General features: G+C 66.6%; 56 protein-coding genes, 2 tRNA genes and 1 pseudogene (1 of these 59 running past the window's edge). 23 read left to right on the top strand and 36 right to left on the bottom strand.

All coding sequences use genetic code 11. The features are described 5' to 3' along the window. From phoB to C6W92_RS12385, 6 genes are all read right to left on the bottom strand, one after another. On the bottom strand, window positions 1–431 hold the 5' portion of the coding sequence (phoB, locus tag C6W92_RS12410; protein WP_129433696.1) for a phosphate regulon transcriptional regulator PhoB. Its footprint begins 259 nt before the window's first position; only the first 431 of its 690 coding nucleotides appear in the window; the start codon lies at window positions 429–431; its stop codon lies off the left edge, out of view. A gap of 15 nt (window positions 432–446) precedes the next feature. Continuing rightward, window positions 447–1,166, bottom strand: coding sequence for a phosphate signaling complex protein PhoU (phoU, locus tag C6W92_RS12405; RefSeq protein ID WP_129433695.1), 720 nt, complete (start codon window positions 1,164–1,166; stop codon window positions 447–449). Between the two features lie 171 nt (window positions 1,167–1,337). Further along, a complete protein-coding gene (locus tag C6W92_RS12400) occupies window positions 1,338–2,381 on the bottom strand; it encodes an ATP-binding protein (protein ID WP_129433693.1) in 1,044 nt (347 codons plus the stop codon). A 6-nt stretch (window positions 2,382–2,387) separates the two neighbouring features. Next, window positions 2,388–2,909, bottom strand: coding sequence for a gamma carbonic anhydrase family protein (locus tag C6W92_RS12395; protein WP_104020463.1), 522 nt, complete (start codon window positions 2,907–2,909; stop codon window positions 2,388–2,390). Next, on the bottom strand, window positions 2,906–3,547 hold the full coding sequence (gene gmk, locus C6W92_RS12390) for a guanylate kinase (protein ID WP_129433691.1): 642 nt from the start codon (window positions 3,545–3,547) through the stop codon (window positions 2,906–2,908). The genes C6W92_RS12395 and gmk overlap by 4 nt, the downstream gene beginning before the upstream one ends. A 51-nt stretch (window positions 3,548–3,598) precedes the next feature. Continuing rightward, window positions 3,599–4,489 (bottom strand): YicC/YloC family endoribonuclease, encoded by an 891-nt coding sequence (locus C6W92_RS12385; protein WP_129433689.1) that lies wholly within the window; start codon window positions 4,487–4,489, stop codon window positions 3,599–3,601. A gap of 248 nt (window positions 4,490–4,737) precedes the next feature. Between C6W92_RS12385 and C6W92_RS12380 the strand changes: the two genes are divergently transcribed. Next, entirely contained in the window at window positions 4,738–5,388 is a 651-nt protein-coding gene (locus tag C6W92_RS12380; RefSeq protein WP_129433687.1) for a PAS domain-containing protein, read from the top strand. A gap of 3 nt (window positions 5,389–5,391) precedes the next feature. Here the strand turns inward: C6W92_RS12380 and C6W92_RS12375 are convergent, their stop codons facing one another. Further along, complete coding sequence (locus C6W92_RS12375; protein WP_129433685.1) at window positions 5,392–6,762, bottom strand: 3-deoxy-7-phosphoheptulonate synthase class II; 1,371 nt, start codon at window positions 6,760–6,762, stop codon at window positions 5,392–5,394. A gap of 166 nt (window positions 6,763–6,928) precedes the next feature. Between C6W92_RS12375 and C6W92_RS12370 the strand changes: the two genes are divergently transcribed. Continuing rightward, window positions 6,929–7,927: a GlxA family transcriptional regulator gene (locus tag C6W92_RS12370; protein ID WP_129433683.1), complete on the top strand. Its 999-nt coding sequence runs from the start codon at window positions 6,929–6,931 to the stop codon at window positions 7,925–7,927. Window positions 7,928–8,070: 143 nt separating this feature from the next. Here C6W92_RS12370 and C6W92_RS12365 read toward each other — a convergent pair whose 3' ends face one another. From C6W92_RS12365 to bamE, 4 genes are all read right to left on the bottom strand, one after another. Next, window positions 8,071–8,856 carry an ion channel gene (locus C6W92_RS12365; RefSeq protein WP_129433681.1) on the bottom strand — a complete coding sequence of 262 codons (786 nt, stop codon included), beginning with the start codon at window positions 8,854–8,856 and terminating at the stop codon, window positions 8,071–8,073. A gap of 45 nt (window positions 8,857–8,901) precedes the next feature. Further along, the gene (locus C6W92_RS12360; RefSeq protein WP_129433679.1) at window positions 8,902–10,725 is read right to left on the bottom strand and encodes an ATP-binding cassette domain-containing protein; all 1,824 of its coding nucleotides are present in this window, start codon (window positions 10,723–10,725) and stop codon (window positions 8,902–8,904) included. A gap of 38 nt (window positions 10,726–10,763) precedes the next feature. Next, window positions 10,764–11,501: a GNAT family N-acetyltransferase gene (locus tag C6W92_RS12355; RefSeq protein ID WP_129433676.1), complete on the bottom strand. Its 738-nt coding sequence runs from the start codon at window positions 11,499–11,501 to the stop codon at window positions 10,764–10,766. A gap of 89 nt (window positions 11,502–11,590) precedes the next feature. Beyond that, window positions 11,591–12,049 (bottom strand): outer membrane protein assembly factor BamE, encoded by a 459-nt coding sequence (bamE, locus tag C6W92_RS12350; protein WP_129433673.1) that lies wholly within the window; start codon window positions 12,047–12,049, stop codon window positions 11,591–11,593. A 90-nt stretch (window positions 12,050–12,139) separates the two neighbouring features. Here bamE and C6W92_RS12345 point away from each other — a divergent pair, with 90 nt between their 5' ends. From C6W92_RS12345 to C6W92_RS12310, 8 genes are all read left to right on the top strand, one after another. Continuing rightward, window positions 12,140–12,733 carry a YceD family protein gene (locus tag C6W92_RS12345; protein WP_129433670.1) on the top strand — a complete coding sequence of 198 codons (594 nt, stop codon included), beginning with the start codon at window positions 12,140–12,142 and terminating at the stop codon, window positions 12,731–12,733. 161 nt (window positions 12,734–12,894) lie between these two features. Continuing rightward, the gene (rpmF, locus tag C6W92_RS12340; RefSeq protein WP_104020454.1) at window positions 12,895–13,101 is read left to right on the top strand and encodes a 50S ribosomal protein L32; all 207 of its coding nucleotides are present in this window, start codon (window positions 12,895–12,897) and stop codon (window positions 13,099–13,101) included. A gap of 25 nt (window positions 13,102–13,126) precedes the next feature. Continuing rightward, window positions 13,127–14,281 carry a phosphate acyltransferase PlsX gene (plsX, locus tag C6W92_RS12335; protein WP_129433667.1) on the top strand — a complete coding sequence of 385 codons (1,155 nt, stop codon included), beginning with the start codon at window positions 13,127–13,129 and terminating at the stop codon, window positions 14,279–14,281. Then, a complete protein-coding gene (locus C6W92_RS12330; protein ID WP_129433664.1) occupies window positions 14,278–15,252 on the top strand; it encodes a beta-ketoacyl-ACP synthase III in 975 nt (324 codons plus the stop codon). Before plsX ends, C6W92_RS12330 begins: the two co-directional genes overlap by 4 nt. A 110-nt stretch (window positions 15,253–15,362) precedes the next feature. Continuing rightward, window positions 15,363–15,665 (top strand): integration host factor subunit alpha, encoded by a 303-nt coding sequence (ihfA, locus tag C6W92_RS12325; RefSeq protein WP_129433661.1) that lies wholly within the window; start codon window positions 15,363–15,365, stop codon window positions 15,663–15,665. Between the two features lie 14 nt (window positions 15,666–15,679). Beyond that, entirely contained in the window at window positions 15,680–16,414 is a 735-nt protein-coding gene (locus C6W92_RS12320; RefSeq protein WP_129433658.1) for a MerR family transcriptional regulator, read from the top strand. A 67-nt stretch (window positions 16,415–16,481) separates the two neighbouring features. Continuing rightward, a tRNA-Pro gene (locus C6W92_RS12315) sits at window positions 16,482–16,558 on the top strand. Window positions 16,559–16,622: 64 nt separating this feature from the next. Further along, window positions 16,623–17,696, top strand: a complete 1,074-nt coding sequence (locus C6W92_RS12310; protein ID WP_129433655.1) for a 2'-deoxycytidine 5'-triphosphate deaminase — start codon at window positions 16,623–16,625, stop codon at window positions 17,694–17,696. A 7-nt stretch (window positions 17,697–17,703) separates the two neighbouring features. Here the strand turns inward: C6W92_RS12310 and C6W92_RS12305 are convergent, their stop codons facing one another. From C6W92_RS12305 to C6W92_RS12265, 8 genes are all read right to left on the bottom strand, one after another. Beyond that, window positions 17,704–17,889, bottom strand: coding sequence for a hypothetical protein (locus tag C6W92_RS12305; protein ID WP_129433652.1), 186 nt, complete (start codon window positions 17,887–17,889; stop codon window positions 17,704–17,706). Between the two features lie 151 nt (window positions 17,890–18,040). Next, window positions 18,041–18,709 carry an SMC-Scp complex subunit ScpB gene (gene scpB, locus C6W92_RS12300; RefSeq protein ID WP_129433649.1) on the bottom strand — a complete coding sequence of 223 codons (669 nt, stop codon included), beginning with the start codon at window positions 18,707–18,709 and terminating at the stop codon, window positions 18,041–18,043. 4 nt (window positions 18,710–18,713) lie between these two features. Further along, window positions 18,714–19,502: a ScpA family protein gene (locus C6W92_RS12295; RefSeq protein WP_129433646.1), complete on the bottom strand. Its 789-nt coding sequence runs from the start codon at window positions 19,500–19,502 to the stop codon at window positions 18,714–18,716. Then, on the bottom strand, window positions 19,495–20,523 hold the full coding sequence (nagZ, locus tag C6W92_RS12290) for a beta-N-acetylhexosaminidase (RefSeq protein ID WP_241691152.1): 1,029 nt from the start codon (window positions 20,521–20,523) through the stop codon (window positions 19,495–19,497). Before nagZ ends, C6W92_RS12295 begins: the two co-directional genes overlap by 8 nt. Then, window positions 20,499–21,368, bottom strand: coding sequence for an SPOR domain-containing protein (locus C6W92_RS12285; RefSeq protein ID WP_129433642.1), 870 nt, complete (start codon window positions 21,366–21,368; stop codon window positions 20,499–20,501). The genes nagZ and C6W92_RS12285 overlap by 25 nt, the downstream gene beginning before the upstream one ends. A gap of 73 nt (window positions 21,369–21,441) precedes the next feature. Then, the gene (gene argS / locus C6W92_RS12280) at window positions 21,442–23,187 is read right to left on the bottom strand and encodes an arginine--tRNA ligase (RefSeq protein WP_129433639.1); all 1,746 of its coding nucleotides are present in this window, start codon (window positions 23,185–23,187) and stop codon (window positions 21,442–21,444) included. Window positions 23,188–23,338: 151 nt separating this feature from the next. Next, window positions 23,339–23,866 carry a hypothetical protein gene (locus C6W92_RS12275; protein WP_129433636.1) on the bottom strand — a complete coding sequence of 176 codons (528 nt, stop codon included), beginning with the start codon at window positions 23,864–23,866 and terminating at the stop codon, window positions 23,339–23,341. A gap of 313 nt (window positions 23,867–24,179) precedes the next feature. Continuing rightward, entirely contained in the window at window positions 24,180–25,349 is a 1,170-nt protein-coding gene (locus C6W92_RS12265) for a deoxyguanosinetriphosphate triphosphohydrolase (protein WP_129433630.1), read from the bottom strand. A gap of 76 nt (window positions 25,350–25,425) precedes the next feature. Between C6W92_RS12265 and C6W92_RS12260 the strand changes: the two genes are divergently transcribed. Together C6W92_RS12260 and xth are read left to right on the top strand one after the other, a co-directional pair. After that, complete coding sequence (locus tag C6W92_RS12260) at window positions 25,426–25,749, top strand: iron-sulfur cluster assembly accessory protein (RefSeq protein ID WP_129433627.1); 324 nt, start codon at window positions 25,426–25,428, stop codon at window positions 25,747–25,749. Window positions 25,750–25,809: 60 nt separating this feature from the next. After that, window positions 25,810–26,592: an exodeoxyribonuclease III gene (xth, locus tag C6W92_RS12255; RefSeq protein ID WP_129433624.1), complete on the top strand. Its 783-nt coding sequence runs from the start codon at window positions 25,810–25,812 to the stop codon at window positions 26,590–26,592. An 8-nt stretch (window positions 26,593–26,600) separates the two neighbouring features. Here the strand turns inward: xth and C6W92_RS12250 are convergent, their stop codons facing one another. The 3 genes from C6W92_RS12250 to dksA all read right to left on the bottom strand — a co-directional run bounded on the left by C6W92_RS12250 (window position 26,601) and on the right by dksA (window position 29,376). Beyond that, complete coding sequence (locus C6W92_RS12250; RefSeq protein ID WP_164989229.1) at window positions 26,601–27,608, bottom strand: ATP-grasp fold amidoligase family protein; 1,008 nt, start codon at window positions 27,606–27,608, stop codon at window positions 26,601–26,603. A 41-nt stretch (window positions 27,609–27,649) separates the two neighbouring features. Beyond that, window positions 27,650–28,840: an FAD-dependent oxidoreductase gene (locus C6W92_RS12245; protein ID WP_129433619.1), complete on the bottom strand. Its 1,191-nt coding sequence runs from the start codon at window positions 28,838–28,840 to the stop codon at window positions 27,650–27,652. An 80-nt stretch (window positions 28,841–28,920) separates the two neighbouring features. Continuing rightward, on the bottom strand, window positions 28,921–29,376 hold the full coding sequence (dksA, locus tag C6W92_RS12240; protein ID WP_206018402.1) for an RNA polymerase-binding protein DksA: 456 nt from the start codon (window positions 29,374–29,376) through the stop codon (window positions 28,921–28,923). A 156-nt stretch (window positions 29,377–29,532) separates the two neighbouring features. On the opposite strand from dksA, the gene C6W92_RS12235 reads away from it, so the two are divergent. From C6W92_RS12235 to C6W92_RS12225, 3 genes are all read left to right on the top strand, one after another. Next, window positions 29,533–30,372, top strand: a complete 840-nt coding sequence (locus tag C6W92_RS12235) for a MoxR family ATPase (protein WP_129433617.1) — start codon at window positions 29,533–29,535, stop codon at window positions 30,370–30,372. A gap of 93 nt (window positions 30,373–30,465) precedes the next feature. Then, a complete protein-coding gene (locus tag C6W92_RS12230) occupies window positions 30,466–31,290 on the top strand; it encodes an AraC family transcriptional regulator (protein ID WP_129433614.1) in 825 nt (274 codons plus the stop codon). A 73-nt stretch (window positions 31,291–31,363) separates the two neighbouring features. Beyond that, on the top strand, window positions 31,364–33,022 hold the full coding sequence (locus C6W92_RS12225) for an ABC transporter substrate-binding protein (protein ID WP_241691151.1): 1,659 nt from the start codon (window positions 31,364–31,366) through the stop codon (window positions 33,020–33,022). Between the two features lie 11 nt (window positions 33,023–33,033). On the opposite strand, the gene C6W92_RS12220 is transcribed toward C6W92_RS12225, so the two are convergent. Beyond that, entirely contained in the window at window positions 33,034–33,627 is a 594-nt protein-coding gene (locus C6W92_RS12220; RefSeq protein WP_129433612.1) for a lytic transglycosylase domain-containing protein, read from the bottom strand. Window positions 33,628–33,817: 190 nt separating this feature from the next. Between C6W92_RS12220 and ssb the strand changes: the two genes are divergently transcribed. The 3 genes from ssb to C6W92_RS12205 all read left to right on the top strand — a co-directional run bounded on the left by ssb (window position 33,818) and on the right by C6W92_RS12205 (window position 37,112). Beyond that, window positions 33,818–34,297 carry a single-stranded DNA-binding protein gene (ssb, locus tag C6W92_RS12215; RefSeq protein WP_129433609.1) on the top strand — a complete coding sequence of 160 codons (480 nt, stop codon included), beginning with the start codon at window positions 33,818–33,820 and terminating at the stop codon, window positions 34,295–34,297. A gap of 88 nt (window positions 34,298–34,385) precedes the next feature. Next, complete coding sequence (gene typA / locus C6W92_RS12210; protein WP_129433606.1) at window positions 34,386–36,206, top strand: translational GTPase TypA; 1,821 nt, start codon at window positions 34,386–34,388, stop codon at window positions 36,204–36,206. A gap of 228 nt (window positions 36,207–36,434) precedes the next feature. Then, the gene (locus tag C6W92_RS12205; RefSeq protein WP_129433603.1) at window positions 36,435–37,112 is read left to right on the top strand and encodes a hypothetical protein; all 678 of its coding nucleotides are present in this window, start codon (window positions 36,435–36,437) and stop codon (window positions 37,110–37,112) included. A gap of 5 nt (window positions 37,113–37,117) precedes the next feature. On the opposite strand, the gene C6W92_RS12200 is transcribed toward C6W92_RS12205, so the two are convergent. The 4 genes from C6W92_RS12200 to recA form a co-directional block, all read right to left on the bottom strand. After that, window positions 37,118–37,405 (bottom strand): DUF1330 domain-containing protein, encoded by a 288-nt coding sequence (locus tag C6W92_RS12200; RefSeq protein WP_129433600.1) that lies wholly within the window; start codon window positions 37,403–37,405, stop codon window positions 37,118–37,120. Window positions 37,406–37,438: 33 nt separating this feature from the next. After that, window positions 37,439–37,723, bottom strand: coding sequence for a DUF1330 domain-containing protein (locus C6W92_RS12195; protein ID WP_104020427.1), 285 nt, complete (start codon window positions 37,721–37,723; stop codon window positions 37,439–37,441). 9 nt (window positions 37,724–37,732) lie between these two features. Then, the gene (gene alaS / locus C6W92_RS12190) at window positions 37,733–40,396 is read right to left on the bottom strand and encodes an alanine--tRNA ligase (protein ID WP_129433597.1); all 2,664 of its coding nucleotides are present in this window, start codon (window positions 40,394–40,396) and stop codon (window positions 37,733–37,735) included. A gap of 102 nt (window positions 40,397–40,498) precedes the next feature. Then, window positions 40,499–41,572, bottom strand: a complete 1,074-nt coding sequence (gene recA / locus C6W92_RS12185; RefSeq protein ID WP_129433594.1) for a recombinase RecA — start codon at window positions 41,570–41,572, stop codon at window positions 40,499–40,501. A 193-nt stretch (window positions 41,573–41,765) separates the two neighbouring features. Here recA and C6W92_RS12180 point away from each other — a divergent pair, with 193 nt between their 5' ends. Further along, the gene (locus C6W92_RS12180; protein WP_129433591.1) at window positions 41,766–42,407 is read left to right on the top strand and encodes a gamma-glutamyl kinase; all 642 of its coding nucleotides are present in this window, start codon (window positions 41,766–41,768) and stop codon (window positions 42,405–42,407) included. On the opposite strand, the gene C6W92_RS12175 is transcribed toward C6W92_RS12180, so the two are convergent. The 6 genes and pseudogenes from C6W92_RS12175 to rpmH all read right to left on the bottom strand — a co-directional run bounded on the left by C6W92_RS12175 (window position 42,368) and on the right by rpmH (window position 48,362). Further along, complete coding sequence (locus C6W92_RS12175; RefSeq protein WP_241691150.1) at window positions 42,368–44,728, bottom strand: ATP-binding protein; 2,361 nt, start codon at window positions 44,726–44,728, stop codon at window positions 42,368–42,370. The genes C6W92_RS12180 and C6W92_RS12175 overlap by 40 nt on opposite strands. A 99-nt stretch (window positions 44,729–44,827) precedes the next feature. Further along, window positions 44,828–46,000, bottom strand: coding sequence for an RsmB/NOP family class I SAM-dependent RNA methyltransferase (locus tag C6W92_RS12170; protein WP_129433588.1), 1,173 nt, complete (start codon window positions 45,998–46,000; stop codon window positions 44,828–44,830). Window positions 46,001–46,039: 39 nt separating this feature from the next. Then, window positions 46,040–47,488 (bottom strand): IMP dehydrogenase, encoded by a 1,449-nt coding sequence (guaB, locus tag C6W92_RS12165; protein WP_104020421.1) that lies wholly within the window; start codon window positions 47,486–47,488, stop codon window positions 46,040–46,042. Window positions 47,489–47,576: 88 nt separating this feature from the next. Then, window positions 47,577–47,798, bottom strand: a pseudogene (gene yidD, locus C6W92_RS12160) (membrane protein insertion efficiency factor YidD); the annotation flags it as partial. Further along, the gene (gene rnpA, locus C6W92_RS12155; RefSeq protein ID WP_129433706.1) at window positions 47,795–48,205 is read right to left on the bottom strand and encodes a ribonuclease P protein component; all 411 of its coding nucleotides are present in this window, start codon (window positions 48,203–48,205) and stop codon (window positions 47,795–47,797) included. The pseudogene yidD and the gene rnpA, both read right to left, overlap by 4 nt. Window positions 48,206–48,227: 22 nt before the next feature. Continuing rightward, a complete protein-coding gene (gene rpmH, locus C6W92_RS12150) occupies window positions 48,228–48,362 on the bottom strand; it encodes a 50S ribosomal protein L34 (protein WP_104020418.1) in 135 nt (44 codons plus the stop codon). Window positions 48,363–48,630: 268 nt separating this feature from the next. Between rpmH and C6W92_RS12145 the strand changes: the two genes are divergently transcribed. The 4 genes from C6W92_RS12145 to C6W92_RS12130 all read left to right on the top strand — a co-directional run bounded on the left by C6W92_RS12145 (window position 48,631) and on the right by C6W92_RS12130 (window position 52,342). Next, window positions 48,631–49,374: a TVP38/TMEM64 family protein gene (locus C6W92_RS12145; RefSeq protein ID WP_129433582.1), complete on the top strand. Its 744-nt coding sequence runs from the start codon at window positions 48,631–48,633 to the stop codon at window positions 49,372–49,374. A 2-nt stretch (window positions 49,375–49,376) separates the two neighbouring features. Continuing rightward, window positions 49,377–50,795, top strand: a complete 1,419-nt coding sequence (locus C6W92_RS12140) for an FAD-dependent oxidoreductase (protein WP_129433579.1) — start codon at window positions 49,377–49,379, stop codon at window positions 50,793–50,795. A gap of 22 nt (window positions 50,796–50,817) precedes the next feature. Beyond that, window positions 50,818–52,209, top strand: a complete 1,392-nt coding sequence (locus tag C6W92_RS12135; RefSeq protein ID WP_129433576.1) for a HAMP domain-containing sensor histidine kinase — start codon at window positions 50,818–50,820, stop codon at window positions 52,207–52,209. Window positions 52,210–52,265: 56 nt separating this feature from the next. Further along, window positions 52,266–52,342: transfer RNA gene (locus C6W92_RS12130), tRNA-Arg, on the top strand. Between the two features lie 345 nt (window positions 52,343–52,687). On the opposite strand, the gene glyA is transcribed toward C6W92_RS12130, so the two are convergent. The 3 genes from glyA to C6W92_RS12115 form a co-directional block, all read right to left on the bottom strand. Then, a complete protein-coding gene (glyA, locus tag C6W92_RS12125) occupies window positions 52,688–53,983 on the bottom strand; it encodes a serine hydroxymethyltransferase (RefSeq protein ID WP_129433574.1) in 1,296 nt (431 codons plus the stop codon). An 84-nt stretch (window positions 53,984–54,067) separates the two neighbouring features. Further along, the gene (locus C6W92_RS12120; protein WP_129433571.1) at window positions 54,068–55,060 is read right to left on the bottom strand and encodes an adenosine kinase; all 993 of its coding nucleotides are present in this window, start codon (window positions 55,058–55,060) and stop codon (window positions 54,068–54,070) included. A gap of 11 nt (window positions 55,061–55,071) precedes the next feature. Next, window positions 55,072–55,433: adenosylhomocysteinase (locus C6W92_RS12115; protein ID WP_164989228.1), on the bottom strand; the 362-nt coding region annotated here is incomplete at its 5' end.

Below are 55,433 nucleotides of genomic sequence, written 5' to 3'. Positions count from 1 at the left end.
GCGTCGAGCACGATATCCTCGTATTCCAGCCGCTCGCCGATGCTCGCGGGCCGCGTCCGGCGTAGCTGCGCGCGCACCCGCGCCATCAGCTCGACCAGCGAATAGGGCTTGATGACGTAGTCATCCGCCCCGGTCTCCAGCCCGCGCACCCGGTCCACCTCTTCCGAGCGCGCCGACAGCATGATGATCGGGATGCCCCGCGTCTCCGACCGGGTCTTGAGCTGCCGGCACACCTCGATCCCCGAGACATTGGGCATCATCCAGTCGAGCACGATGATATCCGGCGGCGCCTCGGCCACCATCATCAGCGCCTCTTCGCCATTCCCGGCGGTCACCACGCGAAAGCCGTCGGCCTCCAGGTTGTAGCCCAGCACCTCGCGCTGCGCCGGCTCATCCTCGACCAGAAGCACGGTGGGTTGTTCGGTGGACATGGCCCGGTCCTCCCCTCACGACACCGGAGAGATCGAGGGGTCGGTGGAGGTCTTGTCGCCCTTGGGGCGCGGCTCGTCGGGCATCTCGCCGGTGACGAGGTAGATCACCTGCTCGGCCACCGAGGTAACCAGATCGCCCATCCGCTCGGTGTTCTTGGCGATGAAATGCAGGTGCATGCAGGGCGTGATGTTGCGCGCGTCCTCCATCATGAAGGTCAGGAACTCGCGGAAGATGGCGTTGTACATCTGGTCGACGTCCTCGTCGCGCGCGATCACGTCCTCGGCCACCCCGGCGTCGCGCTGGATATAGGCGTCGAGCACGTCGCGCAGCATCTCCTCGACCTCGCGCGCCATCCGCCGCAGCGCCGCCGGAGAGCCGTTGACCTGCGTCATAGAGGTCAGCACGGCGGTGCGCTTGGCGATGTTCTTGGCATAGTCGCCGATCCGCTCGAGGCTGGCGGAAATCTTGATCACGGTCAGCACCAGCCGCAGGTCGCTCGCCGCTGGCGCGCGCCGCGCGATCAGAAGCGCGGCCTCCTCGTTGATCTTCTCTTCCAGCGCGTCGATCGCCGCGTCGGCGCGGCGCACCTCCTCGGCCAACTCCTCGTCGCGGGTCTCGAGTGACCGCGCCGCATCTGCGATGGCCCGCTCGACCATCCCGCCCATCTTCATGATCTGCGCCTGGATGGCCTCCAGATCGCGGTCAAACGAGGACACGATATGTTTTTCGTTCATGGTCTCTGACTCTCCTCCGCCGGGCCCCGCCCGTGGTGGGCCCCGGGGGTGATATGGGTTGCGCGGTCACGCGCGGCTCGGTGCCCGTGCTAGCTGTCTTGGGCAACAGGAATGCTAAACTTTTGCAACAGGATTATGACATCATGTTGCGCCGGGCGCCATGCCCGCCCGTTACCCGGTCCAGCGCGGCAGGATCACGGAAAACGTGCTGCCCTGCCCCGGCTCGGACGCGATGCGCAGGCGCCCGCGGTGGCGGTTGACGATGTGCTTGACGATGGCAAGGCCCAGCCCCGTGCCCCCCATCTCGCGAGAGCGGTGTGTGTCCACGCGATAGAACCGCTCGGTCAGGCGCGGGATATGCAGCGGGTCGATCCCGGGGCCGCGGTCGCGCACCGTCGCGGCGATGGCGGGCCCCCGCAGCGTCACATCGTTGGGATGCGCCGCCAGCGTGATCTCCACCTCGTTGTCGTCCCCGCCATACTTGATCGCGTTCTCGACGAGGTTGGTGAACACCTGCTGCAACTGGTCTGCATTACCCGGCACCAGGCACGCCTCCCCCGGCTCAAAGCGCAGCGCGCAGCCCCGTTCACGCGCCAGCGGCCGCAGCATGGTCACCACGGTGCCCATCACGCTACCCAGGTCGACCGGCTCGCGCGGGCGCACGCGCTCCTCGCCCTCGACCCGGCTCAGCGACAACAGGTCATGGACCAGCCGTTCCATCCGCGCCGCCTCGCGCGCCATGATGCCCAGAAACCGGTCCATCGCCGCCTCGTCGCGTCGCGCGGGCCCCTGCAACGTCTCGATGAATCCCATGAGCGAGGTCAGCGGCGTGCGCAATTCGTGGCTCACATTGGCGACGAAATCGCGCCGCATCTGCGCCGCCTGCTCGCGCTCGGTCAGGTCCTCGAACGACACCAGAACGCCGGGCGCCGCGCCCTCCTCGAGCGTCACCGCCGCCACGTGGGCGCGAAAGGTGCTGTCGCGCCCGTCCTTCGCGGCCTGGTAGGTGATACTGCGTACCGTGCCGTCCCCGGCGGTGGCCTCGATCGCCGCGCGCAGGTCGGGCTGGCGCATGGCGGTGAGGAAATGCCGCCCCTCGATGGCCTGCCCCAGCATCTCGCGCGCCGCCGCGTTGGCCGCGAGAATGCGTGCGTCGGGCCCCACGAGCACCGCCGCGAGTGGCACCGCCGCGAGCAGCGAGACGATGCCCTCCATCCCCGCTCAGACCTCGCTCAGCCCGGCGCGAAAGCGGCGCATCCGCTCCTGGTAATGCACGGCACTCGCGCGCAGCCCGGCGATGGCGTCGGCATCGAGGCCGCGCACCACCCGCCCTGGCGCGCCCACAACGAGGCTGCCATCGGGGATTTCCTTGCCCTCCGTCACCAGCGCCCCCGCCCCGATCAGGCAATCGCGCCCGATCACCGCGCCGTTGAGCACGGTGGCCCCCATGCCGATCAGGCTGTTCTCGCCGATGGTGCAGCCGTGCAGCATCGCCTTGTGCCCGATGGTGCAGCCCGCCCCGATCGTGAGCGGATAGCCCATGTCGGTGTGCATCACGCAGTTTTCCTGCACGTTGCTGCCCCTGCCCACGCGGATTTCCTCGTTGTCACCCCGCAGCGTGCAGCCGAACCAGACCGACGCCCCCGCCTCGATGACCACGCGGCCGATCACGTTGGCATCCGGCGCGATCCAGGTGTCGTCCGCCACCTCGGGCGCGACACCGTCCAGAGCATAGAGCGTCATAGCGTCTCCTCGAATTCGGTTTGCAGCCGCCGCACATGTTCGGTCAGCCAGGGCTGTTGCGTGCGGCGCAGGCGGGTTGCCTCGATGATGGTCCTGAGTCGCGCCTCGGCGACGTCGAGGTCGTCATTGACCAGCACGAAATCGTAGCTGTCCCAATGGCTTATCTCGTCCCAGCTCTTCTGCATCCGCCGCGCGATCACCTCCGGCGCGTCCTTGCCGCGCGCCTGCAGCCTGCGGTGCAGCTCGTGGATCGAGGGCGGCAGCAGAAAGATCGACAGCGTGTGCCCGCCAAGCGCGGAGTTTCTGATCTGCTGCGCACCCTGCCAGTCGATGTCGAAAAGCACGTCGTTTCCTGCGTCGATCGAGGCCTGTACGGGTGCGCGCGGCGAGCCGTAGAAATTGCCGAAGACATGCGCGTGCTCCAGCATCCCGCCGTCTGACACCTGCCGCTTGAACGCCTCTTCCGACAGGAAATGATAATCGCGCCCGTCCTCCTCGCCCGCCCGCGGCGCGCGGGTGGTGGCCGAAACCGAAAAGCTCAGCGTCGGATCCCATTGCAAAAGCCGCTGCGACAGCGTCGACTTGCCCGCGCCCGAGGGCGAGGACAGGATGATCAGAAGCCCACGCCGCTCGCTCATCGCGCGGCCCCCCGCTTCATCTTGCCAAAAATATCCATCCACCCTCTCCGCTCATTCCACGTTCTGAATCTGCTCGCGCATCTGGTCAATCACCGTCTTGAGATCGAGCCCCACCGCCGTGAGATCCGCGTTCTGCGCCTTCGAACACAGCGTGTTGGCCTCGCGCATGAATTCCTGCGCCAGGAAATCGAGCTTTCGCCCCACCGGCGAGCCCTGCGCCAGCAACTCGCGCGCCGCCGCCACATGGGCGCGCAGCCGGTCGATTTCCTCGGTCACGTCGAGCCGCACGGCCACCAGCGCCAGCTCCTGCGCGATCCGCTCGGGCGGCACCTGCCCGGCCTGGTCGGTGACCCGCGCCAGCGCCGCGCGATGCGCCTCGGCGATCGCCCCGGCGCGCGCGCCCAGCATGTCCTCGGCCTGCGTCACCCGCGCCGCGATCCGGTCGAGCTGATCCGCGATCACCCGGCCTAGCGCCGCGCCCTCGGCCTCGCGCATCGTCACGAAATCGCCCAGCAGCGCGTCGAATTCCGCCTCCAGCGCCGGGCCGTCCGCCGCATCGGCCACCGGCGCGCCGCCGGTCTCCAGCAGGCCACGCAGCGCCAGCACTTGCGCCGCAGTCGAGGGCGCGAGCGTCAGCCCCGCCACGTCAGCGCGCCGCTCGGTCTCGGCCAGCGCCGCCAGCGCCACGTCGAGCGCCCCCGCGTCAAGCGAGAGCCCACCCGCCTCGACCATGTCGTGAAACCGCAGCACCACCGTCACGTTGCCGCGCGCGAGCCGCTTCGCAGCCGCCGACCGAAGCCGCGTCTCCAGCCCCTCGACGCCTTCGGGCAGGCGCAGCCGCAGGTCGAGCCCCTTGCCGTTGACGCCGCGTATTTCCCAGACCGTTGCGCGCGGGCCATGCTGTCCGCTGCGCGTGGCAAAGGCGGTCATCGAGCGGATCATGGGGCTTTGGGCCTCCCTCGTGGCGGTGCAGCCCCCGTGTTAGCCATTGCGCGTCCGGCTGGCAAGCCGCGCATCCGGGCGCGCAAGGGTTAACCAGATACCGCGAATTTTAGATACATGCGCGGCGAATTGTGGCAATCTTTACGCATCGTCCGGCGCGCAGAACGCGGCTTCACCAGGCTGAGGCAAGCCTGCGGCACCCAGGCGCATATCGACGGTGCGGGGGCGCACAACGAGGGATTAGGACCATGTGGGATGATCCGACGGAACCGGGCCCGGTGCAGGGCGACACAATCGAAACACAGGCGCAGACCGAGGCGCACCTGCGCGCCTTTCGCGCCCATTGGGAGCGGTGCCGGCGCGGCGGCGACGTGCCCATGCGCGCCGATATCGACCCGCGCGGCATCGAACCGCTGATTTCCAGCGCCTTCATCGCCGAACGCATCGCGCCCGGCATGGTGCGGCTGCGGGTGGCGGGAATGCACCTCAACGACCTGATGGGCATGGAGGTGCGCGGCATGCCGCTCGCCACCTTCATCGAGCCGGGCGACCGCGATGCCTTTGCCCTGCGGCTGGTCGATCTCTTCGACGGCCCGGCGGTCCTGCGCTTCGCGCTGCGCGCGCGCCGCGGGATCGGGCGGCCCGCGCTCGGCGGTACGCTGATGTTGCTGCCGCTACGCAGTGACCTGGGCGACATCTCGCGCGCGCTGGGCTGCCTCGTGACCGACGGCGCCAGCGGGCGCACGCCCCGCCGCTTCGGCATCGCGGATGCCGAGACGCTGCCGCTCTCCGGCGCCGCGCCGCGCCGCGCCGCGCCGCCCCTGCGCACGCTGGCAGGCGGACGGTCGCAGGCCCCGACGGGGCCCCGCGACCGCTCTCACCTGCGGCTCGTCACCTGAGCATCAGACGGCTTGCGCCTCGGCCATGCGCTCGCGCTGGCTCTTGAGCTCCTCGGCCACGAGAAACGCAAGCTCCAGCGATTGCGACGCATTGAGCCGCGGATCACACGCGGTGTGGTAGCGATCCGACAGGCTCTCCTCGCTCAGCGCGCGCATCCCCCCGGTGCATTCGGTCACGTCCTGCCCGGTCATCTCGAAATGCACGCCGCCGGGGATGGTTCCTTCCGCCCGGTGGATGGCAAAGAATTCCTGCACCTCGCGCAGCACCGAGTCGAACGGCCGGGTCTTGTAGCCGGTGGCCGACTTGATCGTGTTGCCGTGCATCGGATCGCACACCCACAGCACGTTGGCGCCCTCCTCCTCGACCGTGCGGATGAGCCGCGGCAGGTTCTCGCCCACCTTGCCCGCGCCGAACCGCGCGATCAGCGTCAGTCGCCCGGCCTCGTTCTCGGGGTTGAGCGTGGCCAACAGCCGCTTGAGATCGTCCGAGGTCATGGTCGGCCCGCATTTCAGCCCGATCGGGTTGAGCACCCCGCGCAGGAATTCGACATGCGCGCCGTCGGGCTGGCGCGTGCGGTCGCCGATCCACAGCATGTGTCCCGACCCCGCCAGCCATTTGCCAGAGGTCGAATCGAGACGGGTGAGCGCCTCCTCGTATTCCAGCAACAGCCCCTCGTGCGAGGTGTAGAAATCCACCGACTTGAGCGTGTGCGCGCTCTCGCTGTCCACGCCCGCGGCCTTCATGAAGTCGAGCGCGTCGGCGATATGGCTGGCCATCTCGCGATAGCGCGCGGCCTTCTCGCTCTCGGTGAAGCCCAGCGTCCACTGGTGCACCTGGTGCATATCGGCGTAGCCGCCAGTGGAGAACGCGCGCAACAGGTTCAGCGTCGCCGCCGCCTGCGTGTAGGCCTGCAGCATCTTCGCCGGGTCAGGGATGCGCGCCTCCGGGGTAAAGGCCAGCTCGTTGACGATGTCACCGCGATAGCTGGGCAGCTCGACACCCTCCACCACCTCGGTAGGCGCGCTGCGCGGCTTGGCAAACTGCCCGGCCATGCGTCCCACCTTGACCACCGGCACCTTGGCGCCATAGGTCAGCACCATCGCCATCTGCAGCATCACCTTGAACGTGTCGCGGATCGCATCCGCCGAGAACTGGTCGAACGCCTCGGCGCAATCGCCGCCCTGCAACAGGAACGCCTCGCCTCGCGACGCCGCCCCAAGCGCGCGCTTGAGGCGCCGCGCCTCCCCGGCAAAGACCAGCGGCGGATACTGGCGCAGACGATCCTCGACGCGGGCGAGCGCCCCGGCATCGGGATAATCCGGCATCTGCACCCGCTCTTTCGCGCGCCAGCCGGTTTTCTGCCATTCCGTCATCTTCGGTCTCCGCTTTCTCATTTGATCGGACATCTCTATAATCCACCGGACGCGCAGAGGCCAGCCGCGGAATCGGTCAAAATGCGACACGAATGTGCGTGTTTGGCTTGTGAATCGCGACGTTTTGGTGACAGTGACGCTGGGACGGAGCGCAAGAGGGGGCCCGATGTCAGATGCCGTGACAGTCAAGGTGGATGTGCCAAGGGCGCCAACACGCTTCGTGTTCGTGCTGCTTGACTCGTTCACGCTCCTGAGCTTTGCTGGCGCGCTGGAATGCCTGCGCATCGCCAACCGCATGGCCGGCGCAGAGCTTTACACATGGGCCTTGACCGGCGACACCGACGATGTCGTGACCTGCTCCAACGGCGTGCGCTTCCACGTCGATTTCCCGCTCTCCGAACTGAAACGAGAGGATGTGCTGGTCCTGTGCGGCGGGGTCGATGTCCAGAAGACCGCCACCAAGCGGATGCTCAACTGGCTGCGCCGCGAGGCGCGCCGCGGGTTGCGCATCGGCGGGCTGTGCACCGCGTCCTACGTGATGGCGCGCGCCGGGCTGCTCGACGGCAAGCGCGCCACCATCCACTGGGAGAATCACGATGCCTTTCTCGAGGAATTCGAAGAGGTGACGCTGACCAAGTCGATCTTCATGATCGACGGCAACCGCATGACAACGGCAGGCGGCACCGCCTCGATCGACCTGATGCTCAGCCTGATCGCCGCCGAGCATGGCGAAAAGCTCGCCAACGCGGTGGCCGACCAGCAGATCTATTCCTCGATCCGCACCGACCAGGACACCCAGCGCCTCTCGGTGCCCACCCGAATCGGCGTCCGCCACCCCAAGCTCAGCCAGGTCATCCAGATGATGGAGAGCAATATCGAGGAACCGATCAGCCCCTCGATCCTCGCCCGCGAGGTGGGCATGTCCACCCGCCAGCTCGAACGCCTGTTCCGCCGTTACCTCAGCCGCAGCCCCAAGCGCTATTACATGGAACTGCGGCTGCAAAAGGCGCGCAACCTGTTGATGCAGACCGACATGACGGTGATCAACGTGGCGCTTGCCTGCGGCTTCGCCTCACCGTCGCATTTCTCAAAATGCTACCGCGCGCACTACCAGACCACCCCCTACCGCGAGCGCGGCGCACACGGGGCGCGGCTGTCGGTCTGAGGCGGCGGGGCGCGGGGGTGGTATCGGCCTTGAGCGGACGTTGCCGTCTGGTCCCGGCGCGGATTCAAGGCCGAAGGCCGCCGCGCCAAGCCCCGTCCTCCCCGGGCCTGACCCCCAGGATATCCCGAGACATCCCGCCTGCCCTACTGCGCGCCTTCCGTCTCGATCTTCAGCTCGATGCCGCAATGCTTGCAATGGATTGCGTCGGGGTCGTGCTTCAACAGCCCGCATTCCGGGCACTTGTGGCGCACCTTGGCGGGCACGAAAATGGTCCGCGCCAGCCGCAGGAACAGCCCCACACCCACGATCATGATCCCCACCGCCAGCAGCCGGCCAGTCCCGCTGTCCATCAGGATGTCGCCGTACCCCGTCGTCGTCAGCGTCGTCACCGTGAAATAGAGCGCGTCTACGTAAGTGTTCAGCCCCGGCTCCCGCCCGCCGCGCAGCAGGTGCACCAATGCTGTCATGGCAAAGATAAACACCAGCAGGTTGACCGCGGCGAGGATCGCGTCCTCGTGCAGGCGAAAGAACCGCCAGTCGCGCCGCAGGTCGCGCAGCAGGTGATAGGAATGCACCAACCGCAGCGCCCTGAGCAGCCGTAACACCGCCCATCCCTGCCCCAGCACCGGCACCGCCAGCAGCGAGGCGAGCACCAGGACATCGACCAGCACGTAAAACTGCCGCAGGTGGCGCAGTCGGTTCTCCGCGATCCATAACCGGCACAGGAAGTCGACCCCGATCACCGCCGCCACCAGAATGTCCGCCACCAGTATCGCGGGTGTCAGCGGCAGCGTCGCCGTGGCGAGAAAGAATACGATGCTCGCCACGTCGAACACCAAGAGCGCATAGCGAAACCGCGTCGCGCGTTTCGAGCGCCCCTCGTAGAGGAGGCGGACACTGTCGTGCAGGCTGCGATCCGAACTGCTCATGCGCCCGAGCATATCCGCGCAACCGCCCGGGCTACAGCGAAAAAATCAGCCCGTTGCCTCAGCCTTCTCGGCGAGCGACAGCCACTCCTCCTCGGCCTCGGCCAGCGCCTTTTGCCGCGCGGTCAGCGCCTCGGTCGCGCGGCGGAACTTGACCGGCTCGCGACTATAGAGATCGGGATCGGCCAACAGCACCTCCAGCTTGGCGATCTCCGCCTCCAGCCGCTCGATCTGCCCGGGCAACTCCTCCAGCCGGTGCGCCTCGGTAAAGCTCAGCCGTACAGGCTTGACTTCCTGCTTCAACTCCGCGCTCTTCTGCGTTGTTTTCGCGCTTTTTTTCGCAGTTTCATCGCTTCTCTTCGCGCCACCGCGTTGCGCGCGATAATCGCTCCAGCCACCGGCATAGGCGGTTGCGCGGCCGTCGCCCTCCATGGCGATGGTGGTGCTCGCCACCCGGTCGAGGAAATCGCGGTCGTGGCTCACCAGCAGAACGGTCCCCGCGTAATCGTCGAGCAATTCCTGCAACAAATCCAGCGTCTCGATATCGAGATCGTTGGTCGGCTCGTCGAGCACCAGCACGTTGCTCTCCCGCGCCATGATCCGCGCCAGCAAGAGCCGCGCTTTTTCCCCACCCGACAATGACTTGACCGGCGCGCGTGCCTGTCGCTCGTCGAACAGGAAATCCTTGAGATACCCGACCACGTGGCGCGGCTGCCCACGCACCAGCACCTGGTCCGCCTGGCCTGCGACACGCATCTCCGAGTCACCCGTCAGGCTCTCCCACAGCGTCATCTCGGGGTCGAGCCGCGCACGCGCCTGGTCGAACACCGCCGGCACCAGGTTGGTGCCATGCGTGACCGTGCCGCTGTCGGGGGCCACCTCGCCCATCAGCATCTTCAAGAGCGTCGTCTTGCCCACGCCATTGGGCCCGACAAACGCCACGCGCTCGCCCCGCATGATCCGCAGGCTGAACGGCCTCAAGATGAGCTTGTCATCGTAAGCTTTTGAAATATCCTTGGCTTCGATCACCTTGCGACCGGAGTTCGGGCCACTCTCCAGCGCCATTGCCGCCGTGCCCTGTCGCTTGATCTGGTTGCGCCGCTCCTCGCGCAGCGCCTGCAACGCGCGCACCCGTCCCTGGTTGCGCTTGCGCCGCGCGCTGATGCCCTCGACGGCCCAGCGGGCCTCGGCCTTGATCTTGCGGTCGAGCTTGTGGCGCTGCTGGTCCTCTTCCTCCCAGACCTTGTCACGCCATTCCTCGAAATGCGCGAATCCCCGCTCCTGCCGCCGCGTCATTCCCCTGTCAATCCATAGAGTTGCACGGCTAAGCTCACGCAGGAAAGCGCGGTCGTGGCTGATGAGAACAAAGCCCTTTCGCGTGGCCTTCAACTGCTCTTCCAGCCAGCCGATCGCCTCGATGTCGAGATGGTTGGTTGGCTCGTCGAGCAGCATCAGCTCCGGCGCCTCGGCCATCAGCTTGGCCAGCGCCGCGCGCCGCCGTTCCCCGCCCGAGGCGGTCTCGACCGGCCGCGCGGGGTCGAATTTCAGCCCCTCGCCCGCCATCTCCACCCGGTATTCCTCGCCCGGCGCCAGCGCGCTCGCCGCGAAATCACCCAGCGTGGCAAAGCCGGTCATCGCCGGTTCCTGCTCCATGTAGCCCACGCTCACGCCCGGCGAGACGACGCGCACGCCCCGGTCGGGCTCCACCAGCCCGGCCATCACCTTCATCAGCGTCGATTTTCCCGATCCGTTCCGCCCCACCAATGCCACCCGGTCGCCGGGCTGCACCACCAGCGACAGGTCGGCGAACAGCGGTGCGCCGCCAAAAGTGAGCGAGATATCGGTGAGTTGCAAAAGCGGGGCACGGGCCATGCGCGCGGGCTATCCCGCGGCCCCGCCACAGTCAAGCCTCACCCCGCCAGCGCCCGCAGCAGCCGCGCCCGCGCCGCCGGAATTGCACCGATCTCGACCCCGGTAAAGACGTGCAGCGTGTCCATCTGCCGGTCGATCACCGCGTGATCGCTCACCCAGCCGCCCATCATCAGGTAGGTTCGCAGCAAGGGCGGCATATGCCGCATCGCCTGCCTGGGATCGGGCTTGTGCCGTTTCAATCGCTCGGCAAAGCGGAACACGGCGGGCGCCTTGACCCGCGGCCACCACCGCCGCGGCGCCAGGTGCCGCGCCCCCAGCACCGCAAAGGCATCGAGATACGGGGCCGTCTCCACCCCCTTGAAAGACGAACAGCCAAACAGCATCGCCACCCCGTGCTCGTCCACCAGCCGCGTCATCGCCGCCCACGCCACGCGCAGGATGTCCGGATCGGTCAGACCGGGCCGGATGCAGAATCGCCCCATCTCGGCCATCCGCCCCTCGAACGCCGCCAGCGCCGACAATTCATAGAATTGCGCCGAATAGCTGCGCGCAATCCCGGCCCCGTCCTCCAGCAGCAGCACCCGGAAACAGCACACCAGCCGCCCGCCCCGCGCCTCCTCGACCAGCAGGTGCAGGCACGCCGCGTCATGGGCATCGGCGTCGCAGCCTCCGGCAGTTCCCAGAAACGCCTCGGCGCGCAGCGCCTGGGCGCGGGCGACGTCCCCGGGACCGCGCGCCAGCCGAGCCACGTAGCGCCCCTGCCGGATCTCCCTCATGTCACCGTCTCCACGCGGTCGCTCGATCCTCGGCGACACCTCATGCACCCGGCGCGTGACATCTCCAAGACAATGCGGCGCGCGCCGCGCTATTCGCCGAACAGTTGCTCGGGGTTGAGCGCGCCGATATTGCTGAGCACCTGCCGCAAGAAGCCGTTCTTGACCACCGAGCTGTCTGTCACCCGGCGCGAGAGCGGCACGATCTGTCCGTCCTCCAGCCCGAATCTCTCGATATTGGCGATGGTGTCGTCATCGTTGAACGAGATCGCCAGCACCTCGCGCTCGATCACCTGCGGGCGCAGCATCATGTAGGTGCGCTTGCGCGAGCGGACGTAGTAGTAATCGCCATCGCCCACCATCCCCGAGACCGAGGGCGGCCCGATCAGGTCATCCACCGTCGCGCGGGTATCGACGCCGACGATCAGATTCTCGAGATCGTTCTCGGGCGGGACATAGCCATGATTCTGGTAGGTGGCCGAGCAGGCGGCCACCCCGATGAGACCACACAGGGCAAGGACACGCAGCACTCGCATTGAAATCGCCGTCATCTCTGCCCTCTTGTCACCACCGCTCACGGCTTTTATCCCGCTTACATCAATGCAGCCCCCGGGTTCAAGAATTCAAAGCAAGAGGCCGCGATGTCCACCGATACCGGCTCCACCCACCGTATCCCCGTCCCGCGCCTCGCACGGCACGGCGGCCACCGCTTCGAGATCGTGCCCGACGCGGCGGCGCGCGCGACGCTGGCCGCGCGCCTCGATCTCCTCGATCTGCGCAAGCTGACCCTCAGGGGAGAGATCACCCCCGACGGCCCCCGCGACTGGCTACTCAGCGCCACGCTCGGGGCGACGGTCGTGCAGCCCTGCGGCGTCACCCTCGCGCCGGTGACCACCCGTATCGACGAGACCGTGACGCGCCGCTACACGCCCGACGCCACCCCGCCCGAGGCCGCGCCCGCCGACGAGATCGAGATGCCCGAGGACGACACGATAGAGCCCCTGGGCGCGGTGATCGACCTCGATGCCGTGCTCGCCGAGGCACTGGCGCTGGCGCTGCCGCCCTGGCCGCGCAGCGACGCGGCAGAACTCGGCACGCTCTCGGCCGCGCCCGACGGCGCGGAAAACGACGATGACGACGCGCCCCGCCGCCCCTTTGCCGGGCTCGCCGGACTGCGCGACCGGCTGGCCGGGAATGACGACGACGAGGGCAATGACGGCGGCCCCTCCGGCTGAGCCGGAAGCCACCCCAAGAATCGCTTGCCCCGGCCCCAAATCTCTGTATTTTCGCGCTCTCACCGGAATTTGGGGTTGAACCGGCGGCTCGGTCAGGATTAAGAGCCGCGAACACCCGTGAAACATGGGCCGATCCGGCCCGCAGGAATTGAGGTTGTGACATGGCCGTCCAACAGAACAAGGTCTCGAAATCGCGCCGCAACAATCGCCGCGCGCATGATTCACTCACCGCGGGCAATCCCAACGAATGCCCCAATTGCGGCGAGTTGAAGCGCCCGCACCACGTCTGCGCGGCCTGTGGCCACTACGCAGAGCGCGAAGTCGTCGCCATGGTGGACGATATCGACCTGGAAGACGACGCCGCCTGAGACACTATTCGGGGGCATCGGCCGCATGGGCGCTCAGGGCGATCAGGACATGACCGGCGCGGGGCGCTTCGTGATCTCGATTGACGCCATGGGCGGCGATGAGGGGCCCGCCGCCGTGGTGGCGGGCATGGCCCAGTCCGCCAGCAAGAATCCGCGCATCGGATTCATCCTGCACGGCCCGCGCGACACGCTCGCGCCGCTGGTCGCCAGGCGCCGGGAGCTGACCGACCGGGTCACCATCCGCAACGCGCCCGAGGTCGTGTCGATGACCGACAAGCCCGCTCAGGTGGTGCGCCACGGGCACGACACCTCGATGTGGTCGGCGCTCGAATCGGTGCGCGCGGGCGAGGCGACGGTCTGCGTCTCCTGCGGCAATACTGGCGCGCTGATGTTGATGTCGGTCATCCGCCTGCGCAAGCTGCCGGGCATCTACCGCCCCGCCATCGCGGTGATGTGGCCCTCGCAGAACCCGCAACAGCACAACATCATGCTCGACGGCGGCGCGGATATCCGCGCCGACGCCAAGGACCTGATGCAATACGCGTTGATGGGCGCGTCTTACGCGCGCAACGGCTTTGGCCTCAAGCGCCCGCGCATCGGCCTGCTGAACGTGGGCACCGAAGAGCACAAGGGCCGCGCCGAGCTGCGCGAGGCGCATGAGCTGATCGCCGCCAATGCAGCGAGCGCGGATTTCGAGTTCGTGGGCTTCGTCGAGGGGCGCGACCTGCCCGGCACGCGCTGCGACGTGATCGTGACCGACGGCTTCACCGGCAATGTCGCGCTCAAGACCGGCGAGGGCATCGCCAACCTGATCACCGACCTCCTGCGCGAGGCCTTCGCCTACACGCCGCTGTCGCGGCTGGCGGCGCTGCTGGCCTACACCTCGCTTCGGCGGATGAAGAAACGCGTCGATCCGCGCCGCGCCAATGGCGGCGTGTTCCTCGGGCTGAACGGCACCGTGGTCAAGTCGCACGGCGCGGCGGATGCCACGGGCGTTTCGTCGGCGATAAAACTCGCCTTCGACCTCGCGCAGACCGGCTTCACCGCCAAGCTCGCGGCCCGCGTCGCCGCCGCGGCCCCGCTCGACCGCGAGGATGACGGCGACCAACACGACACAGGGGACGACAACACCGGAGACGACAACACCGGGGACGACAACCACGGAGACCTCGCGCCATGACCCGCCGCGCCACGGCCCTCGGCACCGGGCACTACCTGCCCGCCCGCATCGTGCCCAACAGCGAATTCGAGGCCACCCTCGACACCACGGACGAGTGGATCCGCTCGCGCTCGGGGATCGAGCGCCGCCGTTTCGCCGCCGAGGACGAGACCACCTCCACCCTCGCCCTCCACGCCGCGCGCGCCGCCCTCGCCAATGCCGGGCTCACGCCGGACGACATCGACGGCCTGATCGTCGCCACCTCCACGCCGGACCTCACCTTCCCCTCGGTCGCCACGATGGTGCAGGAGGGGCTGGGCATGACCCACGGTTTCGCCTTTGACGTGCAGGCGGTCTGCGCCGGGTTCGTCTACGCGCTCGCCACCGCCAACGCGATGATCGTCGCGGGCCAGGCCGAGCGACTGCTGCTGATCGGGGCCGAGACGTTCTCGCGCATCATGGACTGGTCCGACCGCTCCACCTGCGTGCTGTTCGGCGACGGCGCCGGCGCTCTGGTACTCGGGGCCACGACAGGCACCGGCACCAACGCCGATCGCGGCATCCTCTCGGTCGATCTCAATTCCGACGGGCGCTACCGCGACATGCTCTACGTCGATGGCGGCGTATCGACGACTGGCGATGCGGGCAAGCTCAGGATGCAGGGCAACGCGCTCTTCCGGCAGGCCGTCGAGAAACTCGCCGCCACCGCCGAGACCGCGCTCGGCAAGGTCGGCCTCACCGGGCCGGACGTGGACTGGATCGTGCCGCACCAGGCCAATATCCGCATCATCCAGGGCACCGCAAAGAAGCTGGGCCTGTCGATGGACCGCGTCATCGTCACCGTGCAGGACCACGGCAACACCTCCGCCGCCTCGATCCCGCTGGCGCTCTCGGTGGGCGTGGCCGAGGGGCGCATCCGCCCCGGGCAGATCGTCTTGTCCGAGGCGATCGGCGGCGGGCTGGCGTGGGGCGCGGTGGTGATGCGCTGGTAAACCGCGCGTCGGCCTGCAAAAATCCGCGCCACCTCCCAGCACCCGGGACCATCACGATTGACACGGCACGGGCTTCGCCGCAAACTGAGCCGCAAAAATGCGGGGACGGTATGACTAACAAGACACTGACACGGATGGACCTGAGCGAAGCGGTATTCCGCGAGGTGGGGCTGTCGCGCAACGACGCGGCCCAGATGGTGGAGAGCGTGCTTACCCACGTCTCGGACGCGCTCTCGCGCGGCGAACCGGTCAAGATATCTTCCTTCGGCACGTTCTCGGTGCGCGACAAGTCGGCCCGCGTGGGCCGCAACCCCAAGACCGGCGAGGAAGTCCCCATCAAACCGCGCCGGGTGCTCACCTTCCGACCCTCGCACCTGATGAAGGATCGCGTTGCGATCGGCAACAAGCGCTGAGGACACCGCCGCACATGGGCAAATCCGCCGACGCCTTCCGCACCATCAGCGAGGTGGCAGACTGGCTCGAGGTGCCCGCCCACGTGCTGCGCTTCTGGGAAAGCAAGTTCACCCAGGTGAAACCGGTCAAGCGCGCGGGCGGGCGACGCTACTACCGCCCCGCGGACATGCGCCTGCTCGGCGGGATCAAGGTGCTGCTGCACGACGAGGGCATGACCATCAAGGGTGTGCAGAAGATGCTGCGCGAACAGGGCGTGAGCCACGTCGCCGCGCTCTCGCCCGGATTCGAGGGAGAGCAGGCAGCACCCACGCCAGTCGCGCAGGTGCTCAGCTTCGCCCGCCCCGACGCGCCGCAGGACGTCCCCCCGGACGCGGCCGCGCAAGAGCCAACCTCCGACACAGAGCCCGAGCCTGACGCCGCCCCCACCACCGCGGCAGAACCCGAACCAGAACCGCAAACCGAGCCAGAGCCCGCACCGGAGCCGCAGACAGCGACAGAGCCTGGATCGGAACCCGAACCCGAGACCGAACCGGAAACCGCCTCTGCGCCCGAACCGGCCCCCGACCCGCAGGCCCCCGCCCTGCCCCCGCTGCCGGATTTGCCCGACGATCCACCCGACGACGTGGCCGCCGCGCCGGGGCCGCTCGCGCGTCTCGCCACGCTGCCCCGCCCGCTGCCAGCCGATCTTGCGGCCACGCTCTCGGCGCTGGCCGAACGGCTGCGCGACGCGGGTGCGCCAAAGGCATGAGCGGCGGCAATATTTCGCATCGCCCCCCTTGCCCCCGCGCGCAAAACCGGTATGAACAGCGCATCGTCGGGCTATGGCGCAGCCTGGTAGCGCGTCCGTCTGGGGGACGGAAGGTCGCAGGTTCGAGTCCTGCTAGCCCGACCAAATCGACCGACGATCCCGCCGCCCGCGTGTCGCGGGGCCTCTGCGACGGCCGAGGGGGCCACCGATGACCGGCGTTCTCTCCTGCCAGCAAATCTCGGCGATGATCGACGCGGGCCAAATCGCCTCCGATCCCGCCATCCTGCCCGAACAGGTCCAGCCCGCCAGCCTCGATCTCCGCCTCGGTCCGGTCGCCTACCGCGTGCGCGCCTCGTTCCTGCCCGGTGCGGGACAGACCGTCGCCGACCGGCTTGATGAGTTCGGGATGCACCGCATCGAGCTTGGCCCCGGCGCGGTGCTGGAAAAGGGCTGCGTCTACCTCGTCCCGCTGATGGAACGGCTGGCACTGCCCGAGGGCGTGCAGGCGGTAGCCAACGCCAAATCCTCCACCGGGCGGCTCGACCTGCTCACCCGCACGATCACCGATGGCGGGACCGAATTCGACCGCGTGCCGCCCGGCCACACCGGCCCGCTCTATGCCGAGATATGCCCGCGTTCCTTCTCGGTGCTGGTGCGCCCCGGCATGCGGCTCAACCAGGTCCGCTTTCGCTCGGGCGACGCGCGGCTCTCGGATGCCGCGATGCATCGCTTGCACGCCGAGACACCGCTCGTCGACGGCCCGGCTGTGATCGACGGCGGGCTCGCCTTCTCGGTCGACCTGCGCCCCGAGTCAGGCACGCTCACCGGCTACCGCGCCAAGCCGCATACCGGCCTGATCGACCTCGACCGCATCGGCCACTACCCGGCCGCCGATTTCTGGGAAGAGGTCCACGCGCGCGACGGCCATATCGTCCTCGACCCCGGCGCGTTCTACATTCTCGTCAGCCGCGAGGCGGTGCACATCCCCCCCGGCTATGCCGCCGAGATGGCCCCCTTCGTGGCGATGGCGGGCGAATTCCGGGTGCATTACGCGGGGTTCTTCGATCCCGGTTTCGGCCACGCGGCTGCGGGTGGCACCGGCGCGCGCGGCGTGCTCGAGGTGCGCTGCCACGAGGCGCCCTTCGTGCTAGAGCACGGCCAGATCGTCGGTCGGCTGGTGTATGAGAGCATGGATACGGTGCCCGACCGCCTCTACGGCGCGGACATCGCGTCAAACTACCAGGGGCAAGGGCTGAAACTGTCCAAGCACTTCCGGGCCTGACGCCCGGTCAGAAGCGCCCCATCCGCCGCCCCAGCTTCATCGTCTTGCGGGCATTGCGCGCGGTCTTCTGCCCGTCGGGACCGTTGTCACCACGGCCGCGCGTGACCTTGTCGATCCCGGCATTGACCCCACGGCGCATCACCTGCCGCATGACCATTCGGATCACCATGTTGATCACCTGGTTGGCGTTCATCGCGCCCTCCTCTCGCTGCCTCCGGCCGGGAACATAACACCGAAACGTGCGGAAATCAGGGCGGGTGCGGCGATTATCTTGACGATTTCCTGCGCGACCGTCCGCGCGATGCGCCGAACCGTGCGGTTCGGGCCGCGAACCGACAGGTTCGTCAGTCCCCGAACAACTCGTCCTGCCCTGCGGGCGGCACCTCCGCGTCCTCGTCCTCCTCGCCTTCGTCGCCGATCCCCGGCAATGTCCCCGGCGGCGGGCGGTTGTCCAGCAGCCCCGCAGCGCGCAATTCCTTGAGCCCCGGCAGGTCGCGCGCGCTTTCCAGACCGAAATGGTCGAGGAATGTCTCGGTAACCACAAAGGTCACAGGACGGCCCGGCGTCATCTTGCGTCTGCCGAAACGAATCCATTCCATTTCAAGGAGTTGATCGACGGTTCCCCGGCTGACGGACACGCCGCGTATCTCCTCGATCTCGGCGCGGGTGACCGGCTGATGGTAGGCAATGATGGCCAATGTCTCGATTGCCGCCCGGCTCAGTTTGCGGGTCTCCACCACCTCGCGCCGCATCAGAAAGCCAAGGTCGGGCGCGGTGCGCATGGCCCAGCCATCGCCCACTTTCACCAGCGTAACCCCCCGTCCCTCATACCTTTTTTTCAGATGGACCAGCGCTTCCGCCGGATCGCATCCATGCGGCATCCGCGCTGCCATCTCGCGCGTGTCCATCGGCTCGGTGGCGGCAAACAGCATCGCTTCAATCATCCGCTCCTGTTCGGCCATCGGCGGAGCTTCGAACAGACTTTCTTTTTCTGTATCAATATCTTGCGGCATTTTCTTAATCCTTCCGCCGAAGCTCGACAGGCGCGAATATCTCGGTCTGCCGCAACTCCGCCCGCCCCTCCTTCACAAGCTCCAGCGCCGCGGCAAAGGTAGAGGCCGTGGCCGAGCGCCGCCTTTGCCGATCGGTGGTGAACCCCTCCGGCAGATAGCTCGCGATATCGGTCCATGTCGCCGCCTCGCCGATCACCCCTCGCAATCGCTCAAGTGCTTGTTCCATAGTGAAAATTGCGTCACGGTCCATCACGAAGGGACGAAATTCGTCGCGCGTGCGAAGCCGCGCATAGGCCTGCATCAGGTCCAGCAGGTTCGCCGTATAGCGCACCTCGCGCCGCCGCGTCACGTCCTCCGGCAGCCCCCGCGCAAAGAAATCCCGCCCCAGCCGGTCCCGCGCCATCAGCCGCGCCGCGCAATCCCGCATCGCCTGCAACCGCTCAAGCTGAAACGCCAGATGCGCCGCCAGGTCCTCGCCCGACGGCCCCTCCTCGGCGGGGTCGGGCGGCAAGAGCAGACGCGACTTGAGAAACGCAAGCCACGCCGCCATCACGAGGTAATCGGCGGCCAGCTCGATCCGCAGGGCGCGCGCTTGCTCGACAAAGGCGAGGTATTGCCGCGCCAGTTGCAGGACGGAAATGCGCCTTAAATCAACCTTTTGCGTGCGCGAGAGCGTCAGTAACAGGTCCAGCGGCCCCTCGAACCCATCAACATCGACGATGAGCGCCTCCGCCGCGAGCCGTTCGGCCACAGGCACCGGTTCCGCGCTGTCATCGAAGGTGTCTTCAGCCATGTTGCCGTCCGCCCGTCAACGCATCAAGCTGCGCCGCGAGGGCGGAGATGTCAACCGGATCGGGCGTCCGGCGCGCGGCCAACGCCCGCTCGGCACGGTCCTGCGCAGCGGCCCGCATCTCGCCCGCTGCCGCCGCCACGGCCTGTCGCTCGGCCAGCGTGCCGTTGCAGTGCAGGACCACGTCGCACCCCGCCGCGAGCGCGGCCCGCGCCCGCTCTACCAGGCTGCCCGAGAGCGCGTTCATGGCGATGTCGTCGGTCATCAAGAGCCCGTCAAACCCGATGGAGCGGCGAATTATTTCAATGATAACAGGTGACAAGGTCGCTGGCCGCGCATCGAGCGCGGCATAAACCACATGCGCCGTCATCGCCATCGGCAAATCGGCAAGCGCCTCGAACGGGGCGAAATCGACCTCGGCCAGATGCTCTGCCGGATCGGTCACGCGGGGCAGTTCGTGGTGGCTGTCAGCCCTCGCGCGCCCGTGTCCCGGGATGTGCTTGACCACCGGCAGCACGCCCCCCTCCATAAGCCCGTCCGCCACCGCCCGGCCAAAGAGCGCAACCCGCCCCGCCGTCTCGCCATAGCAGCGGTCACGCAGAAACGGGTGGGTGTCCCTCCCCGCCACGTCCACCAAAGGCGCACAGTTGCTGTCGATCCCGAGGGCAACAAGCTCGTCGGCGATGATCCGGTAGCGCAGGTGCAGCGCCTCAGCCGCCTGCGCGCCAGCCGCGGCCACGTGATCGAGCGGCGCGGGCCACTCGCGCCAGGCAGGCGCACGCAGGCGCTGCACGCGCCCGCCTTCCTGGTCGATGGTGATAACCGCCTCGTGCCCCGCCGCCTCGCGCAGTTCGTCGCACAGCGCGCGCACCTGGTCGGGGGTGTCAATATTGCGCGCGAAGAGGATGAATCCGAAGGGCTTAACCTCGCGAAAAAACGCTTTTTCTCCGGGTGTTAGCCGATGCCCCTCGGCGCCGGTAATGACCGCGCCGAACCCTGTCACCGAGTAACCACCGGGATGCACTCGGCCCGCTCTGCCTGCAAGGCCGAACAGAAACGGCGCGCATCTGCGAGGTCTTCGAAACCGGCTGCGCGCAGCCGGTAGAAAATCCGCCCGCCGCTCTCGGCGCGCTGCACCACACGGCGTTTGCCGTCCAGCAGATCACCAAGCTGCGCTGTCAGACGCTCCCATTCCGAGCGCGCCACCTCTGCTGAATCGAAGGCCCCGAGCTGCGCGAGCCGCGAACCAGCCGGCAGGCTGTCGGGATCGACCTCGACCGGCGGGGCGCTGGTCGCCGCCGCGAGCGCGTAGGTCACCGGATCGGGCAGCGCCGGGCGCAGCTGCGGACGCAACGACCGCCCGAGCCCCCCCTCGACCGTTTCAGTGGGCGCCTGCGCCTCGGGCTCGGATGTGGGCTCGGTCGCGGCGCGCGGCGTTGCCTGCGCCGGTTGCCGCACCACCGCGAGATGCACGTCACCCGAGCGCGGCGCCGTCGGCGCCTGTGCTGCGGCCCTCGCCGCGCTCGGAATATCCTCTAGCGTCAGATCGAGCGGCGGGGGTGCGATGATTACCCGGTCGGGCGGCTCTTCTGTCGCCGCCTGCGCCGCCACACGGTTGACCGACAGGCCCTGATGCGCCGCCTCGCGCCCGCCCGGCTCGGCCGGAGCCTCGCGCATGGGATCGCTGAGCGCGCGCACAACAGGCACGCCCGACACGTCGCGCATGATCACCTGGTAACCCCAGTGGCCAATTCCGGCCAAGAGCGCCATTGACACCAGCGCACCAGAAATATTGGTAAATTTCGTCACGGCCACCGCCACGCGATCGTCCGACCCGTACTCCGTCCGGGATGCCTGCATCTCTGCCATGATCTGCCTCTCGCCACCGGCGATACATGGTCGCCGGTTCCTGGTTGCCTGCTCGCACCGGTGGCGGCGGCGTTCAGCGCATCTCGTCCACCGGAGTGACGCCAAGGATACCAAGACCGGCGCAAATCACAACCGTTGCCGCGCGCACCAGCGCGATTTTCCCGCGTGTTGTGGCCGGATCACCCTCTTGCAGGAATCGCAGCGCCGGTTCGTCATGGCCACGGTTCCACAGACCGTGCAGTTCCGAGGCCAGGTCGTAGAGGTAGAACGCCACCCTGTGTGGTTCGCCTGCGCGCGCGGCGATCTCCACCTGCCGCGGCCATTCCGCGATCTTGCGCGCGAGCGCCAGTTCCGCCTCGTGCGAGAGCACCGACAGATCGGCCTCCGCAAGTGTCGCGTCATCCACCGTGATCCCCGCGGCAGTAGCCTTGCGCAGCACCGAGTTGACCCGCGCATTTGCGTATTGGACGTAGAAGACCGGGTTGTCCTTGGACTGTTCCAGAACACGCGCGAAGTCGAAGTCGAGCGCCGCGTCGTTCTTGCGCGTGAGCATGACAAAGCGGGTCACGTCTGGTCCAACCTCGTCCACCACGTCGCGCAGGGTGATGAAGGTGCCGGAGCGCTTGGACATCTTGAACGGCTCGCCGTTCTTGTAGAGCTTGACCAGTTGACAGAGCTTGATCTCGATCGGTACGCGCCCATCCGACAGCGCCGACACGGCGGCCTTCATCCGCTTGACATAGCCTCCGTGATCGGCGCCGAACACGTCGATAAGCAGATCGTATCCCCTTGAAATCTTGTCATAATGATAGGCAATATCGGGGGCGAAATAAGTCCATCCACCATCGGATTTCATGATCGGGCGGTCCACGTCATCGCCGTGTTCGGTCGATTTGAACAGGGTCTGCTCGCGCGGCTCCCAGTCCTCGGGCATCTTGCCCTTGGGCGGCTCGAGCACGCCGCGATAGATCAGCCCCTTGCCGCGCAGATCCTCGATCGCGGCCTCGATCAATCCGGTGCCGTAGAGCGATTTCTCAGAGAAGAAGTGATCCATCTCGACGCCAAGCGAGGCCAGGTCCTCGCGGATGAGCGTCATCATCGCATCGGTGGCGAAGTCGCGCACCTCGGCCAGCCAGACCGCTTCGGGCTCGTCGACATACGCGGCGCCGACCTTGTCCTTGAGCGCGCGGCCCACCTCGATCAGGTAGTCGCCCGGATAGGTGCCATCGGCAAAGGCCACCTCCTGCCCGTGCGCCTCGAGATAGCGCAGGTAGACCGAGCGCGCGAGCACATCGACCTGAGCGCCGCCATCGTTGATGTAGTATTCGCGCGTGACGTCATAGCCCGCGAAATCCAGGAGGCTCGCCAGCGCGTCGCCGAACACCGCGCCGCGGGTGTGGCCGACGTGCAACGGGCCTGTCGGATTGGCCGAAACGTATTCGACATTGACGCGGCGACCCTGCCCCAGCGTTGCACGGCCGAAATCTGCCCCCTGCCGCAGCGCATCGCGCAGCCCATCGTGCCAGACCGAAGGCGCCAACCGCAGGTTGAGAAATCCGGGGCCGGCCACCTCGGCGCTATCGATGCGCGCATCGGCGGCGAGGTGCTCCGCGAGCACGGTGGCGATGTCACGCGGCTTCATCCCCGCCGGTTTCGCCAGCACCATCGCGGCATTGGTCGCCATGTCGCCATGCGCGGGATCGCGCGGCGGCTCGACCGTGACGTTCCCGAGGTCGAGCGAGGCGGGCAGCGCACCTTCGGCCTGCAGACCGCCCAAGGTATCGAGAACGAGACCGCGAATGTCGTCAAAGAGGTTCATGAGCCGCCTTTCCGTGTTGGCACGCGCGCCGGTTTACCACCCGTGGCCCGCGCGTCAATCGCCTTGGGCGCGGTTCACGCCGCCCGCTCAGGCGAGGTTGATCACCGCGCCGCGCGGCCCGTCGGGCGCCCCCTCTGCGAGCTGCCGCGCCTCATGTATCAGCGCCGTGCGTCCGGTGTACGGGCCCGAGCCGCAGAACGTTGACACGGGCATGCGTGCCCGCCTCGGCCTGCATGTGCGGGGCGAGCGCCGCCAGCGCCGCGTCGAACGCCCGCGCCTCGGGGCGCGCGTCATGGCTTGCCGCACGGCAGCCGACGAGCACCAGCCCCTCTCCCAGCGCCAGCCCGTCCATCAGCGCGCGCGTCAGTGCCGGGATCGCCGCCACCGCCGCCCCGAGACGGCGCGGGCTACGCAACGGGTGCAGATGTACCAGCAGGTCGAGCGGTGTGTCGCCCCATATCTCGCCCAACCGTCGGCATTGGCCGGGACGCAGGCAATCGATCGTCAGGCTCTCGATCTTTCCGGGCGCGCGCCGCGCCAGTGCCAGCGCGCGCCGTTCCGCATGATCGGCCACGACCACCAGCGCCCCGGTCGCCGCGAACCTTTCTGCCAGCTCTCCACCGACCGCACAGCCCGCAGACGCGATCAGCACGGTTTTCCGAGATGTCTCCCCGTCCACACCACCCTCACCCACTCGATACGCATCCCGTGGATATCACTAGCACCCGGCATCACGCGCTTCAACTTGCCGGCGGCTGCGTGTTCCCGCCGGTGTCGCGCGGCGTGGCAAGGGCGGCGATACGCATGTCCTCGCCACGCCGTGGCGCGTCTTCGCCCACGACGAAGCGCTGCGCGCCAGTCGCGCAGCATCAGGACGATGGCGGGCATCTGCAACCGCCATGCCAGCCATTGCGCCCCGACACCGAGCGCGCCCACCATCCCGCGCGCTGTTACCGGGTCGAGCGCTTTTGTCCCTGTACTAGGCGGCAAGCCTACACCCCGTCCGGCAGGTCTTGTGCCGACGTCCCGCCGACCAGCCGGGCGTGGCTTTGCAATGCGAACCGGTCGGTCATGCCGGCGATGTAATCGCCCACCAAGCGCGCCAGCGCCGCCCGGTCAGGCGCGCGCGCCACGTCCGCGCGCCACTCTTCGGGCAGGTGGTCGGGCGCGTCGAGGTAGACCGGGAACAACTCTCCGATCACCTGCGCCACCATGCGCCGCATGTCGTTGACCGCCGGGGCGCGATACATCCGGGTAAAGAGAAACGCCCGGATCGCCTGCAAATCCTCCCACAACCCGGGCGAAAAACGGATCACCGGCACCCCAAGTGCGCGCAGCTCCTCCACCGAACCCGGCGAATGGGCGGCCAGCAGGCGCTGGCTCTCGGCGATCACGTCGCCCACCATCTCTCCGAACACCCGGCGCAGCGCCTCGTGGCGGCGGCGCTTGGGGTCGAGGCGCGGGTAGAGCCGGTCCACCTCGGCATAACAGGGGCCGACGATGGGCAGCGCCGCGATTTCCTCGTCGCCAAATAACCCCGCGCGCAGCCCGTCATGCAGGTCGTGGTTGTTGTAGGCGATATCGTCGGCGATGGCCGCCACCTGCGCCTCGCCGCCCGCATGGGTGCCAAGCTCCAGCCCGTGCACCGCGTCGCATTTCGCCAGCGCCAGCGGCAGATCGCCCGTCACCGGACCATTATGCTTGGCCAGTCCTTCCAGCGTCTCCCATGTGAGGTTGAGCCCGTCGAAGGCGGCATAGTGGCGCTCCAGCACCGTCACGATGCGGAGCGCCTGCGCGTTGTGATCGAAGCCGCCATAGGGCGCCATCAGCGCGGCCAGCGTATCCTCGCCCGCGTGGCCAAAGGGCGTATGGCCAAGGTCATGGGCAAGCGCGACGGCCTCGGTCAGGTCGGTGTCGAGGCCGAGCGCGCCCGCGATGGTACGCGCCACCTGCGCCACCTCGATCGAATGGGTGAGCCGGGTGCGGTAGTAATCGCCCTCGTGCGCGACAAACACCTGTGTCTTGTGCTTGAGCCTGCGAAAGGCGCTGGAATGAATGATGCGGTCGCGGTCGCGCTGAAAGGGCGAGCGAAAGGCGCTCTCTTCCTCCGCCACGCGGCGGCCGCGTGTCTGGCCCGGGTCGGTCGCGAAAGGGGCGGTCATTGATCGGTCCTTGTGGCGGGGCACTCGGAGCATATATTGCAGAAAGAACTGTCACGCGAAACCACCGAGGATGCCCATGCAACTGCCCCCCAAGGTCACCCCCCGCGCTTATGCCCGCCTCGCCGAGATCGGTGCCGGCGCCGACGGCAAGGCGCTGCGCGTGGCGGTCGAGGGCGGCGGCTGTTCGGGGTTTCAGTACGACATCCGCCTCGATGCGCCTGCCGAGGACGACCTCGTGCTCGAAGGCGAGGGCGAGCGGGTTGTGGTGGACAGCGTCTCGCTGCCCTTCCTTGCGGGCGCGACAATCGACTTCACCGAAGAACTGATCGGCGCGCGCTTTACCATCGACAATCCCAATGCCACCGCGTCCTGTGGATGCGGCACATCCTTTTCCATCTGAGCCTTGCGCCGCGCGCGGGGCCGCGCGATAGAGGGGCCGGGCGCCGCGGGAGGGATGGCCATGCGTATCGCGTGCTTCAACATCAACGGGATCAAGGCGCGGCATGCCGCGCTCTGCGACTGGCTGGACGAGGCGTCCCCGGACGTGGTGTTGCTACAGGAAATCAAGTCGGTGGACGAGAACTTCCCGCGCGAGATGTTCGAGGATCGCGGCTACAACGTCGAGACCCACGGGCAGAAGGGCTTCAACGGGGTGGCGATCCTGTCGAAATACCCGCTGGAGGACGTGCACCGCGGTCTGCCCGGCGATGACAGCGACGAGCAGGCCCGCTGGATCGAGGCCACGGTGACGGGCGAAAAGGGCGCGCTGCGTGTCTGCGGCCTCTACCTGCCCAACGGTAACCCCGCGCCGGGGCCGAAATACGACTACAAGCTCGCCTGGATGGAGCGGATGCACGCCCGCGCGAAGGCGCTTCTCGCCACCGAGGAGCCGGTGCTCATGGGGGGCGATTACAACGTCATCCCGCAGGACGAGGACGCCGCCCGCCCCGAGGCGTGGCGCGACGACGCGCTCGCCCTGCCCGACAGCCGCGCCGCCTTTCGCCGCCTGCTGCACCTGGGGCTGACCGAGGCGTTCCGCGCCCGCGTGCAGGGGCCGGGTCATTACACGTTCTGGGATTATCAGGCCGGCGCGTGGCAGCGCAACAACGGCATCCGCATCGACCACATGCTGCTCAGCCCGCAGGCCGCCGACCGGATGACCGATTGCGGCATCGACACGGCCGTGCGCGGACGCGACAAGCCGTCCGATCATGTGCCGCTCTGGGTCGATCTCGACATCTGAACGCGGGTTCAGGCGGCGAATGGCCACTCGCGCCGGTAATGGCCATCGGCAAACCCGGGGCTGACGCGGCCCAACCAAGGGGCTTGCCACGCACCGCCCAGCATCCAGTCGAGTTCGGGATCGCGGATGCGCTTGGTGCAGCCATTGGGCACGAGACCGATCTCGCCGAGATAGACCTCGCCGCCCCGGATGAACATGTCCACCCGGATGAAATCGAAGAACCGACCAATCGCCTCGGCGGCCTCCACCATCAGGTCGAGCCGCGCGGGCGGCGCCACGGGCCGCGCCCCGCCCTTGCGCACGTAGAGCTGCTTGTCGAGCCAAGTGCCCGTCCGGCTGTAGACCGTCTGCAAGTGCGTGCCCGAGCGGTCGGCGTCGTGCTGATAGACCACGATGCGCCCGTTGCAGACGTAGAATTTCCAGTCGGCGGCATCTCCCGCGCCCTCGCGCAGATCCTCCTCGAGATAGATCGCGCGCTCGATCAATTCGTACCACCACAGGCTCAGGCGCTTGCTGTGCACCCGCCTGAGCCATCGCCGCGTGAGCGGGATCAGATCAGTACGGTGGTCGTCATCGAGGGGGAAGGTCACCGGCAGGTTGGTTCCCGAGCCGTGGTTGCACTTGAGCCAGTAGGTGCCTGGCGCGATTTCGTCATTGCCGGGCAGATCGGGCGTATCCCCGCGCCACAGGATGCGCGGGCGGTGAACCTGCGCGCGCAAGTGCTGCGGGAGCCAATCATGCGCGCGCAGCTTGTCCGAGGGGGTGACGCGCGGGATCAGGCCGAAGAACTTGAACAGGAGTTGCTTGCTGGTAAAGGTCTGCGGGTCGATCAGGTCAGGCCAGTCCCCGTGGTTCTTGCGGTATATCTCGACCGACCGCACAAGCCCGGGCGCGAACTCCTCGCCCAGCCTCTCGACGCCGCGCAGGTAGCGGTCCGGCACCGGCTCGTGGATACCATGCAGGCGCTCGTCGGCTATGCGCTCCAGCGCCAGTTTCGCGTATTGCTCGGCGCGCACTATTCGTCCCAGCCCGATGGGGGGCCGTGCGCCCCCGGTTGTCAGCCATCGTTGACCGGCTGCCCAACCGCGTCAATCGCGTTATAGCCGTAAATCCAATCAAATTGCCGGATCATTCGCGAAGGTGCGAGCCGTCCGCCTGCGCGTAGCGCGGTGTGTGCCGCCCATCTCAGCGGTGGGAAGGCGAGGTGGTATTTCCACGCGTTGGTACTCGCCGCCGCAACCACCCGGCGCGCCCGCGATTCGCGCAGGGCCTGGTAGCGCACCAATCCCTTTGCCACATCGCCTTCCTCGTCGAGCGCCGCGGCCAGCACCCAGCCATCCTCGAGCGCGAGGCACGCCCCCTGCGCCATGAAGGGCAGCGTGGGATGTGCCGCGTCGCCGAGAATCGCCAGCCCCTCGCCGTGCCACGCGCGGGCCACCTCGTGCCGGAACAGGCCCCAGAGATTTACCTTGTCCACGGCGGCGAGCATCCCCTGCACCTCGTCGCAGAAATCGCCGAACGCGGCACGCAACGACTGCGGATCGTCAGTCTGGCTCCAGCTTTCGGCGGTCCAGGCGGCGCGCTCCTGTACCGCCACGAGGTTGAGCATGCTACCGCCGCGCAAAGGATAGCTCACAACGTGGCGGATCGGCCCCATGTGGACACGCACCTCCGGGCCGCGCTCGGCGCTGTTGGGAACGAGCGCGCGCCACGCCACCTGCCCCGTGAAGAAGGGGGCACGTGGGCCGTTGAGCGCGGCACGCACCACCGAATGCAACCCGTCTGCGCCGATCACGAGGTCGGCGTCGAACCCGGCACCGTTGGCCAGTTCAACACGCGGGCGCCGCCCGTCGGTGACGCCGATGATCCGTTGTAACAGCCGGATGCGAACGCCCGCTGCGCGCGCACCGTTGGCCAGCAGATTGATGAGATCCGCACGGTGGAGAAAATGATAGCCGCCCTGCCCCGTGTCACCGAGATCGAGCCGCACCACCTCGCCCCCACGGTAATCACAAAGCTGCACGGTCCGCGCCATCACCGCGCGCTGGCGAAGCTCCGCGCCCAGCCCGAGCGCATCGAGCACCCTCGCGCCATTGGGGCTGATCTGAAGTCCGGCACCCACCTCGGCGATTTCGGATGCCTGTTCGAACACGGTGACATCCGCGCCGCGCCGCGCCAGCGCTTGCGCCACGGCCAGCCCGCCAATCCCCGCGCCGATCACGGCAATCTTCATTGTGTCCAGACCCATCGGCCCCTTCCCGAAAAAGACGCGCGCCGGAGGAATGCTCCGGCGCGCGCCTGTCCGTTCCCGTCGCCCGAAGCAGCGCCTCAGTCGTCGCGATGTACCTTTTCGCGGCGTTCGTGGCGTTCCTGTGCCTCGAGCGTCATGGTGGCAATCGGGCGCGCGTCCAGCCGCTTGAGGCTGATCGGCTCGCCCGTCACCTCGCAATATCCGTATTCCCCGTCTTCGATGCGGCGGAGCGCGGCGTCGATCTTGGCTACCAGCTTGCGCTGGCGATCGCGGGTGCGCAGTTCCAGCGCGCGGTCGGTTTCTTCGCTGGCTCGGTCGGCCACGTCGGGAATTGCTCTTGTCCCGTCCTGCAGGGATTCGATTGCCTCGCGGCTGCCTTCGAGCAATTCCAGCCGCCAGCGCACCAGCTTGCGGCGGAAATACTCCAACTGCAGCTCATTCATGAACGGCTCGTTTTCTGCGGGCGTGTAATCCTCTGGCAAGAACACTTCGGCTTTCATCTCGATCCCCTCGTCAAGGCCAGTGTCCGGCATCATGAACTCCTCAGACAGTCGGTGCCTTCGAGCGCTCATCTACACGCGGCGCCGGGGAATGTCACTAGCCAATCACGCGCCATTGATGTGGCCGGGCGAAGCGTCTAGGTTCCCGACATTGTTTCCATTTCCGCGCACAAAGGGGCCGTCCGACCGATGAAATTCGAAGGAACCGATGCCTATGTCGCCACCGGCGACCTGACCGTGGCGGTCAATGCCGCCGTCACGCTCGAACGGCCCCTCCTGGTCAAGGGAGAGCCGGGCACCGGCAAGACCGAACTGGCGCGCCAAGTGGCACAGGCGATGGGGATGCGACTCATCGAATGGCATGTCAAATCCACCACCCGCGCGGCGCAAGGACTCTATGAGTACGACGCCGTCAGCCGCCTCCGCGACAGCCAGCTCGGCGACGAACGCGTGCACGATGTGTCCAACTACATCCGCCGCGGCAAGCTTTGGGAGGCATTTGCCTCCGAGGAGCGCGTGGTGCTGCTCATCGACGAGATCGACAAGGCCGATATCGAGTTTCCCAACGACCTGTTGCAGGAACTCGACCGGATGGAATTTCACGTCTACGAAACCGGCGAGACGGTGCGCGCCCGTCACCGCCCGGTCATCATCATCACCTCCAACAACGAGAAGGAATTGCCCGACGCCTTTCTGCGGCGCTGTTTCTTCCACTACATCCGGTTCCCCGAGGCCGAGACGCTCAGGCGAATCGTGGAGGTGCACCATCCCGGCCTCAAGGAGGCCCTGCTGGCCACCGCGCTCACGCAGTTTTACGAGATTCGCGACACGCCGGGGCTCAAGAAGAAGCCCTCCACCTCCGAAGTGCTCGACTGGCTTAAGCTGATTCTCGCCGAAGATCTCTCGCCCGAGGATCTGCGGCGCGACGGGGCTGACGCGCTGCCCAAACTGCACGGTGCACTGCTGAAAAACGAACAGGACGTGCACCTGTTCGAGCGGCTCGCCTTCATGGCTCGGCGGCAGCGCTGAGGTTTTCCAGAAGCAGGCATTTCATCCCTGACATCTGGTCTGATCCATGACATCAGTAGTCCAAAGGCGATCTTTCCGATCAAGGAGGCGCGCATGGATCATGCAACGGTGATGACGCTCGTGCAGTGGATGCACGGGGCCGAATGGCGGCTCACCCTGCAGCATTCCTGCCCCTGCCACGCCCTTGTCTGGATGACACGCGGACAGGGCGTAGCCGTGGTCGAGGGCGTGCGCCGGGGCATAGGCGTGCACAACGCGCTGGTACTGCCCGCTCGCACGATGTTCTCGCTCGATCCGGGCAAGACCGGCTTTGGCCTCGTCTGCGAGATGCCTGCGCAGGCCACGGCGCCTATGCCCGACCGGCCACTGCACATGCGAATCCGGGACGTCATGGGCCAAAACGAGCTGACAGCTATCTTCGAGGGGATGCAGCGCGAGCAGAACGACGCGCGCCCGTTCTCGGAAGAGGTGGTGGACGCGCAGGCGGCCCTGATGAGCGTCTGGCTGCGCCGCGCCATGCTCTCGCAACCCGAAGAGCCCGCCTCCGGTGCCGCCGAACGACTGGTGCGGGCCTACGCCGCGCTGATCGAGCGCCACCACGCCAGCACCCGCAGCATGGCCGACCACGCCCGCACGCTGGGCGTGACGCCGACGCACCTGACGCGCGTCTGCCGGCGCCTCTCGGGGCTGAGCGCCGCCGAGTTGCTGACCGAACGCAGCCTGCATGCCGCACGCGACCTGATCGAGGCAAGTGATCGCCCGATGGCGCAGATCGCCGCCGAACTTGGCTTCGGCAGCGCTGCCTACTTCTCGCGCTTCATCCTGCACCACACCGGCCGGACGCCCTCGGACCTGCGCAGCGCCGCCCGCGCGCGCATCGCCTCTCCCGTCGCCACTGCGGCCCGGCAGGTTATCTGACGACCCATCCGGGTTGCGTGCGCGGGCACGCCGGGCTCTAATGGAAGCGGTCCCCAAGCGAGAGAATCCTGCCATGCCGCGCCCTGTCCCGCCCCATCACCCCGGTCTCGCCACGCTGTGCGACGATCTATGCGCGGGCCGGATGGGACGACGCGCATTTCTCGGCCATGCCACCGCGCTCGGGCTGGGGGCGGGCGCGGCGTTGTCGCTCGCCGGATTGCCGGGCTCGGCGCACGCGGAAACAGCCATCGCGCAGGGCGGCACGTTGCGCATCCAGCAGAACGTGAAGCCGCTCGGGGATCCGCGCAGCTTCGACTGGAGCGAGATGGGCAACCAGGTCCGCGGTTTTCTCGAATACCTGGTGGAATACCGCCGCGACGGCACATTTCGCGGCATGTTGCTCGAGGGTTGGGACGTCAGTGCCGACGCCACCCGCTACGTGCTGCACCTGCGCCCCGGCGTGCGCTGGAACAATGGCGATGCGTTCACCGCCGCCGATGTCGCGCACAATATTGCACGCTGGTGCGACAGCACCGCGCCAGGCAATTCAATGGCCAGCCGGTTCTCTGCGCTGATCGACTTCGCCACCGGGCAGGTACGCGAGGGTGCGATCGAGATCACCGATCCGCTCACCGTCACCCTGCGGCTCGACCGCCCCGACATCACGCTGATCGCTGGCATGTCGGATTACCCTTCGGCAATCGTGCATCAAAGCTATGACGGCGGCGATCCCTTTGCGCATGGCATCGGCACAGGCCCGTTTCGCCCGGTCAGCCTGAGGGTGGGCGAGCACTGCGTTCTCGAGCGCAACCGCGATCACAACTGGTGGGGAACAGAGGTGTTCGGCGGACCGTGGCTTGATCGGGTGGAATTCATCGACCTCGGAACCAACCCGACGACCTGGCTCGCCGCCGCCGAGGCGGATGAGATCGACCTGCTCTACGAGAGCGTCGGTGCCTTCATCCCGGCGATGGACGCCATCGGCTGGACCGCGACCCGCGTCGAGAGCGCCGCCACCATCGTGTTTCGCGGTGCGCAGAACGCGCGCATAGTCGGCACCAACCCCTATGCCCGCCGGGGCGTGCGCCGCGCGCTGGCACTGGCAGTGGATAACGCGATCTGTCTCGAGCTCGGCCATGAAGGGCGCGGCACGGTCGCCAACAACGATCACGTGAGCCCGCTGCAGCCCGCGCATGCCGATCTCGGTCCGGTGCCCTACGACCCGGCAGAGGCGCGCCGCCTCGTGGCCGAGGCGGGGCTCATGGGCTACAAGCACGAGCTGGTTACCCTCGATGACGAATGGCAGCGCTACAGCGGCGACGCGGTCGCGGCACAGCTTCGCGATGCCGGCCTCAGGGTGGAGCGGCGCATCGTGCCGGGGGCGAGCTTTTGGGCCAACTGGCGCAAGTACCCGTTCTCCGGCACACAGTGGAACCACCGTCCCCTCGCCGTTCAGGTGCTCGGCCTGGCCTACCGCTCGAACGCGGCGTGGAACGAGACGGGCTTTGCCAATGCCGAGTTTGATGCCTTGCTGGACGAAGCCAATGCCCTCTTCGATGCCGACGAACGCCGCAAGGTCATGGCACGGCTTCAGTCGATTCTGCGCGAGGAGGGGGTCATCATCCAGCCCTACTGGCGGGATCTGCACAATCATCACAACGGGCGGCTCGTGAATGCCGCCAAGCATCCAGCCCACGAAATCCATTTGTACCGGATCGGTTTCGCCGCCTGACCGCGCGTGGATCAGCTCCCGAGGATCACCCGCACGTAATTGCGCGTCTCCTTGTAGGGGGGCACGCCGCCGTATTTCTCCACCGCCTGCGGCCCTGCGTTATACGCCGCCAGCGCCAGCCGCCACGAGCCGAACTTGCGGTGCTGTGCGGCGAGGTACCGCGCACCGCCTTCAAGGTTCTGCCGCGGATCGCGGGGATTGACACCCAGCAACCGTGCCGTCTGCGGCATGAGCTGCGCCAGCCCAAGCGCACCCTTGTGCGACACGGCGTCAGCCCGCCAACCCGATTCCTGCTGCACCAGCCGCAGGAACAGGCTCTCGGGAATGCCGTGACGGCGCGCCGCCTGCTTGGCCATGTCAAGATAAGGGCCGCGATAGGCCCCGCGAAACTGCGGCGACGGCGAGAGATCGCCCCACATCGTCGGCGTGACAAAGCCCGGACGCTCGAGCCTTATGGCGCTCTTGCGCTCTTGCCGCTCCCGCCGGTCGAGGACGCGCGCCTGCGACTGGAACACGTCGAGCCGCCCCTTGGTCGAGAGCGTTTCCGCAAAACCTTGCTGCGGCCCGGCCAGCACGACGAGCAGCGCCACCCCAATCCAGCGCATCACTTTTGATCCCCCCGATCCATCTCCGAGCAGAAAATACAGAATTCCGCAGGATTTTCGAGCCTTTTTCGAAATGGGCTGTCACCAGCGCGGGGAATCGCCGTCGGAACGCGAATTTTAACCTTTCCTTCACGCTGTTGCGGTGGTGTAACCGGGGACAAGGCGCAACAGCGAGAACAAGGAGGGCGCGATGGCCGGCTCCGTAAACAAGGTGATCCTTATCGGCAACCTGGGCCGCGACCCGGAGACCCGGACTTTCCAGAACGGGGGCAAGGTGTGCAACCTGCGCATCGCCACCTCCGAGACATGGAAGGACCGCAACACCGGCGAGCGCCGCGAAAAGACCGAATGGCATTCGGTCGCGATCTTTTCCGAGCCGCTGGCACGCGTGGCCGAGCAATACCTGCGCAAGGGCTCCAAGGTCTATATCGAGGGCCAGTTGGAAACCCGCAAATGGCAAGATCAGTCCGGGCAAGACCGCTACAGCACCGAGGTGGTGCTGCGGCCCTACCGCAGCGAACTGACGATGCTGGACGGCCGCGGCGACAGCGGCGGCGGAGGCGGCGGCTATGGGAGCGACCAGGACCAAGGCCAGGGAAGCGGCGATTACGGTGGTGGTGCCCCGGTCGGGCGCCCGTCCGGCGACATGGATGACGAGATCCCGTTCTGATCCCGAGCGCATCCGCGCCGCTTTGCCTCTGGTCATTCTGCGTCGCGGCGTCTAAGGCGCATGCGGAACAGGATCAGGACAACGCCCAATGGATTTGCGTAATATCGCCATCATCGCCCATGTCGACCACGGCAAGACCACGCTCGTGGACGAGTTGCTAAAGCAGTCCGGTGCCTTTCGCGCCGGGCAGGCCGTGGACGAGCGCGCGATGGACAGCAATGACCTCGAACGCGAGCGCGGCATCACCATCTTCGCCAAGCCCACCTCGGTGGTCTGGAAAGGCACCCGCATCAACATCGTCGACACCCCCGGACACGCCGATTTCGGTGGCGAGGTCGAACGCATCCTGAGCATGGTCGATGGTGTCGTGCTGCTCGTCGATGCCGCCGAAGGGCCGATGCCACAGACCAAGTTCGTCACCTCCAAGGCGCTGCGGCTCGGGCTGCGCCCGATCGTGGTACTCAACAAGGCCGACAAGCCCGCCGCCGAGGCCGACCGCGTACTCAACGAGGTATTCGACCTCTTCGCCAGCCTCGACGCCAACGACGATCAGCTCGATTTCCCGCATATGTACGCCTCGGGGCTCAACGGCTGGGCGGATCACGCGCTCGACGGGCCGCGCCGCGATCTCTCGGCACTGTTCGATCTGATCGTCAACCACGTTCCCGCGCCGAAGCAACTCGCCCAGGCCAACGATGATTTTCGGATGCTCGCCACCACGCTCGGGGCCGATCCGTTCGTCGGGCGCATACTCACCGGTCGCGTCGAATCGGGGCGGCTGAAGGTAGGCCAGACCGTGCAGGCCCTCAGCCGCATCGGCCAGAAAATCGAACAGTTCCGCGTGAGCCGCATTCAGGCATTCCGCGGCCTCGCCAGCCAGGATATCGACGAGGCAAACGCCGGCGACATCGTCACCATCGCCGGCATGTCCAAGGCGACCGTGGCCGATACGATCTGCGCGCTTGCCGTCGATACGCCGATCGCAGCCCAGCCTATCGACCCGCCCACCATCTCGGTCACTTTCGGCATCAACGACAGCCCGCTCGCCGGTCGCGACGGCAAGAAGGTGCAGAGCCGCGTGATCCGCGAACGCCTGATGAAAGAGGCCGAGTCGAACGTCGCCATCAAGGTCAGCGACACCCCCGGCGGCGAAGCTTTCGACGTGGCGGGCCGCGGCGAATTGCAGATGGGCGTGCTGATCGAAAATATGCGCCGCGAAGGGTTCGAGCTTTCGATCACGCGCCCGCAGGTGCTGATGCGCGAGGGCGAGAACGGCGAGCGGCTGGAGCCGGTCGAGGAAGTCACCATCGACGTAGACGACGAATTCACCGGCGCGGTGATCGAGAAGATCACCGGCCCGCGCAAGGGCGAACTGGCCGAGATGAAGCCCTCCGGCGCGGGCAAAACGCGGATCGTGGCGCATGTGCCGTCGCGCGGGCTGATTGGTTATCACGGCGAGTTTCTGACCGACACCCGCGGTACCGGCGTGCTCAACCGCGTCTTTCACGGCTGGGTGCCGCATCGCGGGCCGATTCCCGGGCGGCGCGCGGGCGTGCTCATCTCGATGGAATCGGGCGAGGCGGTGGCCTACGCGTTATGGAATCTCGAGGAACGCGGGCGCATGTTCATCGGCGCGCAGGCCAAGGTGTACGAGGGAATGATCATCGGCGAGCACAGCCGCGAGAACGATCTCGAGGTCAATCCGCTCAAGGGCAAGAAGCTGACCAACGTGCGGGCCTCCGGCACCGACGAGGCGGTGCGCCTGACCACGCCGATCACCCTTAGCCTGGAAGAGGCGATCGCCTATATCAATGATGACGAATTGGTGGAGGTAACGCCGAACGCGATCCGCCTGCGCAAGCGCCACCTCGATCCGCACGAGCGCAAGCGCGCCGCCAAGCAGGGCTGAGACGCGCGGCCGAGGGCGCGATGACAGCGGGCCGCTTCAATGCCTCAAAGTCCTCGGCTACGAGGGCCGCTGGCCACCGCAGGATCAAGAATAACGAGGAGTGTTCGCATCGCTCTCTCTCAGATACACGACACGGGACGTAGGGCACGCCTCGCCTGTGCCAGTTGACATGCTTGCCACCAGCGCGCGGTCCGGGCCACTATCAGCCGGGGCGCGCGGGAGGTGCAGATGCCGGGATGGCTTGGATGGATCGTGATCGCGGCACTGCTAGCCGGTACCCCGGCAGGAGCGGAGCCTTTGGAATGTCCCGATCCACGCTTCGAGGTTCTGAGCGATGACGACGCCCTGGCACAAAAGGTATGTGCCTTCGCGCGCGAGTCGGCAGAGAAGCTGGCTGCCTGTAACGTGCCCATCTCCGAGAAGCGACGAGTACGCATCGAAGTCGTGACCGAGATGCCCGAAAAATGTCTGGGCCTTTATTATTGCGGCGAGGATAAAATTGAAATCCCCCTGCCCGAAGTCATGCAGTCAATGCGCCTCTCCGACAGCAGCCTCTCTCACGTGTCACCCGAGGCATTCTTTCGGAGTATCATCGTCCATGAGCTGGCCCACGCCGCCTTTGACGAGGTACCCTGCCCGTTCGGAAGCTGCATCACCGCCAGCGAATATGTAGCCTATAACATGCAGGTCATGTCGCTGCCCGAAGCTGATATCACCATCTTCGAGACCGGCCTCGATAAGTCCAAGAAAATCTCGCGGGATTTCCTGAACCCGGTCATTCTCTTCATGGCGCCTGATACCTTCATGACCTGGGCATGGATTCACCTCAATCAGCGCCCGGATGCCTGCGCCTATATCGACGATGTAATGGAAGGCCGCGTCCGCCTGGACTATGAGCGTCCGTGACGCGATCAGTCGGTCACTTCGACAATCAGCAATTCCCGCTCCGACGCGCCGCGCGCGTGGTCGAGTGCCTTCTGGTATTCGGGGCTGTGATAGCACGCCTCGGCCGCCTCGAGGCTGGGAAAGCGGACCACCACGTTTCGGGGGCGATCCTTGCCCTCGAGTTGCACATACCGCCCTCCGCGCGCGAGGAACTCGCCCCCGTGCGCGGCGATCGCCGGTCCGGCGAGCGCCGCGTAGCGACCATAGGCGTCGGCATCCGTGACGGTGACATGGGCGATCCAGAGTGCGGGCATGGGGGTATCCTTTCACAGGGCGTGGTGGTGAGGTCAGACGCCGTCGACGATCACAAGGTCACGGTTCGCCGCCGACAGGGCGAGCGGCAGGATACGGCGATATTCAGCGCAGTTGTACCAGTCGAGCGCGGATTGACGGTCGGGAAACTCGATAATGACGTGCCGGTCGGGGCAATTGCCCTCGATCACGGTCTGTGCCCCGCCCTTCGCCAGGAACCGACCGCCGAACTTGCGTGCCAGCGCCTCGGTCTGCTCGGCATAAGCGGCATAGTCCTGCGGATCGGTGATGGTGATCCGACCGATGATATAGACGCTCATTCACCCTCCTCAGGAGGCCAGAACCTCCTCCGCCGCGGTGATCGCCGCCTCGGCGCCGCCGATATCGCTGCCGCCGCCCTGCGCCATGTCGGGACGACCGCCGCCGCCCTTGCCGCCGAGCGCGGGCACCGCCGCGCGCACGAGGTCCACGGCCGAAACGCGGCCTGCAAGGTCGGCGGTCACGCCCGCCGCCACCGCCACCTTGCCGCCGGTATCGGCAATAAGCAAGATGGCACCGCTGCCAAGACGCGCCTTGTGTTCGTCGATGAGCGGCGGCAGGTCGCGCCCCTGCACGCCGGAGAGCACCTGCGCAAGGAAGGTGACACCGCCCACCTCCCGCGGTTCCGGACCGGCATCCCCTGCGGCACCGCCCGTCATCGCCAGCTCGCGGCGCAGCTGCGCCACCTCGTTGGCCAGCGCCCGGCGCTCCTCGATCAGCGCGCGGACGCGCTCGGGCACGTCTTCGGCCCGCGCCTTCAGGTCCCCCGCCACCGCCGCGAGGCCGGCACTCCGCGCAGTGAGATGGTCGAATGCCGCCGCCCCGGTCAGTGCCTCGATCCGGCGCACCCCGGCGCTCGACGCCCCTTCGCCGATCACGGCGAAGGTGCCGATGTCGCCGGTCCGTCGCACATGGGTGCCGCCGCACAGCTCGATCGAGTAGGTCGTCCCGTCCGTGCCCTTGCCGGAGCCGTCTAACCACCCCATCGAGACCACCCGGACCTCGTCACCGTACTTCTCGCCGAAAAGCGCCTGCGCGCCGATGGCACGGGCGTCGTCCGGGGTCATGATCCGCGTCTCCACGGGGCTGTTCTGGCGGATGAAGGCGTTGACCTCGGCCTCGACGCGGGAAAGATCGTCGGGATCGAGCGCCTTGGCGTGAGAAAAGTCGAAACGCAGCCGGTCCGGCGCGTTGAGGCTGCCACGTTGCGCTACATGCGGTCCAAGCGCGCGCCGTAACGCCTCGTGCAGAAGGTGCGTGGCGGAGTGATTGGCGCGGATGGTGCTGCGCCGCTCGTGATCAACCTCGAGCCGCGCCGCCTCGCCCGCCTTGATCTCGCCGGTCTCGACCTCGGCCATGTGCACGAACACGCCCGCCACCTTCTTGCAGTCGCTCACCCGGGCGCGGCCGCTCTCGGTCTCGATCACCCCTGTGTCGCCGACCTGCCCGCCGGCCTCGGCATAGAACGGCGTCTGGTTGAGCACGATCTGCACGCGCGTGCCAGGCGCGGCCTTCGCAATCTCGGTGCCATCGGCCACCAACGTCAGGATGCGCCCCTCGGCGCGCTCGGTCTCGTAGCCAAGAAACTCCGTGACCCCGTGGGTCTCGGCAATGTCGAACCACACCTGCTGATCAGCGGTCTCTCCCGATCCGGCCCACGCGGCGCGCGCCTTGGCCTTCTGTTCGGCCATCGCCGCCTCGAAACCCGCAAGATCGACCTCCCGCCCCTGCTCGCGTAGCGCGTCTTGCGTCAGGTCGAGCGGAAACCCAAACGTATCATAGAGCCGGAACGCCGCCTGACCGGGGAGGGCCGCGCCCTCCGGCAGGTGGCCAAGCTCATCCTCCAGAAGCCGCAAACCACGCTCCAGCGTCTGGCGAAACCGCGTCTCCTCGAGACGCAACGTCTCGGTGATAAGCGCCTGCGCGCGGCCCAGCTCCGGGAATGCCTGCCCCATCTGCGCCACCAGCGCGGGCACCAGCCGGTGCATCACCGGCTCCTTGGCGCCCAGCATGTGCGCATGGCGCATGGCGCGGCGCATGATCCGGCGCAGCACGTAGCCGCGCCCCTCGTTGGAGGGCATCACGCCGTCGGCGATGAGGAACGAGGTCGAGCGCAGGTGATCCGCGATCACCCGGTGATGCACGCGGCCCGGTCCGTCGGGGTCGGCGCTCGTGGCGTGCGCGCTCGCCTCGATCAGGCTGCGCATCAGGTCGGTGTCGTAGTTGTCGTGCTTGCCCTGCAACAGCGCACCGATCCGCTCGAGCCCCATGCCGGTATCAATGGACTGCATGTCGAGCGGGCGCATCGAGCCGTCCTCGAACCGCTCGTTCTGCATGAACACGAGGTTCCATATCTCGATGAAGCGGTCGCCATCCTCATCGGGGCTGCCCGGCGGCCCGCCGGGCACTTCGGGGCCGTGATCGTAGAAGATTTCGGTGCACGGCCCGCACGGCCCGGTCGACCCCATCGACCAGAAATTGTCTTCGCTCGCGATGCGGATGATCCGCTCGTCGGGCAGGCCCGCGTATTTCTTCCAGATATCCGCGGCCTCGTCGTCCGTGTGGTAGACCGTCACCAACAGCTTCGAGGAATCGATCCCGAAATCGCGCGTCAGCAGATCCCAAGCGTAAGGGATGGCCTGCTCCTTGAAATAGTCCCCGAAGCTGAAATTCCCCAGCATCTCAAAGAACGTATGATGCCGTGCGGTGTAGCCGACATTGTCGAGATCGTTGTGCTTGCCGCCGGCGCGCACGCATTTCTGGCTGGTCGCGGCGCGCGTGTAGTCGCGATGCTCGACCCCGGTAAAGCAGTTCTTGAACTGCACCATACCGGAATTGGTGAACATCAGCGTCGGGTCATTGCGCGGCACCAATGGCGAGCTTTCGACGACGCGGTGGTCGTTGCGCTCGAAGAAATCGAGGAATGCGCTGCGTATCTCGTTGAGCGTGGGCATGGATGTGGGGCTTCCGGCATTGTGAAACAGGGCGTTCGTGCCGATTTAGCCGTCAGCGCCGCCCGTGTCCACAGCCCAAAACCCCTTGCCGCACGCCCGCGCTCAGGCTTCGAGGACGGGCCCGGTGTCGGTCTCTTCGGCCATGTCGAAATCGAGCCCGTGTGCCGCGCGGATCTTGTCCTCGATCTCGGTCGCGACCCGCGGGTTCTCCTTCAGAAATGTCTTGGCATTCTCGCGGCCCTGCCCGATGCGCTCGTCACCATAGCTGAACCAGCTCCCCGACTTATCGACGATGCCTGCCTTCACGCCCATGTCGAGAAGCTCCCCGGTCTTGGAGATGCCCTCGCCATACATGATATCGAACTCCACCTGCTTGAAGGGCGGCGCGACCTTGTTCTTGACCACCTTTACGCGGGTTGCGTTGCCGACAACTTCGTCTCGATCCTTGATGGCACCAATGCGACGGATGTCGAGACGGACTGAACTGTAGAACTTGAGCGCATTGCCGCCCGTGGTGGTCTCGGGACTGCCGAACATGACGCCGATTTTCATGCGTATCTGGTTGATGAACACAACCGTGCACTTGGTGCGGCTGATCGAGCCGGTGAGCTTGCGCATGGCCTGGCTCATGAGCCGCGCGTGGACGCCCACGCTGCTATCGCCCATCTCACCCTCGAGTTCAGACTTTGGGGTGAGTGCAGCAACCGAATCGACGACGATGAGGCTGACCGCGCCGGAGCGCACCAGCGTATCGACAATTTCGAGCGCCTGTTCGCCGGTGTCGGGCTGCGAAATGAGCAACTCGTCGAGATCGACACCAAGCTTGCGCGCATAGATCGGGTCGAGCGCATGCTCGGCATCGACGAAAGCGCAGACACCGCCCTTTTTCTGTTCCTCGGCCACGCAATGCAGCGTGAGCGTGGTCTTGCCAGAGCTTTCGGGTCCGTAGACTTCCACCACGCGCCCCTTCGGAATACCACCGATCCCGAGTGCGATGTCGAGGCCGATGGAGCCGGTAGAGGTGGCTTCGATGTCGGCGACGGGATTGTCGCCGCCCATCTTCATGATCGAGCCCTTGCCGAATTGCCGTTCGATCTGTGCCAAGGCGCTGTCCAGCGCCTTCTGCTTGTCCGCCATACGCTTGTTGTCCATTGAAAGTAGGTCTGCCGTTGCCATTGCGTAGCTCCGTTATTTCATACCCCGTGGAGGGCAGCAATGCCCGCCTTTGTTCTGGTATTGTTCCCATTCATGGGGCAAAACACACGCCATGACAAGAGACAATCTTGGTGATGACAGCATCCCGGCGAGACGTTAAGAAGTTATTGACGCCGATGCCAAAACTGGCGGCCAGGATCGGGACACACTGGATTTGCTCGTTTTCTCTCGACAGAACCTTGTCCTTCTCTCGGTTCCCAAGACCGGCAGTACCGCCTACGAGGCCGCGCTCGCGCCCCATGCTGCGATGGTGATCAGCGCGCCGCCCGACCTCAAGCACGCGCCTGTGTTTCGATACAACCGCTTCTTCCGGCCGATGATCGAACGCTTCATCGGTGCCGATCCGGACGTGGTCGCCGTGATGCGCGAGCCGATCGACTGGCTGGGAAGCTGGTACCGTTATCGTCGCCGCGATGCCCTTGATGGGCACCCCAACAGCACAATCGGCCAGAGCTTCGACGCGTTCGTGGCCGCCTATTGCCGCGGAGATGCGCCGCCCTTCGCCCGTGTCGGCAGCCAGGCGAAGTTCCTCGAGCCCCAACGCAATGGTACCCGCGTCACCCATCTCTTTCGCTACGAGGACCAGGACGGGTTGCGCGGTTTCCTCGAACGGAGGCTCGGTGTCTCCATCGACCCCCCCTCCTGCAATCGCTCGCCGCAGTCCGCGCTCGATCTGTCCGCACGTATCGAGGGGCGACTGCGCCGCAAGTACGCGGATGACTTCACGCTCTATGACGGGATCGGGCCGGACGGACACTATGAGGCCCCCGCGCCGCGCCCGCCGCCCAACTCCTGAGTATCCGTGCCGGCCAAATCCGGATTCCGCACCAAGCGGTGCACCGTCTCCACAAGCTCGTCGAGGGAAAACGGCTTGGGCAGGAAGACCGACCTCGGCAACCGCGCCTGCGCGTCGCCAAAGGTCTCTTCGGCATAGCCGGAGACGAACACCACGGGCACGTCCGGGCGATCGGCCAGCGCCCTTTGCACCCAGCCCGGACCGTCCAGCCCCGGCATCACGACATCGGTGACGAAAACATCCACCGAAAGCGTCTTGTCGCCAAGGATTTCGAGCGCCTCCTCGGCAGAGCCTGCCTCGATCACGCTATAGCCGCGAAGTTGCAATGCACGGCTCGCGAATGCGCGCACCGGCACCTCGTCCTCCACGAGCAGGATCACCCCGGCGCCACGCGCGGCGTCGGGCAAGGCCGCACCGCCCTCCGTCCGCGCGGCCTCGCAATGCGCGTGAGCCGGGAAAAACAGCCGGAACGTCGTGCCCCGCCCCTCAACGCTATCGGCGAAGATGAAGCCGCCGCTTTGCTTGACGATGCCATAAACCGTCGACAGGCCGAGCCCGGTGCCCTTGCCGACACCCTTGGTGGTGAAGAATGGCTCGAATACCTTGTCGAGCTTGTCCGGCCCAATACCGGCACCCTCGTCTATCACCTCGACCGAAACATACTTGCCGGGGGCCACGACCGCGCGGTCGCGGCACAGCGGCTCGTCAAGCGCGATGTTCTGCGTCACGATACGGATATCCCCTCCATTGGGCATGGCGTCCCGGGAATTGACCACGAGGTTCATGATGACCTGCTCGAACTGGCGCTTGTCTGCCCGGATCGCGTCGAGGCCCGGCTCGTGGCTCAGGGTGAGCGTTATCCGCTCCCCGACGAGCCGATTGAGCAAGTGCGTGAGATCCGAAAGCGTGTCGCGCAGATCGAGAATGCGGGGGTGCATCGTCTGCTTGCGCGAATAGGCGAGCAGTTGGCTGACCAGTGCCGCGGCGCGGTTGGCATTCTGGGTGATCTGGGTCAAGTCGGCATAGTCCTGATCTCCTGGATCGTGGCGGAGCAGGATCAGGTCGCAATGCCCGGTGATCGCGGTGAGAAGATTGTTGAAATCATGCGCGATCCCCCCGGCAAGCTGGCCGATCGCCTGCATTTTCTGGCTCTGGACGAATTGCGCCTGAAGTGATTTGAGTTCCGTGGCGTCAGTCATCACCGCGATGAGCACTGTCTCGTCACCGTCGCGCGCCCGGTTGAGCGCCACCTGCACAAACCTCTCGCCCTCGGCCTGCCGCACGCGCAGGAACTCGGGATGAACCGTCCCGCGCTCGGCGGCGGCGTCGGCGATCCAGTCCGCAACCGGCCGACCAAGCCCCTCGAGCATCTCGCCAAGCCGCAGGCCGCCTGTCTCCTCACAGCCCAGCAGCACACGGGCCGGCCTGTTGGACAGACGGATACAGCCCTCGGTGTCGAGCTTGAGCAGCGGAACCGGCAAATGGTCGAAGAAGGCCCAGCCGTCCACCGCGCCCGGCCCGGTCTCGAGCCCCGGCAGGAGATACGCCTCTCGGCGCCCGGCGATACCAAGCCGCTCGAAATACAGACAATCAAGCGGTCCGTCCGGCGTGGCAACCTTGCAAAAGGCCCCCGATCGCACCGTTCCGGTGCCGCAGACCTCGTCGAGCGTGCGGATGCGGCTGCCTATCAAATCGCGCGCCGCCGGGTTCATGTAGAGCACGGTGCCATTGCGCCCGAGCGTCATCATCGGAAGCGGATGTGCCTCGGGGTCCCTGAGCGGGGGGTCCGCGGATTTCTCGATGCGCCACATGTAGAGCGCCTCGCCCGCCTTGTGCACCGAGAGACTCATGTGGCCCGCACGCGTCACCATGTCCTCCCGCGCCGCGCCGACCGCGGCGGCGCGGGATTCCATTCGGAACAGAAGTGGGTCGGGATTGGCAAGCTGCTCGCGCAGGAGGGTCGTGAGCGTGCTTCCCTTTACCGTCGCGAAATCATGGCGCGCAGCGCGATTGGCAAACACGATCGCCCCCCCGGGGCCGGACAACAGAAGAGGCCGCGGGTCGTGCTCAATAACGCCAGCGGCCTGGGAGAGCAACGCCGCGCTGTCACGCGCGGCGCGATACCGGACCACCCAGAGCCAGAGCGCCGCGCAAAACAAGATTGCGGCGACGAGCGTCAGCATCCACCGTGCCTGCCCGCTGCCCATCAGAAAGCCTGTCGCTGCAAAGAGCGCCGCTGCCGCCCCAAGGATACCCGCACGCGGAGCCAGCCGCTGTCCGGCGCGCTGCCAGTTTTCATCGGATATTGTCAGGAATGCCACCCGCCGCGCCTTTTGCTCTATGACCTCTCCGGCGCGATCCTGCGACGAAACGATTAAGGCAGACTTAACGGCAACGGAAAAATCACGTCAAGATTGCAATTACGAGCGCGACTCGTGAATAAGCTGTGTTGAAAAGAAACCGTCCCCGGTCTCGCTGATCGGCCAGCGCCGCGACGTTGCACAGAACCAATCGTCGGATTCACATAAAAAACGGTCGATAACGCGCTCGTTCTCCTCGATAAAAATAGAACATGTGCAATAAACGAGCCGTCCGCCAAGTGCGACGAGATCCGCCGCCCGCACGAGGATATCCTGTTGCATGCGACCCAGGTCCGCCAGATCGCCGGGCGTCAGGTTCCATTTGGCCTGCGGCCCACGCCGCCACGTGCCGCTACCGGAACACGGCACGTCGCAAAGCACCGCATCAAACGGCGCAAGTCCCTGCAAATCTTGCGTTTCACAGAGCCGAACCTCTGCCCCCGCCCGGGCCGCGCGGGCCGGCAGGTCGGACATGCGGCGCGTCGAGGCATCATGGGCGAACCATTCCCCGTCGAGCCGGGCGGCAAGCGCCAGCGTCTTGCCGCCGCCCCCCGCGCAGTAGTCCAGAACGCGCGCCCCGGGCCGCAGGTCGAGCGCCTCCATCGCCGCCTGGCTGCTGGCATCCTGAAGCTCGACCGCGCCTGTTCTATAAAGTGAAGACATGGATATCTTACGTTCACCTTCAAGAACATGCAGCGCCATCTTCGCCTCATCGAGCGGGCGGGTGACGATTCCCTCCCGTGCCAGCGCCGCTTGCGCCGCAGAGCGCGACATCCGCCGGGCATTGACCCGAAGCGTGACAGGCGCGCGGTGGCGCAGCATCTCGGCTGCCTGCGCCGCCCCGTTGTCGAGAGCGGCCTCGAAGCGCGGCCAGAGCCAATCCGGCAGGTCGCGCGCCTCCGCGTCGTCCGGCGCACGCCCCGCCGCGCGTTCGGCATCGGAAAGCACCCTGGGTGCGTGCCCTTCACTGGTGAAAAGTGTATCGGGATCAATGCCCTGCTCGCGAAGTAACCCGATCAGGAGCGCGCGCGCGCTGTCCCCGCCACCGCGCGCCGCGCAGGACCGCCAGCGCCGCAGCACCGCGAAAACGTGATCGCGCACCGCCGCCCGATCCTTGGAGCCGGCATAGCGCGCACCGCGCGCCCAATTGGTAAGTGCCCGTTCCGCCGGGGCACCTCCGCGAACCGCGTTGATAACCGTGATCGCCGCCGAAATGCGCGCACCCGGGGTCATGATGAAACTTTAAGTTCGGATCGCAAGAGTCTGAAAAACCTAACTTGCTCGGTAATTTGGCGCCTCGCGTGTGATCTGCACGTCATGGACATGACTTTCCTTCAGACCCGCTCCCGAGATGCGCACGAACCGACACTTGTGGCGCATCTCGTCCACGGTGGCACAGCCGGTATAGCCCATGGCCGCGCGCAGACCACCGACAAGCTGGTGCAGCACCGTGCCCGCGGGGCCCTTGTAGGGTACCTGCCCCTCGATCCCTTCGGGCACCAGCTTGTCCGAGGCCGCATCCTTCTGGAAGTAGCGGTCGGCCGAGCCACGCGCCATCGCGCCAAGACTGCCCATGCCACGATACGCCTTGAACGAGCGGCCCTGGTAGAGGATCACCTCGCCGGGGCTCTCGTCGGTGCCCGCGAGCATCGAACCCACCATCGCGCATGACGCCCCCGCCGCGATCGCCTTGGCGAAATCGCCAGAGAACTTGATGCCGCCATCGGCGATCACCGGTATATCGCCCGCCGCCGCCGCGCTGTCCATGATCGCGGTGAGCTGCGGCATGCCCACGCCCGCCACCACGCGGGTGGTGCAGATGCTGCCCGGTCCGATCCCTACCTTCACCGCGTCGGCGCCCGCGTCGATCAGCGCGCGGGTGGCCTCGGCAGTGGCGACGTTGCCAGCGACGACCTGCACCTCGTTCGAGATCGACTTGGCTCTCTTGACCGCCACGGCCACGCCCTCGGAATGGCCGTGCGCGGTGTCGATCACCACCATGTCGACGCCCGCCTCCACCAGCGCCTGCGTGCGCTCGAACCCGGCATCGCCCACGGTCGAGGCCGCGGCCACCCGCAGGCGTCCGAGCCTGTCCTTGCAGGCCGTGGGATTGAGCACCGCCTGCTCGGAATCGCGCAGCGTCAGCAGGCCGGTGAGCTTGCCCTCGCGGTCGGTCACGAGAAGCTTCTCGATGCGCCGCGCCTTCATCAGCGAGCGCGCCTCGTCGCGGTCGGCGGGTTCACGCAGGATGGCGAGATTGTCGGACGTCATCATCACGCTCACCGGCGTGTTCTCGTCCTCGGCAAAGCGCATGTCGCGATTGGTGACGATGCCGACGACGCGCCCGCCCTCGTCCACCACCGGGAACCCGGTGATCTTGTAGCGCTCCTGGAGCGCCTTGGCATCCGCGAGTGTCTGGTCGGGGCGGAGCGTGATCGGGTTGTACACGATCCCCGATTCAAACCGCTTCACGCGGCGTACCTCGCGGGCCTGTTCCTCGACGGTCAGGTTGCGGTGGATCACCCCCATGCCGCCCATTTGCGCCATCGAGATGGCCATGCGCCCCTCGGTCACCGTGTCCATGGCCGAACTCAAGAGCGGAATGTTGAGGGCGATGTCGCGGGTGACGCGCGTGCGCGTGTCGGCGTCGGAGGGAAGTACCGAGGATGCCGCGGGCACCAGCAGGACGTCGTCAAAGGTGAGTGCCTCGCGAATCTCCATTCCGTCTCTCCGTGAATGTCTCGTTTGGCGGCTCCCTATCGCATGTATCACGGGTAGGGGAAAGGGCGTTCTCGCCGCAGTCGCAGCCCGCGCCCGGCACCGGGTCATAGCCGCTCCCGCCCCAGGGATTGCACCGGGCGATCCGCCGCAGTGCAAGCCACCCGCCACGCAATGCTCCGTGGCTCTCCAGCGCGTCGAGCGCGTATTGGCTGCACGTGGGTTGATAGCGACAAGACCAGCCGAGCCAGGGCGACAGGATCAGCCGGTAGCCCCGGACCGGCAGCGCGAGCAGGCGGGCGAGCGGGCTCATTCGCGCGCCCGCAGGCGGTCGAGCGCGAAGGAGAGATCGCGGCGCAACTCATCGAACGGGCGCTGCCCCGTCTCTCCCGCCCGACCGATCAGCACATAATCCCAACCCGGTTGCCCACTGGCGGGCAGGATCTCACGCGCCACTGCGCGCAGCCGCCGCTTGGCACGGTTGCGGGCCACGGCGTTGCCCACCTTCTTGGAACAGGTAAATCCAACGCGGACGCCGGGATCGTCATCGCGCCGATCACGCCCCTGCACCATCATCGTCTTGGTACCCTGCCGCTTTGCCCGCGCGGCGGCCAGGAATTCGGCGCGTTTGCGCATCACGTCCAGCGCAACGCGCGGACATGACGAATCCGCCGGAGGCGTATTCCCTGCCTTGTTGTCAGGGGCCTCCGGCGGTGTCATGGTCATGTCGAAGGGCTGGCGCTCAGGCGCTCAGCGACTTGCGGCCGCGGGCGCGGCGGGCATTGAGAATCTTGCGCCCGGCCTTGGTGGCCATGCGCGCGCGAAACCCGTGACGATGCTTGCGCACGAGGTTCGAGGGTTGAAAGGTGCGTTTCATCGCTCCGTCTCCGGTTCTGCGGGGCACCGCGCGACAGGAATCGCACCGAGCCCGGATGTGTTCGAAGCCCGTTCTATAAAGACGCTCCCCGGCCAAGTCAAACCCTCGCCCGGAGATTTTCCCTTGCATTTTCGCGGACACCCCCTGCTCTCGGTGTATTACAGAAACCACGACGCGCATCACCCGGGATCACCCCCTCGTGAAGGTACTGGCGAGCGAGCGCCGGACCGTACATTTAGGAGCGAGAACGAACAAACCCGGTGAACTCATGGACCAGAGCTCCTCATCCACGCCCACGACCCGGAGGCGGCGCCTCGTGCGCCACGTCCCGCTCGCTATTATCCTCGTGGCGGCGGTGGTGGGCTATGTCACCTTGCGCGAGCACATCACCTTCGAAACGCTGCGCGAGCATCGCGAGATGCTCCTAGCCTTTCGCGACACCCATTTCGCGGCGCTGACGGCAGCCTTTATCACCACCTACGTGGTGATTGTCGCCTTCTCGCTGCCCGGGGCGGCGGTGGCCTCGGTCACCGGCGGCTTTCTTTTCGGGCTCGTGTTGGGTACGGCGTTCAACGTCACCGCCGCCACGCTGGGGGCGATCGCCATCTTCCTCGCCGCCCGCTGGGGGCTGGGCGCGGCCCTCGCGGCACGGATCGAGACGTCGGAGGGCCGTCTCAAGCGGCTCAAGAAGCGCCTGCATGACAACGAGATCAGCGTGCTGTTCCTGATGCGGCTGGTGCCCGCGGTTCCGTTCTTCGTGGCCAACCTGCTACCGGCGCTGGTGGGCGTGCGGTTTCGCAACTTCGTGCTGACCACGGTGCTGGGGATCATCCCCGGGGCGATCGTATTCACCTGGATCGGCGTGGGGCTTGGCGAGGTGTTCGACCGGGGTGACACACCCGATCTTTCCCTCTTGTGGGAGCCACAGATCATCGGCCCCATTCTTGGGCTTGCGGCGCTCGCCGCGCTGCCGATGCTCATCAAGGCCATCCGTGGGAAAAGGGACATTTGAGAATGCACAAACTGACACCGGATCTGCTGGTCATCGGGGCCGGCTCGGGCGGGCTTTCAATCGCCGCGGGTGCCGTGCAGATGGGGGCGAGCGTCGTCCTTCTCGAAGGCCACAGGATGGGCGGAGACTGCCTCAATTTCGGCTGCGTCCCCTCCAAGGCGCTGATCGCAAGCGGCAAGGCCGCCCACGCGCAGGCCAATGCCGCGCAGTTCGGCATCGCCGACGTTGTCCCGCAGGTCGATTACGCCGCCGCCAAGGATCACGTCGCAAACATCATCGCGCAGATCGCACCGGTCGATAGCCAGGAGCGATTCGAGGGGCTCGGCGTGCGGGTGATCCGCGAGTACGGCGAATTCATCTCGCCCACCGAGGTGCGCGCGGGGACCCACATCATCTCTGCCCGGCGCACGGTCATCGCTACCGGATCCTCACCCCTGGTGCCGCCGATTCCGGGGCTCGATCGCGTGCCATACGAGACCAATGAGACCATCTTCGAGCTGCGCGAGCGCCCAGATCACCTGCTGGTCATCGGCGGTGGCCCGATCGGTATGGAACTGGCGCAGGCGCATCGTCGTCTCGGCTGTGCCGTCACCGTGATCGAGGGCGAGAAAGTGCTGGGCCAGGACGATCCCGAGATGGTCGAGGTCGTGCGCGCCCGCTTCGACGCGGAAGGCATCGCGATAGAGGAAGCGGCGTTGGCCGCCGAGATAACCGGTAAGGCAGGCGCCATCGAAGTCGTGGCCAAGGACGGCCGTGTATTCAAGGGCAGCCACCTTCTGATGGCCGTCGGGCGCAAGGCCAACATCGACCGGCTCAACCTCGAGGCGGCGGGCATCGAGACGACGAGGCGCGGAATCAAGGTGGACGCCTCGCTGCGCACCAGCAACAGGCGCGTCCATGCCATCGGCGACGTGGCGGGAGGGCTGCAATTCACCCATGTTGCGGGCTACCAGGCGGGTCTCATCATCCGGCAGGCGCTGCTCGGTCTGCCCGCGAAGAATCGCACCGATCACATCCCGTGGGCCACCTACACCGATCCCGAACTGGCCCATATCGGCCTCACCGAAGCACAGGCGCGCGACATACATGCCGGCAATCTCGAGGTTCTCCGCTTTCCCTACAAACACAACGACCGGGCCATCGCCGAGCGCAAGACCACGGGCCTCATCAAGGTGATGGTCGTGCGGGGTCGGCCGGTCGGCGTCTCGATTGCGGGCGCGCAGGCGGGCGAGCTCATCAGCCTCTGGGCACTGGTCATCGCCAACAAGCTCAAGATGAAACACGTGGCAGGCATGGTCGCGCCCTACCCCACGCTGGGCGAAATCAACAAGCGCGTCGCCGGAGCCTATTTCTCGCCCCGGCTCTTTGATAGCGCTATGGTGAAACGGGTGGTGCGCCTCGTGCAGCGTTGGCTGCCTTGACGCCGCTGAAGGGAGGGCACGCGTGCTAAGATCGCTTTCAGGCCGGTTCCTGATCCTCACGGCCATCTTCGTGATGCTGGCCGAGGTGCTGATCTTCGTGCCCTCCGTGGCGCGGTTCCGCGAACAGTTCCTGCTCGACCGCCTGCAACGCGCGCAGATCGCCTCACTGGGACTGCTGACCGGCGGCGAGGTTTCCGCCGATCTTGAGGAAGAGCTCCTGCGCAACGCCGAGGTTTTCAACGTGGTACTGCGCCGCGATGAGGCGCGCCAACTCGTCCTCTCCTCGCCGGTTCCCGCGCCTGTCTCGCAGAGCTTCGACTTGCGGGATCCGTCGGCTGTCACTCTCATCACGGACGCCTTCCGCCGCCTCGCACAAACTGATCCAGAAGTCATCCGCGTGATCGGCGAGCCGGTGCGCATGGGTGGAATCCTCATAGAGATCACGCTCGACACCGGCGATCTGCGCACAGCGATGATAGATTACGGGCTGCGCATCCTGTGGCTGTCGCTGGTCATCTCGGTGATCACGGCGGGACTTCTCTTCGTGGTGGTGCAATGCTTCGTCGTGCGTCCTATCCGCCGCGTGGTCGGGGCCATGCAGACCTATGCCGCCGATCCCGAGGATGCCCGCCTCGTGATCACCCCATCCTCGGGCATCACCGAACTGCGAGAGGCCGAGGAAAGCCTGCATTCGCTGCAACGCCAGCTCACCGCCGCGCTCAAGCAGAAAGAGCACCTCGCCCAGCTAGGCAGTGCCGTGGCCAAGATCAGCCACGACCTGCGCAACATCCTTACCTCCGCACAGCTCTTCACCGACCGGCTGGAGATGAGCGAGGACCCCCGCGTGCGGCGCATGGCCCCCAAGCTGGTCAACTCGCTGACCCGCGCGGTGCACCTGTGCGAAGCCACCCTCGCCTACGGCAAGGCCGAAGAGCCCGCGCCCAAACTGGCGCGCCATAACCTCGCCGACCTGGTGACGGACGCCATCGAGGGCGAACGCCTTGCCGCGGGCGATCTTGCCGTGGGATTCGAGAACCGCGTAGCCGCCGACGTGGTGCTGCGCGCCGATGCCGAACAGTTCTACCGCGTGCTCACCAATCTTATGCGAAACGCACGTCAGGCGATCGTCAGAGCCGGCGTGCCGGGCCGCATCATCGTCTCCGCCGAGGCCGACACGCGGGATTGGGTGATCCGGGTCGAGGATACCGGCCCCGGCCTGCCGGCCAAGGCACGCGACCATCTGTTCGAGCCGTTCCGCGGCGGCGCGAGCAGTGGCGGCACCGGGCTCGGACTCTCGATCGCCGCCGAACTGGTGCGTGGCCACGGCGGCACGCTGACCCTCGAACGCAGCGACGAGAACGGCACCTGTTTTCGCATCACCCTGCCCAAGGGAAATTTCGCCGCCGCGGCATAAAACCGCCAACTCCCCCTTGCATCGCCACACCGCAAAGTCTAAACGCTGACCTCGACGGACCGATAGCTCAGCTGGATAGAGTACTTGACTACGAATCAAGGGGTCGGGGGTTCGAATCCTCCTCGGTCCGCCACAAAGCCCAAGAATAACAAGGGTTTGAAAGTAGGTCGCGCAAGCGACCTTTTTCATTTCCGCGCCGGGGTAACGTCTGGGGCAACAGATTGCGACGCCCCGATACGCTTGTATCAGAACAAGCCGCGAGTCGCTCGGACCATGCGATTGAGCTACTCCCCCATCGGTTGGACAGTATCTGGCGTAGTTTAAGCTACTCTTTGCACCTGCTGATCGGTTTGGGTTTCATTTTTTCTCTGCCAATAGATCACAGCAGGTGGTCTGCCGCCCAGTGCCGATTACGGGAGCTGTTGGACGCAGAGCCAGACATCGCGATGCCGCGTTGCCTGCAACGCCTCGCCTGCGATCAGAGGTTTGGGTAAAGCGGGAATGCTTCGCAGAGCGCTTCGACCTCTGCGGCGACCATGGACTCAACGGCGGCGTTGCCGTCCTCGCCGTTGGCGGCCAGGCCGTCGGTGACCTGCACGATCCAGTCGCCGATCTGGCGGAACTCGGGTTCGGCGAAGCCACGGGTGGTCCCCGCCGGGGTGCCCAGGCGGATGCCGCTGGTCACAGTCGGTTTCTCGGGGTCGAAGGGGATGCCGTTCTTGTTGCAGGTGATCTGGGCGCGTTCCAGCGCCGCCTCGGTGGCGTTGCCCTTCACGCCCTTGGGGCGCAGGTCGACCAGCATGACGTGGCTCTCAGTGCCGCCGGTGACGATGTCCAGACCGCCCTTCATAAGCTGATTGGCCAGCGCCTGGGCGTTCTTGACCACTTGTTTCTGGTAGGTCTTGAACTCCGGGCGCAGTGCCTCGCCAAAAGCCACGGCCTTGCCCGCGATCACATGCATCAAAGGCCCGCCCTGGATGCCGGGGAAGATGGCCGAGTTGACCCTTTTCGCAATCGCCTCGTCATTGGTGAGGATCATGCCGCCACGCGGACCACGCAGGGTCTTGTGCGTCGTGGTGGTGACCACATGGGCATGCGGGAAGGGACCGGGGTAGACCCCCGCCGCGATCAGCCCGGCAAAATGCGCCACATCCGCCAGCAGCCAGGCGCCCACGCTGTCGGCGATCTCGCGGATGCGGGCGAAGTCGATCTGCTGCGGGATGGCCGAGCCGCCTGCGATGATCATTTTCGGCTGATGTTCGGTGGCCAGCTGCTGGATCTGGTCGTAGTCGATCTGGCTGTCTTGCTGGCGCACACCGTATTGCACGGCGTTGAACCACTTGCCCGACTGGTTGGGCCTGGCGCCATGGGTCAGGTGGCCGCCAGCATCAAGGCTCATGCCGAGGATCGTGTCGCCGGGGTTCAGCAGCGCCTGGAAGACACCCTGGTTGGCCTGGCTGCCCGAGTTGGGCTGCATATTGGCGAACTGGCAGCCGAAGAGTTCGCAGGCACGTTCGATGGCAAGGGTCTCGGCGATGTCGACGTATTGGCAACCGCCGTAATAGCGCCGCCCGGGATAGCCTTCGGCGTACTTGTTGGTCATCACGCTGCCCTGCGCTTCAAGCACCGCTGCCGAGACGATGTTCTCCGAGGCGATCAACTCGATCTCGTGGCGCTGACGGCCCAGTTCCTTGCAGATCGCGTCCCAGACCTCCGGGTCCCGCGACGAAAGCGGTTCAGTGAAGAAGGTTTCGACAGGGGATTGCACGGTCATGACGGTATCCTCTCGCTGGGTCGGTTGTGCGGGCGGCGACGGGGCCGGAGCGGCGGTGACGCTCCGGCCAGTCTCGGGTCCGGTTCAGGCAGCCGGAAGGGCGATGGCGCGGGCCGCAGCGCCGTCGCGCGCGCCGTAATGGCCCAGCACGCTGGCCGCCAGCCGCGCGCCCATGTTCCCGGCGCGGTCCACCGGGTGCCCTTGGGCCAGCCCGGCCAGGAAGCCGCTCGCATAGGCATCGCCCGCGCCGGTGCTGTCGACCACCTGCGCGACGGGTGCCGCGGGCACGTGGTGCCGGCCATCCGCATCGGCCACCCAGGAGCCCTTTTCGTGCTCGGTGACCGCGGCGACGGCGACCTTGGACATGGCCCAGTCCAGCGCCGCCTCGGCGCCGTCGCGTCCTGCCAGGGCGCCGATCTCGGCATGATTGCCGATCAGGACGTCGACATAGCGCGAGACCGTGTTGCGCATCACCTCGATGTTTCGCTCCACACAGCCTGCATCCGATGGCGTCAGCGCCACGGTGGCCCCGGCAGCCTTGGCCACCTGGGCCAGCGTTTCGATCACCGCCGCGCCATGCGGCGCGTCCCAGATATAGCCTTCGATGAAGAGGATGTCGAAATCCTCCGGCAGCGCCGCGCGCGCTTCGAAGGGCATCAGCGTGGTCGCCGCACCCAGGTAGGTGCTCATCGTGCGTTCGCCGTCGGGGGTGACAAGGACCACGCAGCGCCCGGTCCCGTGATCGTCGTTCTGGACGACCGCGACCGGCGCGGCCAGCTCGAGTCCCACCATTTCCTGGCGGAAGGTCTCTCCAAGCTCGTCATCGGCAACCTTGCCGATGTAGGTCCCCCGCACCGGCGTTTCGGCCAGATGCGCGATGGTATTGGCGACCGAGCCGCCGGACTGGCGCACGCCCGGTCCGACCTCGTCGAACAGGGCATGGGCGGCCTCGGCTTCGACCAGGTGCATCCCGCCCGGCGTCAGCCCGTGGCGGGTGACCACCTCGGGTGGCACGGCGGCGACGACATCGACCAGGGCATTGCCCAGGCCCACGATATGCGGTGTGCGTTTTGTCATCTTGGCCTCCCTCAATACCGGTAATGCTCGGGCTTGAACGGCCCCTCCGGCGTCACGCCGATATACTCCGCCTGGTCGGGGCGCAGTTCGGTCAGCTTGACGCCGATGCGGTCCAGGTGCAGGCGCGCAACCTTTTCATCGAGGTGCTTGGGCAGGACATAGACCTCGTTGCCGTAATTCTCGCCCCTGGTCCAAAGCTCGATCTGCGCCAGGACCTGGTTGGTGAACGAGGCCGACATCACGAAAGACGGGTGCCCGGTGGCGTTACCAAGATTGAGCAGGCGCCCCTCGGAAAGAAGGATGATCCGGTTGCCCGAGGGCATCTCGATCATGTCCACCTGGTCCTTGATGTTGGTCCACTTGTGGTTCTTGA

The organism is Roseovarius sp. A46 (genome assembly GCF_004126395.1).
Lineage (GTDB): Bacteria > Pseudomonadota > Alphaproteobacteria > Rhodobacterales > Rhodobacteraceae > Roseovarius > Roseovarius nitratireducens.
Note: the sequence above shows the minus strand (reverse complement) of the source record. Positions and strands in the feature narration are given on the sequence as shown.

Excerpts from the sequence above, each read along its gene's own strand:
- dksA (WP_206018402.1), bottom strand. The coding sequence starts at position 29,376 with ATGCCGGACACTGGCCTTGACGAGGGGATCGAGATGAAAGCCGAAGTG.
- C6W92_RS12305 (WP_129433652.1), bottom strand. The coding sequence starts at position 17,889 with ATGAACGCCAACCAGGTGATCAACATGGTGATCCGAATGGTCATGCGG.
- C6W92_RS12140 (WP_129433579.1), top strand. The coding sequence starts at position 49,377 with ATGCACAAACTGACACCGGATCTGCTGGTCATCGGGGCCGGCTCGGGC.
- C6W92_RS12380 (WP_129433687.1), top strand. The coding sequence starts at position 4,738 with ATGTGGGATGATCCGACGGAACCGGGCCCGGTGCAGGGCGACACAATC.
- guaB (WP_104020421.1), bottom strand. The coding sequence starts at position 47,488 with ATGGAGATTCGCGAGGCACTCACCTTTGACGACGTCCTGCTGGTGCCC.
- C6W92_RS12360 (WP_129433679.1), bottom strand. The coding sequence starts at position 10,725 with ATGGCCCGTGCCCCGCTTTTGCAACTCACCGATATCTCGCTCACTTTT.
- C6W92_RS12370 (WP_129433683.1), top strand. The coding sequence starts at position 6,929 with ATGTCAGATGCCGTGACAGTCAAGGTGGATGTGCCAAGGGCGCCAACA.
- C6W92_RS12195 (WP_104020427.1), bottom strand. The coding sequence starts at position 37,723 with ATGAGCGTCTATATCATCGGTCGGATCACCATCACCGATCCGCAGGAC.
- rpmF (WP_104020454.1), top strand. The coding sequence starts at position 12,895 with ATGGCCGTCCAACAGAACAAGGTCTCGAAATCGCGCCGCAACAATCGC.
- C6W92_RS12385 (WP_129433689.1), bottom strand. The coding sequence starts at position 4,489 with ATGATCCGCTCGATGACCGCCTTTGCCACGCGCAGCGGACAGCATGGC.
- C6W92_RS12205 (WP_129433603.1), top strand. The coding sequence starts at position 36,435 with ATGCCGGGATGGCTTGGATGGATCGTGATCGCGGCACTGCTAGCCGGT.
- scpB (WP_129433649.1), bottom strand. The coding sequence starts at position 18,709 with ATGCCGCAAGATATTGATACAGAAAAAGAAAGTCTGTTCGAAGCTCCG.
- rnpA (WP_129433706.1), bottom strand. The coding sequence starts at position 48,205 with ATGACACCGCCGGAGGCCCCTGACAACAAGGCAGGGAATACGCCTCCG.
- gmk (WP_129433691.1), bottom strand. The coding sequence starts at position 3,547 with ATGAGCGAGCGGCGTGGGCTTCTGATCATCCTGTCCTCGCCCTCGGGC.
- rpmH (WP_104020418.1), bottom strand. The coding sequence starts at position 48,362 with ATGAAACGCACCTTTCAACCCTCGAACCTCGTGCGCAAGCATCGTCAC.
- ssb (WP_129433609.1), top strand. The coding sequence starts at position 33,818 with ATGGCCGGCTCCGTAAACAAGGTGATCCTTATCGGCAACCTGGGCCGC.
- C6W92_RS12220 (WP_129433612.1), bottom strand. The coding sequence starts at position 33,627 with ATGCGCTGGATTGGGGTGGCGCTGCTCGTCGTGCTGGCCGGGCCGCAG.
- C6W92_RS12400 (WP_129433693.1), bottom strand. The coding sequence starts at position 2,381 with ATGGAGGGCATCGTCTCGCTGCTCGCGGCGGTGCCACTCGCGGCGGTG.
- bamE (WP_129433673.1), bottom strand. The coding sequence starts at position 12,049 with ATGACGGCGATTTCAATGCGAGTGCTGCGTGTCCTTGCCCTGTGTGGT.
- xth (WP_129433624.1), top strand. The coding sequence starts at position 25,810 with ATGCGTATCGCGTGCTTCAACATCAACGGGATCAAGGCGCGGCATGCC.
- C6W92_RS12265 (WP_129433630.1), bottom strand. The coding sequence starts at position 25,349 with ATGACCGCCCCTTTCGCGACCGACCCGGGCCAGACACGCGGCCGCCGC.
- alaS (WP_129433597.1), bottom strand. The coding sequence starts at position 40,396 with ATGCCCACGCTCAACGAGATACGCAGCGCATTCCTCGATTTCTTCGAG.
- C6W92_RS12145 (WP_129433582.1), top strand. The coding sequence starts at position 48,631 with ATGGACCAGAGCTCCTCATCCACGCCCACGACCCGGAGGCGGCGCCTC.
- argS (WP_129433639.1), bottom strand. The coding sequence starts at position 23,187 with ATGAACCTCTTTGACGACATTCGCGGTCTCGTTCTCGATACCTTGGGC.
- C6W92_RS12345 (WP_129433670.1), top strand. The coding sequence starts at position 12,140 with ATGTCCACCGATACCGGCTCCACCCACCGTATCCCCGTCCCGCGCCTC.
- C6W92_RS12235 (WP_129433617.1), top strand. The coding sequence starts at position 29,533 with ATGAAATTCGAAGGAACCGATGCCTATGTCGCCACCGGCGACCTGACC.
- C6W92_RS12295 (WP_129433646.1), bottom strand. The coding sequence starts at position 19,502 with ATGGCTGAAGACACCTTCGATGACAGCGCGGAACCGGTGCCTGTGGCC.
- plsX (WP_129433667.1), top strand. The coding sequence starts at position 13,127 with ATGGGCGCTCAGGGCGATCAGGACATGACCGGCGCGGGGCGCTTCGTG.
- C6W92_RS12170 (WP_129433588.1), bottom strand. The coding sequence starts at position 46,000 with ATGACCCCGGGTGCGCGCATTTCGGCGGCGATCACGGTTATCAACGCG.
- C6W92_RS12355 (WP_129433676.1), bottom strand. The coding sequence starts at position 11,501 with ATGAGGGAGATCCGGCAGGGGCGCTACGTGGCTCGGCTGGCGCGCGGT.
- glyA (WP_129433574.1), bottom strand. The coding sequence starts at position 53,983 with ATGACCGTGCAATCCCCTGTCGAAACCTTCTTCACTGAACCGCTTTCG.
- C6W92_RS12200 (WP_129433600.1), bottom strand. The coding sequence starts at position 37,405 with ATGCCCGCACTCTGGATCGCCCATGTCACCGTCACGGATGCCGACGCC.
- recA (WP_129433594.1), bottom strand. The coding sequence starts at position 41,572 with ATGGCAACGGCAGACCTACTTTCAATGGACAACAAGCGTATGGCGGAC.
- C6W92_RS12285 (WP_129433642.1), bottom strand. The coding sequence starts at position 21,368 with ATGGCAGAGATGCAGGCATCCCGGACGGAGTACGGGTCGGACGATCGC.
- C6W92_RS12120 (WP_129433571.1), bottom strand. The coding sequence starts at position 55,060 with ATGACAAAACGCACACCGCATATCGTGGGCCTGGGCAATGCCCTGGTC.
- C6W92_RS12320 (WP_129433658.1), top strand. The coding sequence starts at position 15,680 with ATGGGCAAATCCGCCGACGCCTTCCGCACCATCAGCGAGGTGGCAGAC.
- C6W92_RS12230 (WP_129433614.1), top strand. The coding sequence starts at position 30,466 with ATGGATCATGCAACGGTGATGACGCTCGTGCAGTGGATGCACGGGGCC.
- C6W92_RS12310 (WP_129433655.1), top strand. The coding sequence starts at position 16,623 with ATGACCGGCGTTCTCTCCTGCCAGCAAATCTCGGCGATGATCGACGCG.
- ihfA (WP_129433661.1), top strand. The coding sequence starts at position 15,363 with ATGACTAACAAGACACTGACACGGATGGACCTGAGCGAAGCGGTATTC.
- typA (WP_129433606.1), top strand. The coding sequence starts at position 34,386 with ATGGATTTGCGTAATATCGCCATCATCGCCCATGTCGACCACGGCAAG.
- C6W92_RS12245 (WP_129433619.1), bottom strand. The coding sequence starts at position 28,840 with ATGGGTCTGGACACAATGAAGATTGCCGTGATCGGCGCGGGGATTGGC.
- C6W92_RS12375 (WP_129433685.1), bottom strand. The coding sequence starts at position 6,762 with ATGACGGAATGGCAGAAAACCGGCTGGCGCGCGAAAGAGCGGGTGCAG.
- C6W92_RS12365 (WP_129433681.1), bottom strand. The coding sequence starts at position 8,856 with ATGAGCAGTTCGGATCGCAGCCTGCACGACAGTGTCCGCCTCCTCTAC.
- C6W92_RS12225 (WP_241691151.1), top strand. The coding sequence starts at position 31,364 with ATGCCGCGCCCTGTCCCGCCCCATCACCCCGGTCTCGCCACGCTGTGC.
- C6W92_RS12330 (WP_129433664.1), top strand. The coding sequence starts at position 14,278 with ATGACCCGCCGCGCCACGGCCCTCGGCACCGGGCACTACCTGCCCGCC.
- phoU (WP_129433695.1), bottom strand. The coding sequence starts at position 1,166 with ATGAACGAAAAACATATCGTGTCCTCGTTTGACCGCGATCTGGAGGCC.
- C6W92_RS12260 (WP_129433627.1), top strand. The coding sequence starts at position 25,426 with ATGCAACTGCCCCCCAAGGTCACCCCCCGCGCTTATGCCCGCCTCGCC.
- C6W92_RS12395 (WP_104020463.1), bottom strand. The coding sequence starts at position 2,909 with ATGACGCTCTATGCTCTGGACGGTGTCGCGCCCGAGGTGGCGGACGAC.